Below are 57,671 nucleotides of genomic sequence, written 5' to 3' on the forward strand. Positions count from 1 at the left end.
AAGCGCGCGGACGTGGAGCACTACGTCGCGGTGATGGAACGGCTGTGCGCGCAGGTGGAGCAGCCGGAGCGCACGGAGGAGATCCTCACCCGCATCCGCTCGGAGTTCTGAGCCACGCGACGCAAGTTCCGCGCCGCCATCGGAAGATCGGCGGTCACGGACGTGCGGCCAGAATCGTTCGGCCAGGTACAGCAGCGAATCGCGACCGATCGCGTACGCGGGCGGACGTGAATGTGACCCGCGGCACACCCGATAGTGTCGCGCCTGCGTGATGCGTGGGGTTCGCGCGATCAAGGCCGAGCCAGTCAATCCGGTGCGGACATGTGGGGGGATGCTGGGTATGGGTGTTGACCCTCAGGCGGCGCCGGAGCGCCCGGAAGACCGTCCACCAGACATCCGACCGGGTGGCGCCGGGCGCAGAGGGGTCGAGCGCAGGGGTGTCGACCGCATCCCCGATGTTGAGCGCACCTCGACGCCCGCAACCTTTTTCGTGATCTTCGTTGGGACATCCGTCGGTCTTGGCGCGGTGGCCTTCGGATGGGTGGGGATCACGTTCGGGCTGGGTGTCTGGGCGACGATCTCCGCGATCGCTGCGGGTACCGCGGTAGGCCAGATCCTGTTGGTCCCGCTGATCCTCGCCGGTTCCCGAGCGGCGACGAACGACGCCACCGCGTCGGGGGCGACGTTCGGCGTTCGGGGGCGGGTCATCGGTAGCGGGATCGGGTTGGCGACCTGCCTCGTCTCGGTTGCCCTGACCGTGTGGACCAGCGGCTCGGCGGGGCTTTCGGTCGCCAGCCGGCTGTTCGGGCTCGCGGACTCCCCAGCAGCTCAGGCAGGGGCTTTTGCGCTGGTCGCGGCGGTCTCGGTCGCGGTGGCGATCTGGGGGTACCGGTGGCTGGTGCGCTCCACCGCGACCCTTGCGCTCATCGGTGGCGCTCTGCTGGTTCTGATGCCGTTCGCCTTCGCCGGTTCAATCAAGTGGGACTACGTCGGCGGGCAATACCTGCTTGGCACATTCTGGGCGACCTGGCTTTCGGTGGCCGCGACGGTGGGGGTCGCGGGGGCCCTGGTCGTGTGCACCATCGTGGGCGACTGGACGCGCTACATCCGGCCGGATCGCCATCCCGCACGAACGCTGGTGCCGATCGCGTCCGCGGGGATCTTTGTCGGGTTCGTGGTTCCCGCGACGGTCGGCGCTGTCGTGGCCACCGCGTTCACCGACCCGTTCGCCCCGTTCCCGGTCAGCCTGGCCGGTGAATCGCCGACGTGGTACGCGGTAGTTCTGCTCCCGCTCGCCCTGCTCGGCGGAGTGGGGCTCACCGCCTCCTCGCTGTACAGCGCAGGCCTGGACCTGGACGCACTCGTGGTCCGGCTCACCCGAGCGCAAGCCACCGTCATCATCGGCGTGGTCGCGGTCACCCTGGTGTACCTCGGATTGCTCGCACCGCGAGTTCAGGAGTCGATCTCCGCGGCGCTGCTGGTTCTCGCCGAGCTCAGCGCGCCGTGGGCGGTGATCTTCGGGCTCGGGTTCCTGCAGGCCCGCGGCCATTACCACGCCGACGACCTGCAGGTGTTCAACCGTCGCGAAACCGGCGGCCGCTACTGGTACACCGCCGGCTGGCATCTTCCGGCCGCACTGGCTTGGGCAGCCGGATCCATCGCCGGCCTGCTCACGGTCCAAACCCCGCTCTACACGGGCCCGCTCGCGGGCGTCGCGAACGGCATCGACATCAGCCTCCTTGCCGCAGCGGCAGTCGCCGCCCTGATCTACCTCCCACTCACCACTCGTCGAGGTGCCCGGCCAGCACGATGAACCAGCGGGATTCATCGGCATGCCGGGGACTGTGGTCGCCTCGTACTACCGTGGGACGCGGCGGCAGTCACACATCGAGGACGAGCAGGACATCCATGGCAAATGGCACCGACGATGACGGCCAAGCGCTGCGCGGCATCGACGTCACGACGCCGCACTCGGCACGCATCTGGAACTACTGGCTGGGCGGCAAGGACAACTTCCAAGCCGACCGCGACGCCGGGGACGAGTTCCTCACGATCTACCCTGGGCAGCGCGACAAGGCGCGCGCCTGCCGGTACTTCCTGCTCCGCACGATCCGGTATCTCGCAAACGAGCCCGGGGTGCGGCAGTTCCTCGATATCGGCACCGGCCTGCCCACAGCCAACAACACCCACGAGGTCGCCCAGCGGGAAGCCCCGGACTCACGGATCGTCTACGTCGACAACGATCCACTCGTGCTGGCACATGCCCGCGTACTGCTGATCAGCTCGCCGGAAGGCGCCACCAACTACATCGACGCCGACCTGCACGACCCCGAAACGATCCTGGCCGAAGCCAGCAAGACCCTGGACTTCAGCCAGCCGATCGCGCTGATGTTGATCGGAGTCCTCGGCCACATCCAGCATTACGACGAAGCCCGCTCGATCGTCTCGCGCCTGCTGGAGGCGCTGCCGTCGGGCAGCCATCTCGTGCAATGCGATGGAGACGACACGAGCCCTGCCTACATTGCGGCGCTCGAATACTACCGCGACCGCAGCAGCGTCCCCTACAACGTCCGCAGCCAGGATCAGATCGCTGCATTCTACGAGGGACTAGATCTGGTCGAGCCCGGATTGGTGCCGATCCAGCAGTGGCGGCCGGAACCGAATCCCTTCGGAGAGCCACCCGACGTCGCTGAATTCGGCGGTGTCGGCCGCAAGAGATGACACCCTGAGGACCGGCGCTACTCGACCCAGCAAGCGGATCCGTCAGTCACCGGTCAAGCGGCGGTAGCCGGGCCCGAGGACGTTGTCCTGGATCAGGATCCCCGACGTGCCGTCCGCCTGCTGGATCGCCTTGTTGCCCCCGCCCGCGAAGGCGTTGTCCCTGATGACGAAGTCGTGGGCGTCGCGCAACGCGACCGTCTGGTTCGCGTAGCACTGGAAGTGGTTGGACTCGATCACCCAGTCCTCGGTGGACCCCGGCCCACCGCCACCGCCGTCCGTCGAGCCAGGGCCCTCGACCATCACGCACTGCCGGAAGTCGTCGTCGCGGCAGTCGTTGCCCGCGATCACCGCCCGGGCGCTTCCCCCGCCGGTCTCGGTGGACGCCCACGTCTGCATGCAGTCCAGGTGGGCGTCGTGCTTCGGCCCCACGAGGATGTTGAAGAACTGGTTGCGCAGGATCTTGGTGTCGTTGCCGAAGAAGCGGAGCCCGTCGATGTCGTCCCCGGCGTAGTACACCTGCGAGATCTTGTTGTCCTGGGCAACGTTGCCGGAGCCCTTCATCCAGATGCAGTTGCCGGCGCAGTTCGTGAAGTTGAAGTTCTGGATCACGACGTTGTCGGCGTTCACGGTGATCCCGACCGAGGAGAAGCCGCGCCCGTCGAAGATCATGTTCGACGTCGTGACCTCGATCCTCGACGTCGCGTCGCCCGTCATGCACATCACGTTGCCCGCCGTGCAGTCCACGGCCATGACGGCCTGCGCAGGCAGAACCCGGTCCGACGCCACCCGGTTGCCGATCGCGATCGGCGGCAGCATCAACGTCACCGCAGCCAGTGCGAACAGCGGCCACCACCGCAGCCGCCGAACCCTCGGCACCACCACCAGCGACCCCCCTACCAGCCAAGGCCCTCCTCGATCCGGCTCGCCAGCAAGTCTGACATCGAGGTGCTGTAAGTCGCTGTGAGGTGGTTGTCGTCCATGTAGACGAGCACGTTGCCGATGACCGGTGGGCAGCGTTCCGCGTCGCACACGGCGTCGGCGATGTCGACGAACGTGACGTTCGAGGGGACGTCGGGCAGGTCGGCCCACGGCGGCGTCGGCCGGTAGACGTCCGCGCGGTTCACTCCGCAGCCGCCGATGTCCTCCGGGCGGGTCTGCACGCAGTCCGGCACGGAGTGGTCGAACCGCGGGTTGTCGCGCAGCGCGAGCACCGGGATGCCCTCCGCGTCGAGCCTGCGCCACTGCTCGACGAACCCGGCGGGGGTCTGCTCCGTCTGCCCGACCCGCGCGTCGCGCGAAGCCAGCGTGACGACGGCGTCGGGCCGCATCGCCATGATCTCGTCGGCGGCGGCCGCGTTCCAGGCGAGGCAGTCGGCCTCGTCCGGCACCACCTCCGATGCCGTCGAGAACGGGCATGCGCCGCGCACGATGGTGAGGATCTGCCAGTTGTGCAGCTGTGCGATCGGTAGCAGCGCGCCGGTGAGCTGCTGCGCGTGCGAGTCGCCCACCACCACGATGCGGCGGTCGGGCTGCAGGGGCTCCTGGGTGTCCTCGGCCACCGGCAACGGTTGGGCGCAGACATCCATCGGGAAGCCGGCCATCGGCGTGCAGTTCCACCGCTCGATGCGCACCCAGTCCTCGGTGACGGCCACCGCCGACGGCAGGAGCGGCGCGGGCGGGACCTCCTCGTCCGAGAGCAGCGCGCGGGCGCCGGGATGCTCGTCGTCGCCGAGCGCCGCCTCCGGGTCGACGCGCAGCGCGGTGGCGACCTGCCATGCGAGCGCGACGGCCAGCACGGTCGCGGTGCACGCCGCCGTAATCCTGACCTGGTGCCGGGTGCCGCCACGCCGCCGGGCGAGCGGCTTCTCGACGCACTCGTAGGTGATCGCGGCGAGGACCGTGGCCGCGCCGATGATCAGCGCGCCGGCGCCGAGCCCCGCCGACTGCTCCCCCGACGCCTGCAGGTACAGCATGAGGAGCGGCCAGTGCCACAGGTACAGGCCGTAGCTGATGTCACCCAGGTAGCGGGCCGGCGCCGCGGTGAGGATGCGATCGGCGCCGAACCACGTTCCGGTCCGGCCGGCCAGCAGCACGAGGGCCGCGCACCCGGTGGGCCACAGCGCCGCGATGCCGGGGAATGCGTGCGCGACCGGGATCACCGCGCCGCACGCCACGAGCCCGGCCACGCCGGTCCAGCCGGCGGCCACGCGGGCCCGCCGGGTGAGGACGATCCGGTCCCCGTGCAGCGCCAGCAACCCGCCCAGCGCGAACTCCCACAGCCGGGTCAGCGTGTGGAAGTAGGCGAGCGGCTGGTTCGCGATCGTCAGCTCCACCGAGTGGACCAGCGACGTCGCGAACACCCCCAGCAGGGCCAGCGTCGCGGTGCGGTGCAGCTTGCCGGGCACGGTGCGGCAGGCGAGCGCGACCACGGCGAACAGCAGCGGCCAGAGCAGGAACACCTGGACCTGCACCGACAGCGACCAGAAGTGCTGGGCGACGCTCGCCACGTTGTTGCGGGCCGCGTAGTCGACCGAGTCTGCCGCGAGCTGCCAGTTCTCCAGGAACAGTGCCGCGGCGACGATCTCGCGCACGGTCTGGCTCCAGCGGCCCTCCGGGAGGACCAGCGCGGCCGCAACCGCGGTGACGACGAGCACCACCGCCGCGGCCGGCACGAGGCGCGCGAGGCTGCGCGACCAGCGGCGCCGCACGTCGAACTCGCCGCGCCCGGCCGCGCGCACCAGCTGCGCCGTGAGCAGGAACCCGGACACGACGAAGAACACGTCGACGCCGCCGGAGACCCGGCCCACCCACACGTGGTAGACGACGACGAGGACGACCGCGAGCGCCCGCAGCCCCTGCAGCTCGGGCCGGTAGCCCGTCGCGACACCCGGCCCCGTGACCGGGTGCCCGGCCGGCTGCTCACGCGGCGTCATGCAGTCCTCCCTCTCCGCGATCGATCACCCAATCCTAGGAAGCCGCCCTTGGCGTCGATCGATCGCCCGCGATCGGATCCTGATCGGATCTTGACCTCCGCCGCCGCGATTGGTTCTAGGCTGGCCACGGGGCGTGAGCGTTGGGGGGACGAGTGGGCCTTGACCTCGAGACCGCCACCCGTCGACCGGCGAGCGGCACCACCACGAGCGGTCTGCGGCAGCGGTTCCGGGTGCTCACCACCGGCCCCAGCACCCCCGACCGGCTCCGGCGTCTCGGCGCCGTCCTCGTGCTGGGGTGCCTGCTCGCCGGCGTGTTCAGCCTGATCGAGGGCATCGCACGCACGGAGGCGGTCCGCGACGGCGGCACCCGCATCGCCGCCGTGCACGCCGACGCCGCGGAGCTGTACCGGTCGCTCGCCGACGCCGACGCGATGGCGACGAGCGGCTTCGTCTCGGGCGGGCAGGAGCCTGCCGAGATCCGGGCCCGCTACGACCGCGACATCGCCGACACGACGGCCCGGTTGGTGCACGCCGCGGGCATGCTCCCCGCCGACGACCCGGCGGCCCCCGCGCTGGCCACCATCGCGGCGCAGCTGCCCGTCTACAGCGGGCTCGTGGAGTCCGCGCGCACCTACAACCGGCTCGGCTACCCGCTCGGGCAGTCCTACCTCGACAGCGCATCGCGGCTGATGGCCACCGAGATCCTCCCGGCCGCCGACGAGCTGCGCAGGCTCCAGGCCGACGCGCTCGCCGACGCGTACGGTCGCGCCGGGGGCGCGCCGATCGCGGTCCTGCTGATCGGCCTCGCCGCCGTCGCCGCCGTGATCGACGCCGCCGCGCGGGAGCGCAGGCGCACCCAGCGCGTCCTGTCGGTCGGCCTCACCGTCGCAGGCGCGGCCGTCGTGGTCGCGTTGCTGTGGTGGGTGATCGCCACGTCGGTGGCCGGCGGACGGCTCACCGACGCGGGCCGGCACAGCGGCATCGCCGACACCCTCGGCGAGGCACGAGCCGCCGTCCTGCAGGCGCGCAGCAACGAGAGCCTCGTGCTGGTGGCCCGCGGCGGGGGCGCCGCCGACAGCGGCTTCACCGCCGCCATCGAGGGCGTGCTCGGCACGATGACCGACCGCGGGCTGCTCGCCGCCGCCACGGACGCAGCCGACCCCGGCACGGACGAGCGGATCGCCGCGGTCCGCACCGCCGCCGAGGAGTGGATGACCGCCCACCGCAGGCTGCGCGAGCTCGACGACGGCGGCCTCTACCGCGACGCCGTGGCGTCGGCCACCGGGGCGAACCCCGACGGCTCCGGCCCCGCGTTCGACCGGCTCGGCGCGGTGCTCGGCGACACGATCGACGCCGAGCGGGCCGCGTTCCGGGCCGATGCCGACGCCGCGGCGGCCGCCCTCGCCGGCATCGCCGCCGGCCCTGCCGTGCTGGCGCTGGTGGCCGCAGCCGCGGCGGCCGTGGGTATCTGGCGACGGGTGGAGGAGTACCGGTGACCGTGTCGTCAGCTGCTGTCAACCCGCGCCGGCCCGCCATCTACCTCGCCGTGGGCGCCGTGCTCGCGCTCGGCGCCGCGCTGCTGGGCGGCCCGGCCGCCGCCGGCGGGCCCGCGACTCCCGCGCCCGCCCCACCGCAGGCCGGCGCCGCGCCCGCACCCGCATGCACCGAGGTCCGCGAGAGCCTGCGCCCGCGCGATCCGCTGCCCGCGCCCGGCGCCATGCCCGCCGGTTCCACGATGGGCGTCATCGCCGACAGGGGCCGGCTCATCGCGGGAGTCGACCAGGGCAAGTTCCTCGCGGGGTACCGGGACCCGCTCACCGGCAACCTCACGGGCTCCGACATCGACATCGTCCGGCGGATCGCGGCCGCGATATTCGGCGACCCGGAACGGGTGCAGTACGTCGTGCTGAACATCGCCGACCGGGCCGCGGCCCTGGAGCGCGACCAGGTGGACGTCGTCGTCAACAGCTTCACCGTCACCTGCGCCCGGCAGCGGGTGGTGGAGTTCTCCGCCCCCTACATGCCGGCCACGCAGCGCCTGCTGGTGCCGCTCGGCAGCGGCATCCAGGAGGTCGAGGACCTCGGCGGGCGCACCGTCTGCACCTCGCTCGGCTCCACCACCGAGATCGTGCTGCGCAACCTCGGCCTGCAGGTCGAGTCGCTCCCCGGCATCCCGGACTGCGTCCTGGAGATGCAGCGCGGCCGCGTCGCCGCGGTGTCCAGCGACGACGTCATCCTCGCCGGGCTCGCGGCGCAGGACCCCAACACCAGGGTGGTGGGACGGGCCCTCGACAACAGCTCCCGCTACGCGGTGGGCATGCGCCCCGACGAGCCCGACCTCGTCCGCTTCGTCAACGGGGTGCTCGAGGCCGCCCGCGCCGACGGCGGCCTCGTGGCCAGCAACCAGCACTGGTACACCGGCCGCCTCAACCCGGTGCCCCTGCCCCCGCCGCCGGTATACCGCGACTAGGAGACCCCTGAAAATCGCGGTGTCGGTCCCGCTGGGTTCGTGATCGGGTTGGGACGATCGGTTGGTGCAGGGACGGGCTGATCCGCAGCGTGAGATCTTGGATGTGGAGTCGGTCGCGGGGCATCTGCTGCCGCAGGGTGGGGTGTTCGCGTTCCTGGCCGCGCACCGCCGCGAGTTGTTCCCGGACGAGATGTTCGTCGACCTGTTCGCCTCCGGTCGGGGGCGGCCGTCGATCCCGGCGGATGTGATCGCGGCGGCGATCGTGTTGCAGACCCTGCACGGGCTCTCGGACGGGGAGGCCGCGGAGGCGCTGACGTTTGATCTGCGGTGGAAGGCCGCGTGTGGGCTGGCGGTGACGGGGAAGGCGTTCCACCCGACGTCGTTGACCTACTGGCGGCGCCGGCTCGCGCGCTCGGATCGGCCGAATCGGATCTTCGACGCGGTCCGGCAGGTGGTGGCCGAGACCGGGACGTTGACCGGGAAGACTCGGCGGGCGTTGGACTCCACCGTGCTGGATGACGCGGTGGCCACCCAGGACACCATCACCCAGTTGATCGCCGCGGTCCGTCGGGTCGCCCGGGAGGTGCCCGGCGCCGCCGCCGTGATCGCGCAGCAGTGCCGGGCCCACGACTACACGCGGCCGGGGAAGCCGTCGATCGCCTGGGACGACCCGGCTGCCCGTGAGCAGCTGGTCGACGCCCTGGTCGGCGATGCGCACCGACTGTTGGGGCATCTGCCCGAGCAGGAACTCGGTGCGAAGGCGGCGGAGGCGGTGGCGTTGTTGGCGCTGGTCGCCGGGCAAGACGTGGAGCCGGTCGAGGACTCGGACGGCACCGACGGGCGGTGGCGGATCGCCCGTCGGGTGGCCCCGGATCGGGTGATCTCCACCGTCGATCCCGAGGCGCGGCATGCGCATAAGACCCGCTCGCGGCGCCAGGACGGCTACAAGGCGCATCTGGTGGTCGAACCCGAGACGGGGATCGTCACCGACGCCGCGCTGACCCCAGCCTCGGGGCCCGAGAACAGCGACGCCGCGGTCGGGATCGATCTGCTCGCCGGCACCGACGACCCGGCCGAGGTGCTGGCCGATTCCGCCTACGGCAGCGGGGAGATGCTCGACGCCGCGCAGCAGGGCGGGCACACCCCGATCATCAAGCCGTGGCCGCTGCGCCCCGCGGTCGAGGGCGGGTTCACCCTCGACGACTTCACCGTCGACGAGCACGCCGGCACCGTGACCTGCCCCAACGGCATCACCCGCTCGATGACCCGCACCCGGAACGTGATCTTCGGGGCGGCCTGCCGGGACTGCCCGCTACGCGCCCGCTGCACCACCTCGGCATCGGGAAGAACACTTCGGCTCCATCCTCACGACGCGCTCCAACGCACGCATCGACAACGCGCCCAAGACCCCGAGTTCCAGGCGAGCTACCGCCAGCACCGGCCGATGGTCGAACGCTCGATCGCCTGGCTGGTCGCCGGCGGGAACCGGCGACTGCGGTTCCGCGGAACCGCGCTCAACGACCTGTGGCTGCACCACCGCCTCGCCGCGCTCAACCTGCGCCGCCTGCTCACCCTCGGCCTCACCCGCACCGACGGGGCCTGGGCGATCGCCTAACCCGAACCGGGCTTGACCAGCCCCGCCCAGCCCTCCACGCTGACCCGCGACGGGCAGGGTGAGCTCGTAGTCACGCCCACGGGCGCTCGACTCCAACGCCGCAACGACGGCCCATTGAGAGACCCTGCCCGTCCCGCACCCATCGAGATCGGCTTTCTTCAGCGCCCTCCTAGGCCGTGCCTAGTCCGGGGCCACCAGCGTGATCGTGGTCCAGGCGCCCACCTTCACCACGTCGCCGTCGGCGAGCGGGACGGGCGTGTTCGGTGGGATCGGATCGGGCCGGTCCCCCACGACGGTGCCGTTCGTCGATTCGAGGTCCACCACGTCCCAGCCCCCGTCGGCCCGGCTGACGAGCAGAGCGTGCAGGGCCGACACACCGGGATCCATCGGCCGGGCGGACAGGTCGATCTCCGGCTCTATACCCCGCGAGCGGCTGCGCCGCCCGATCGCCAGCCGCGGGCCGTCGAGCACGAACCGCCGCTCCGTGCTGAACGCGGGGAACTGCAGCGAGCCGGCGTCGGGCCCGTTCCGGCGCAGGACCTCCTCGAACCACGCGCGGTCGGCACGGACCACCGCGATCCACGGCCCGCCCCGCGCCGGCTGTGGCGCCGGGACCTCGGGAACGCCGGCGGCGGCAGGTTCGGGTGGTGGCCCCATCGCGCTGTCGTAGCCACAGACCTCACAGAACCGGCCCTCGCGCGCGGCACCGCAGCTCGGGCAGCGCTCGGCGGGCGCCTGCGGCGGCGCGGCGGCCTGTGCACCACGCAACCGCAACCCGCAGACGTCGCAGTACTCACCGGTCGCCGCGGAGTGGTCCTCGGTGCAGGGTTGAGTCATCCGTCCCCCCGCACCCGCACGGTGCGGGTGGAGCGGGTGTCGAGCGTCATCTCGTCCACGTCCGCGACCACCTTGCGCAGCCGGACCGTGCCCGACGGCGCGTCGACCACGTCGACCACCTTTTCCAGGAGCCGCGCGGTGCCGTCGTTCCCCGACGCCGTGGCGAGCGCGACCGCGCGCCCGAGCCGGGCGGTGGCCGTGGGCTCGTCGCCCGCCTTCCGCGCGGCGAGCCCCTCCTGGATGGCCTCCGCGAGCTCGGCCTGACCGGTGTAGTGGGCGACGCCGCGGCTGATCCGCGTCGACAGCCCGCTGTCCTCGGTCCAGATCGCCGTGACGAGGCCCTGCCCGAGCACCTGCTCAGGGAGGTCACCGGAGCCGGGACGCACGACGCTGATCCGCCCGGCGAGCATCTCGTCACCGACCCCACCCGCGGGGACCTCGATCGCGAGGTGGTAGTCGCGGGACTCGGCGCCCCACGAGCCGAGCGGGTAGTCACCGCTCTGCCGGGCGGCCTCGGTGCGCCTGCCGGTCAGATCCTCGACGGTGGGCGCCACCTGCTTGACGAACCGGACGGTGGCGCCCCGCGGCGTCCACAGGCGCAGGGCGAGATCGGCGACGCTCTTGCCCATCGCCTCCCCCATGATCGACCGGAAGTCGGCCGCGAGGTCGGCGGGATCGGCGACGATGTCGACGGTGCCCAGCATCGCGGTGGCGATCGTGCGCAGCTCGTCGACCCGCCAGTCGGTGCCCACCCCGCGGCAGTCGCAGGTGAACGCGCCGAGCACGCTGTCCAGCGCGTTCGTGAAGTACTGCGCCGACTCGCCGTTCTGCCCGTCGGTGAGCAGGATCGCGTGCTTGATCGAGCCCGGATGCGCGCGGGCGAGCCCGCCCACGTGCATCAGCCAGTTCCCGATCCCGGTGCCCCCGTCGGCCTGCAGCCGCTCCACCAGCCGGATGGCCGAGGAGCGCGAGCCGTCGCCCGCCACGGCCGTGCCGTGCTGCGGGAAGACCTGCCGGGCGACGTGGTTGCCCGCAACCACCGCGAACGACACACCGTCGCGCAGCTCGGAGATCGCCGCCACCGTGGCCTGCCGGGCGGCCCGGATCTTGCTGCCCGTCATCGACGTCGAGCAGTCGATCACGATGACCTCGAGCACCTCGGACGCGGGGGCGGGCCCGGCCGCACCGTCGGTGGCCGTCACCGTGACGATCGCGTCCACCCGGGTGGCGTCCACCGGCAGGTAGCTGTTCTGGTCGACCTCCACGGTGAACCCACCGGTCGCAGCCACGTCGGTCACTCGCTACCTCCTCTCGTTCGAGGCACGACCGGCACGGCGACCACCGTGATGTTGTCGCGCCCGCCCGCGTCCAGCGCGAGGGCCGTGAGCGCACGGGCGACAGCGGCCGGCCCGCCCCGCGCGAGGACGGGCAGCGCGACCTCGGCCAGGTCCTCGGCACGCGGGAGGTAGTTCCAGAGCCCGTCCGTGCAGAGCAGGAGCAGCCCAGGGCCCGCGGGGCGCAGCGTCATGACCTCCGGCTCCGGCTCGCCGCCCGCCCCGAGCCACCGCGTGATGGCATGGGCCCTCCGGTCGGCCATCGCGGTCTCGGCGTCGAGCACCCCCGCGGCGATCATCTCCACCGCCCACGAGTGGTCCACGGTCAGCAGCCGCGCGGGTTCGGCCGCGTCCGGCGCCGCCAGCCAGTAGACCCTGCTGTCGCCGACCCACCCCACGGTGATCGCCGGACCGTTCTCCGCGTTCTCCGCACCGTCGTCCGTTCCCGGGTCCACCAGCGCCGCCACGAGCGTGCACGACGGCGGGTTGCGGAATGTCCCGTGGCTCCCGTCGGCGAGCGCGGCCACCATGTCAGCGGCCTCCTCCACCGCCTTCCTCATCGTGGCGCCGCCCGGGTGCAACAGCCGCTCCAGCGCGGCGTCGGCACCGGCGCGCGAGGCCAGCTCGGGTGCGTCCACCGAGGACACGCCGTCGCACACCACGGCGGCCACGAGCGGCTGCGCGCCGGGGCCTGCGAGCACGCCGACGGCCATCGCGTCCTCGTTGCGGACGTGGTAGAGCCCGCGGTCACTCACCCCGGCGACGGGTCCGAGGTCGGCCTCGACGTGCTCGGTGCCGTCGGAGCGACGCAACCCGCAGGTGCCGCAGTAGTCCTCCCCCGCCTCGTCGACCCCGAAGCCGTTGACGGTGCGGGTCCCGTTCGCGCCGCAGCCTGGGCACGGCCCCGACGGCGGGCGGGCGGCCCCGCCGCGGCGCAGCCACAGGTCGAGGCCGCAGTTCTCGCAGAAGCGGTGGTCGTCCACCGCTTCCCGGCACCGGGGGCACGCGGCGGCAGGTGGGGAGACGTGTTCGGTCATCGGCTAGTGCCCCCCGCCGGAAGTCCGTTGGGTAAGTCGGTGGATCCAGGTTCTCGCTGGGTGCGCCGGACGGCGGCCCTCGTACCGGGCGTACTCGGGCCGCCGGCCGGTGCGGCCAGCGTGGGCATGGGCCGCCGAATTACTCGGCGGACTTCCGGCGGGGGGCACTAGACCCAGGTCCATGGGCGCACGGCGTTCGCCCGATCCACCAGAAGCACCCGCTGTGCCCGGTCGGACGCGAGTCGCGCCGAGGCGCGCAGGCTCGCCTCGAGGGCCAGCCGCAGCGCCCGCTCGTTCCACGGGCATTCGAGCAGCGGCGCCCCGGCGGCACCGTTCGGGGCGAGCTCGACCGCCCCCTCGAACAGGCGGGTGCGCACGCGCTGCGCGGTGGCCGCGTCGAGGTGCAGCCCCTCGACCCGCGCAGCCGCCGACCGCAGGTCGTCCTCTCCGGGATCGGCGCCGAACCGGCCGGAGAGCGTCACCTCCACCGCGGCGAGCTGGGCGACCACGTACGCGCTCGACGAGTCGGGCACGGCGTCGAGCGCCGCGAGCGCCCCCGCGCGGTCACCGGCCCGCACCCGCACCCGCGCCAGCCCGAACGCCGCGTCGCCCACGCCGGGATCGGGCCGGGCCACGAGTGCGTAGTAGCGGCCCGCCGGCTCGTCGCGGCCCGCGCACTCCGAGGCCGCTGCGAGCGCCAGCTTGGGCGCCGCCTCGCCGGGCAGGGTGGAGTACACGGTGTCGAACGCGGCGCACGCCGCGTCGATGCGGCCCTCGACGAGCGCCGCGACGCCTCGGAACCAGTCCAGTCGCCAGTCGTCGGCTTCCTCCTCGGAGTCCTCGGCGGCGAGTGCGTCGAGCACCATCGTGGCCGCCGCCGCGTCGGAGGCGTCGAGGTGGGCGCGCACGAGGGCGAGCTGCAGCGCGCGGCTGGACTTCGGCGCCGCGGCGAGCACCCGCTCCACGTCGGCAGGGGTGCTGGGCGCGGCCGCCGCGAGCAGGCCGGCGGCCGGATCGTCGCGGTCGACCAGCGGTACCGGCAGCAGCGCGGCCACGCGCTCGGGGTCCGGCCGGCCCGGGTCGGCTTCGCCGCCGGTGTCGCCGCCGGGCCCCGCGCCGACGAGCAGCCCGGGCGCGAAGGTGCCGCGCGGTGGCCCGAACACCGTGGAGACCGCGGGCGGCACCGGGTCGTGCTCGCCGGACTCGTCGCCGGTGCCTTCCGCGCGGTCGGTAGCGATCACCTCGCGCAGCACGCCGCCGAGTTGCTCGGCCATCTCGTCGGCCGTCTCGAACCGGCGCAGCGGGTCGGGGTCGGTGGCCCGCAGGAGCAGCCGGTGGAACGACTCGTGCCGCGCGAGCACCGGATGCTCTCCCGGGTCGGGGATCGGGGTCGGCACGCCCCGCCGCGTCGGCGGGAGCGCGAGGGCGAGCACGGCGAGCGTGCGGCCGACCGTGTGTACGTCCGAGCTCGGGGTCGGCCCGTTGTCCTTGCGCGTCCTGTCGCCGATCTCGGGTGCCTGGTAGCCCACGGTGCCCCAGACGTCGCTGGCCTGGTCGTCGAACCCGATCACGGCACCGAGGTCGATCAGCTTGAGCTGCCGGTCGTACTGGATCACGTTCTCGGGTTTGAAGTCGCAGTACGCAAGGCCGTTCGCGTGCAGGTAGCCGAGCGCGGGCAGCGCCTCCAGCATGTACGCGATCGCGCGCGGCACCGGCATCGGGTCGAGCGTGCGATCCGGGCGGCGGCGGACCTCCATCAGCTGCTTGAGCGAGGAACCGCCCACGTACTCCATCACGATGTAGCCGACGGGGGTGCCGTCCTCGTCGGGGTGCTGCACGAAGTTGTGGATCGTGACGATGTTCGGGTGGTTCACCTGGGCGAGGAACCGCCGCTCCGCCACGGCGGCGGCCATCGCGTGGGCGTCACCTGAGTTGAGGAGACCCTTGAGCACCACCCAGCGGTTCTCCACGTTCAGGTCGGTGGCGAGGTAGATCCATCCGAGACCGCCGTAGGCGAGGCAGCCCTGTACCTCGTACTGGCCCGCGACGACCGTGCCCGGCCCGAGCTTCGGGGTGAACGAGAACCGCGTGCCGTCGTGCGGGCAGAATCCCTCGGCGCGCCCTGGCCGGTCGTCCTTCGACCGGCCGACGGGCTTGTGGCAGGTGCTGCAGAAGCGCTTCTCCTCCGGCACCTCGGGGTCGGTGAGCAGGGCGCTCGCCGGGTCGACCTTGGGCACCGCCGGCACCTCGACGAGGCCAGCGCCGAGGCGGCTGCGCGTGCTGCCGGTGGTGGTGCGGCCCGATCCGCGGCGGGACGGTCGGCTGCCGCCGCTGCTGGTGGACCAGCCGCTCGGTCGGCTGGACGGCCCGGTGGACGGAGCGGTGGACGGGGCGGTGGACGGGGCCGTTGACGGTCCGGACGCCGGGTCGCCGGTGGGCGCCAGCCCGCACGTGTCGCACCATCCGTCGTCGATGGTGCCGTCGCAACCCTTGCGGTCGCAGGGTTGCCCGGCACCCGGTGCGGAGGACGCCGCGGGGGCGGCCGTTGCCGTGCTGGTGGTGGGCGCCAGCCCGCAGGTGTCGCACCACCCGTCCTCGATCGTGCCGTCGCAGCCGGGGCGGTCGCAGGACTGTGGCGCGGTCATGCGGTCCTCCCTGTCGAGCCGTCGCCGGTGGCCATGAGCCGCTGGTAGGCCACGAGGGCCCGGGTGGCGGCCGCGAGGTCGGCGGGGCGGGTCCACAGCAGGCGGCGGACGTCGGCGTCGACGGCGAGCAGGTCGGGGCGTTCGGAGACGCCGAGCCGGCCGGCCTTGGCCCGGTAGGCCTCGAATCGGCCGCGCAGCTCGGTGCGCCGTTCGAGGAGCCCGTCGGCGAGCGCCTGCGCCCTGCGCACCTCCGCGGCCGCCGCATCCACGTCGGCTTCCAGCCCGGCCAGGGCCTGGGCGCGCGCCGGCCAGCCGCTGCGGCTCGGCAACCGTCCGTCGATCAGCGCGGTGAGCACGCCCCGCAGCGCGTCGGCGCGGTCGGGTGGCGCGTCGAGCGGGGCCGTGACCACGAGCTCCTGGGCGCGTAGCCGCACCTGCTCCGCGGCGGCGCGGGCCGCCTCGAGCTCCGCGAGCGCGGCGCCGACGCGGGCGAGCCGGTCGTTCCACGCATCGCGCGCGGCGGCGGTGCGGGCGAGGTCGGCGGTGAGGGCGTCGACGCGCGCCCCGAGCTCGGCGAGCGCGGCGTCAGGTGGCGCGTCGGCGAGGGAGAGCGGATCGGTCGTGCACCGGGAGGTGAGCTCCTCGACCTTGCTGGTCAGCTCGGCCACACGGGTGTCCTCGAGGTCGGCGGCCAGTTGCCGGGCCGCCCGCAGGCGCTCAGCGAGCGGGCCGATCGCGGCGAGGAACTTCTCGTGCAGGTCGTGGGCGGCGACGAACAGTGCGTGCACCCGGTCGAACGCCGCGTCCATCCGGTCGGCGAGATCGGCGAGGGTGATCGAGTCGACGCGTTCGACGGTGCCGGTCAGTTTGCGCTCGACGACGGAGCGCCCCACCTCGATGGACGGTTCGCGCAGCAACCGGTGCAGCTCGGGATCGTCCGCGCCGCGGGCGAGTGCGTCGCGGGCGGCGGCCACCACCCGCCGGTAGGTGTCGAAGTCCTGCCAGAGTCCGGCGAGATCGGCGCTCGCCTGCGTCCACTCCCGTGACGTGCGGCCGGTGAGGCGGCTCGTGGACAGCAGCGCGTGACCGGGATGCTGCTCCAGCTCGACCAGCGACGTCGCGATCCGTCCCTCGGCGACGGCGCGCCGCGCCAGCTCCGCCTCCAGCCCTCCGACGGGCCTTCCGATCGGCGCGGCGCCACTTCCGCCTGTCATCCCCCGGTCACGCCCCCAGCCCGCAGCACCCCATCGTGTCGGCAGAGTAGCGCGATCAGCGTCACCGAGGGATGGCTCTGAGCGACGGTTTCACAACGGGCAGACTGATCACTGCTTTCAGATCGTCGCAGCGGAGGGGCCTTCATGTTCTCGATCGGGTTCGTCGGGGCCGGCCAGTTCGCCGGCCAGTTCACCGAGCTGTTCCACAAGCACCCCGGCGTCAGCGCCGTGCACGTCACGGACGTGATCCCCGAGCGGGCCGCAGAGCTCGTGGCGCTACAGGACCTCGCCGGCACGTACCAGAGCTTCGAGGACATGCTGGCGTCCGACGTCGACGCCGTCGCGATCTTCACGCAGCGGTGGACGCACGCCCCGCTGGTACTGAAGGCACTGGAGGCGGGCAAACACGTCTACTCCGCGGTGCCGATGGCGATCACGGCCGACGAGATCGGCGCGATCATCGAGGCGGTTCGCGCCACCGGGCTCACCTACATGATGGGCGAGACGAGTTACTACCACCCGGCCACGGTGTTCGCCCGCAGGAAGCTCGCCGAGGGCGCGTTCGGGCGGATCTTCTACGCCGAGGGCGACTACGTGCACGACATGGACCTCGGCTTCTACGCCGCCTACCAGTTCAGCGGTGGGGAGAACTGGAAGGCCACGGCCAGCTACCCGCCGATGCTCTACCCGACACACGCGATCGGCGGAGTGCTCGGCGCCGTGCCGACACATGCGGTGAGCGTGAGCTGCATCGGGGTGCGCGACCAGCGGGGCGACGGGGTGTTCGACCGGGAGATCAGCCAGTTCGGCAACGACTTCTCGAACGCCACCGCCCTCTTCGAGCTCGCCGACGGCGGGGTGATGCGCACCAACGAGATGCGGCGGGTGGGCTACCCGTCGCACATCCGCGAGTCCCGGTTCCGGTTCTTCGGCACGGAGGGCAGCTTCGAGCAGCTCGCGACCGTCGGCCTCTGGCAGGACAAGGAGAAGGTCACCGACGTCACCGCCGAGCTGGAGGCAGGCTCCGGCGGCCTGTCGGTGGACGACCCGTCCCTCGCGCACGTCGCCCCCGAGCTGCGGCCCGCGTTCGTCTCGGGCCACGCGCCGGTGCACGACGTCGCGCGGCTGCCGGCGAGCTACCACGGCGCCCACAACGGCCACGAGGGCAGTCACCAGTTCCTCGCCGACGACTTCGTCCGCGCGGTGGAGACCGGCACCCTGGCCACGGTGAACGCGTGGATGGCCGCCCGGTTCACCCTGCCCGGCATCGTCGCGCACGAGTCGGCGCTGCGCGGTGGCGAGCGGCTGCCGATCCCCGACTTCGGCGACCCGCCCGCCTGATGCCCACTCGTGAGTGGATACGCGAGCTATGGCGCGCGTATCCACTCACGACCTGGGGGTGGCTAGACCTCGTCGAAGATCCGGCCCATGTCGGCCCACACGTCCCGCCGGTACCGCCAGGTCCAGGCGGCCACCGCCAGGCCGGCGGCGGTGATGGCGAGGCAGACCCACGGCACCATCGCCACCTGCGGCGGGATCGGCACGTCGGGCGCGGCGGGCACGAACGAGTAGTACACGCCGCCCACGACGGCCAGTGCCCCGACCACCGCGGCGAGCACGCCAGTCACGGTGAACCCCGGCCGCCCGGTGCGCCTGCCCTGCGCCGCACCGGCGATCCCGAGCAGCAGGTACACGCCCATCACGAGGGGCGTGCCGATGCCGGCGAGGAAGGTGAACAGGAAGACGCCGCCGGTTTGCCCGGAGTCGATGCCGCCCGCGATCGCGACCTGGCTCTCCCGACTGGTGAGGAGCACCGACACGGCGGCGAGCAGTACCCACACCGCGAGGTCGAGCCCGATCGCCCGCCACGGCGTGCCCCACCGCGGGTGCAGCGTGCCCAGCCAGGCGGGCAGCACCCGCTCGCGGCCCATTGCGAACAGCACCCGCGAGACCGCGATGTGCACCCCGAGCGCGCAGAACAGGCTCGCCAGAGCCGCGCAGGCCAGCACGACCGCGCCGACCGCCTCGTTCGGGGCCACGGCGGCCAGCCCGGCGACGGACGTCGGCCAGTCGGTGGACGCCTGCTGCACGCCGAACCCGATCGCCGTCGCGTAGGTGATCACCAGGTAGAACAGGCCCGCCACGACGATCGACCCGATGATCGCGCGCGGGATGGCCCGCCGCGGGTCGCGGGTCTCCTCCGACAGCACGGCGCTGGCCTCGGCCCCCGTGAACGACAGCATCGCGAACGACAGGCCGAAGAGCACGCCCGTCCACGAGACGCCCGCCGCGGACGGCCAGAACGCGGCCAGGTCGAGGCTGCGGCCCGGGTCGGCCACCGGCGTGGTCCCGTCGATCACGCTGACGGCCGGCGACCCGATCGCGATGACGACCACGGCGACGACGAGCAGCGCGACCATCGTGACCAGCAGGATCACCAGCTGGGTCCGGGTGGAGGCCCGGATGTCGAACAGGCTCATCAGCGCGATGACGACGAGCCCGGCGAGGGAGAACCAGTACCAGGCCGGGTCGGCGCCGGTGAGCAGCGCGACGAGGCTCGCCGTGAAGAACCCGAAGCCCCACAGCACCGCGCCGCCGAGCACGAGGAACGCCGCGGCGTAGCACCATCCGCCGAGGAAGCCGAGCACCTTCCCGCCGCCGCGGGTGATGTAGGTGTACATCGAACCCGCCGACGACAGCGAACGCGCGAACATCGCCACCGTGCCACCGACGGCGAGCATGGCGAGGGTCCCGAGCAGGTAGGCCAGCGGCGTCGCGCCACCGGCCTTCGTCGAGGCCAGGTAGGTGAGGAACGCCCCGGACATCGCAGGCGCGATCACCGAGAGGCTCTGCGCGATGACGTCGCGCAGGCCAAGCGTGCGGTGGAAGCCGCCGGTCGTGGCGGTGGGGGCCGCGGTCGCGTCAGTCGCCATCGCCGGCACGCTCCTTTGCCGGCCCGTGCACCTCGGCGGCGCCGTTGTGGCAGTGGGCTCCGGGAGCCGGCGGGACGTCGAGCGCCGGGTTGCGGTCGAAGAACCCGACCGGCTTGAGCGTGAACCCGGTGTGGTCGACCGGCATCACCGGCCAGTCTTCCGGCCGGGGGAAGTGGGTGGTGCCGAACGTGTGCCAAACGACGATGTCCTCGCCGTCGATGTCGCGGTCGGCCCGCACCCATGCGGGCAGGCCTGCACCGCCCGGGATCTGGTTGACGAAGTCGCCCGCCGGGTAGCGCTGCGCCGGGTCGTACCGGGTGACCCACAGGTGGTTGGTCGCGAACGTCGCCCGCGCGTGGATCGAGGACGCCTCGTCCGCGAGCAGGGTGGCCTTGCCCTCCGGCAACAGCGCGTAGCCGACGTTCTGTCCGAGTGCGTTGCGCTGCTCCGGGTTGACGATGTGCCAGCTGCGGACCACCGACCCGTCCGCGCGCCGCTGCGCCTGCGACTCGCGGGTCAGGCGCGTGCGCCGCTGCCGGAACGCGTTGCCGTACGGGTTGCCCTTCCCCATCGGCACCCGCTCGGCCTCGGCCTCCTCGACGACGTTGCGCACGCCGTCGACGGTCATGTCGAGGCGCGCCGAGAACAGGTGCTGGTGGTAGGGCGCGCCGAGGCCGGGCGCCACCTCGGTGGCGTAGTCGTTGCCGCCATCGGGGTAGGCGGCGGTGAACACGATCCCGGTGGCCTTGACCTCGAGCTGGATCGTGCCGTCGAGGTAGAGGTACCAGTAGAAGCCGTAGTCGTAGTTCCCGATCGGCGTGAAGAACGAGATGACGAGCCGGCGCTGGCGGCGCACCTCGCGGGAGCCGGTGAACATGTCGGAGTGCTTCCAGAGCACGCCGGTGTCCTCCTCGTGCATGCAGATGGCGTTGGTGATCGTCTTCGGCATGCCGAGGTCGTCGGCGATCACGGCGTCCACGTAGTGGATGTCGCCGAGGCAGTCGCACCCCAGCTGGAGCGAGTCTGCGTAGCGGGCGAACATGTACTCGCCGCAGTCGAAGTAGTTCTGCCAGAACCGCGTGGGCGCCGGGTCGGCGTAGGGCACCACCATCTCGGCGATCGACGCGCGGTAGCAGATCGGGCGGCCGTCGAACGCGATCTGGTGCAGGGTCAGACCCTCACGCTCGTTGAACCCGATGCGCAGGTCCCACTTGCCCCAGCGCACCCGGCCGTCCTCCACGGTGAAGCTGCGGCCATCCGGCTGGGTGATCTCGATCTGCTTCAGCGACTCGAGCGGCGGGCCCTGCACTTCGGGGTCGTCGAAGTTGCCCGAGGTGGCCGGGACCGGAGGCGTGCCGATGTCGATGATCCGCGTGACGCGCCGGTCGGTGAGGTCGACGTAGGCGACGAGCCCGTCGATCGGGTGTGCCCACGGGTGGTCCTTCTCGTGGTCCTGCCGGAACCCGAAGGCCCGCACGATGCGGCGGCCGACCTCCTCTGGGTGGTCGTACACGCCCGCCGAGAGCGGCACCGCGCGTACCGACGCCGGGTCGATGCCCCGCTTGTCCAGTGCCGCGGTCCAGCCCTCGTCGGCGTTGAGGATGTCCTCGATCAGCTCGAACTCGGCGTCGATGATCGGCGGCTGGCCGTCGACCGGCGGGTCCAGCTCGCGCGACGACACCACATCGCCGCTGGTCGCCGACACGACCGTGTCCCAGGACCGGCCGGTCGCGAGGTCGAGCAGCACGGCCCGGAACCGCCGGTCGACGGGTGCGCCGTCGGCATGCGCGAGCACCTCGGCCTTCGGCGGTTCCTCCGGCGCGAAGAACGCGAAGCGGACGGTCTCGGTGAGCAGGCCGGCGGCGGCCAGAGCCTCCCGGACCCGGTCGACCTCGGCGCTGCTGGTCATGGTGAGGGGATGCGTGGTGGCCGCGTCGCGCCGGTCATCGAGGGTCGTCATGCGGGTTCCTCCCTGCGTCGTTGGCGAGAGCGTGGTGAGGGACCGTCACCGCTGGGTGCCGCCGCCGTCAAAGGTGGGTCTCCCCAGCCGCGAAAGCTCGGTGCGACGGCTCTCACGCCGTGAGAATCACGGGGTGCACGATTCTCATTCGACGTATTTGCGCCTGTCGCAGCCGCGGTCGACGGGTTAGCGTCCCCCGATCATCGGAGGTGAGGATGCGGAACGGGGCACTGGCGGGGCTGCGGCTCCGCTCGCCCGTGCACGGGCTCGACCGGCGCAACCTCCGCCCGGTCGAGGTACTCGCGCAGTCGGTGTCCACGGCGGCGCCCGCGGCGGGGATGGCCACCGTGCCCGCGATCGTGGCCACGACGGCCGGCACGGCGACGGTCTGGTCGTTCGTGCTCGCCACCGCCGTGGCCGTCGCCGTCGGCGCGTGCATCGCGACCTTCACCCGCCGGATGGCGGCGGCCGGATCGCTCTACAGCCTCACCGCGAAGGGCCTCGGGCCGGCGGCGGCGTTCGCGTGCGGCGCCGCGCTGCTGGCCGGCTACGCGGTGTTGCTCATGGCGGTGCTCGCAGGCTCCGTGCTCTACATCGACGCGCTGCTCAGCCGGCTGGGCTGGAGCACTCCGCCGCCGGTGGGGGCGGCGGGGGTCGTTGTCCTCGCCACCCTGGCGGCCGGGCTGGTGCTGCGCGGGGTCCGGGTGTCGGCGCGGATCGTGCTCGCGGTCGAGGCCGTCTCGATCGCGCTGATGCTCGTGATCTTCGCCGTGCTGCTCACCGGTCCGCAGGCGCCGCCGCCCGCAGTCGGTGAGCCGGGCTGGAGCCTCACCGGCGTCGCGGCCGGGGTACTCCCCGCGCTGGGCGCCTTCATCGGGTTCGAGGCCGCCACGACGCTCGGGGTCGAGGCGCGGCGGCCCTTCGTCACCGTCCCGCGGGCCGTGCTCGGCACGGCCGCGCTGGTTGGGCTGTTGGTGCTGCTCGCCGCCCACACCCAGGTCGTCGGCTTCGCGGGGGCGCTGGGCGACCAGCCGGAGCCGGTCGTCACCCTCGCCGCGGCGCACGGCACCCCGTGGCTCGCCGTCCTCCTCGACCTCGGCATCGCCACCTCCTTCGTGGCGTCCACACTCGCGACCGCCAACGCGCTGGTCCGCGTGCTCTTCTCGATGGCGCGCGATCGGATCGTGCCGCGGCGCATCGGGGCGACGCACCGTCGCTACCGGACCCCGCACGTCGCGATCGCGGTCGCGATCCCCGTCGGCGCAGCGGTGCCGGCAGCGCTGTTCCTGGCCGAGGTGCCGGGCCTGACGATGCTGCGCGGGCTGATCACCGTCGCGACCGCGGGCTACCTCGTCGCGTACCTGCTCGTGGCGCTCGCCGCGCCACTCTTCCTGCGCCGCATCGGCGAGCTGACTTTTCTGCCGGTGCTGGTCACCGCGGTCGCCGTTCCGGTGCTCGCCGGGGTCTGCGGCGCGTTCGTCGTCTCCGCGCTCGGCGGCGCGATCCCGATCGTGCTGGGCGCGCTGGTGCTGGCCGCGCTCGCCTGGTACGCGGTGCTCCGGGTCCGGCGGCCGCATGAGCTCGCCGCGATCGGCGTCTACGACGAGACGTCGACGACGGACGTGCACACCGGGCGGGGCGCGTGACCGGGCTCGACCCGCTCCCGCTGTCGGGGCGCCAGCCCCGCGCGGTGCGCAGCGCGCTCGCCGTGCTGGAGGAGGTGGTCGCGGCGGGCCCCGGCGTCACCGCCAAGGAGATCTCGGCCGCGCTCAAGCTGCCGCAGGCCACCACGTACCGCCTGCTCAACCTGCTCGTCGGCGAGGAGTACCTCGTGCGGCTTCCCGACCTGCGCGGCTTCGCGCTCGGCCGCCGCGCGGCGCGCCTCGCGCTGCCCGTCGTCACGACCCCGCCGACGGCCGCCCGCGCGGTGGTGGAGCACCTGCGCGGGCTCGTCCGCTGGGGCGTGCACCTCGCGTCGTTCACCGCCGGGCAGGTCACGCTCGTCGACCCGGATCCCGATCACCCGCCTGCCGAGGCCACCCTCATCGCCCGGTACCCGCACGCCTCGGCGCTGGGCAAGCTGCTGCTCGCCGACCAGCCCGACTGGCGGGCGGTGGCCCGCGACCTGCGCCGGTTCACCGAGCAGACCGTCGTCGACGCCGCCGCGCTCGACCGCCAGCTCACCACGGTCGCGGCCACCGGCCTCGCCCGCCAATGCGGCGAGCTGCGCCCCGACCGCGGCTGCCTCGCCGTGCCCGTCCGCGCCCCGGGCACCGGCGCCCTCGTCGCCGGGCTCGCGCTGGCCGGGCCGCCACACCGCGTGGCCGAGCCGAACGACGAGCTCGTGGCCCTCCTGCGGGAGCACGCCGAGCGGCTCGCCCCGCTGCTCGCCTGAGAATGTGTTTGAGAAGCGCGGAGCGGGCCGCCCAGCTCAGCCTGGACCTGCGGGATCGCCGACGTCTGCTGCCCACATGCGGGCTTCTCAAACACATTCTGAACCGGCTCAGCAGGGCGCCGTACCCGGCCGGCACGGCGTACCCGACGGCGAGCTGAGCTGACGGAACCGGGTGGATCCGTCCGGCAGGGGGTCCATGATCGCCACGGCTTTCTCGACGGGGGATCCGGTCGCGGCGAGCGATATCCAGCCACTCGCCCCGGCGATCGCCTGCGGTCCGTGGAGCCGCTTGAACTCCTGGATCACCGCGTCCGGCGAGCTGACCGACTCACCGGGCTGCCGGATGGCCGTGACCGCGGTCAGCACCGCGTCATAGGCCATGATCGCGTAGCTGTCGTCGAGGCTCTGGTCGGGGAACAGCGTCGGGAAGCACTCCGCGCAGCCACCGGTCAGGTAGTCCGCGGTCCCCGGGGCGAAGGCGTCGGCGGCAGCCCGCCACGCCTCGGGGTGGGCGAGCGCGGTGTAGGACACCGAGGCGTTGGCCCGCAGCCCCTCGCGCAGCCCCGGCTCATCGCGGGCCACCGCCTCCGCGAAGCTGGCGCCGTCGTCGCCGGTGACCACGCGGACCGGGTGGTCGAGGCAGGTCCGTTTCGGCAGTGCCGCGACGAACGGCCCCAGCTCCGCTGCCCGTCCCGCGAACATGACCACGTCAGGGCGCTGCTGGCAGACGTGGACCAGGATGTCGTCCATGGCGTTCGCCGCACTTTCGCCGCCGATGTAGGTCTCGTCGGGGGCCAGGATCGTGTGCGCGCCGTCGGCGTACTGCTCCCGGAAGCCTTCGCCGAGGCTCGCCGCATAGCGGTCCCGCCGATCGCTGTTCTGCACGATCAGCGCCGTGCGGGTGGTCGGTTTCAGGTACGAGGCCAGCGCGGCCGCCTGGTCCGCCGTGGTGGGCGCGATCCTGGCCAACGAGGTGTCCGCGGCGACCGGGCTGGAGGTGACCTCCTCTGCCGTCAGATGGGAGATGAGCACCGGCACCTGGGCGGCGACCAGCTCGTCGATCATGCCGATCATGGGGTTCAGGGACTTTCCGCTGACCGCGACGGCCATGAGCTTGTGCTCGGCGAAGCCGGAGCCCGCCATGCCGATCAACTTCTCGATCGGCTCCGTGGCCGGCTCCGCGGAGTCGCCGACGTTCGCGACCAGCAACCTGATCAACGGGCGGTCGCCGAGCGTGTTCGTGCGGTTGGCCTGGCGCTGGGCGACGGCGGCGCCCATGACGTCGCCGCTCAGCCGGACGGCGTACTCGTCCTCCACACCGGGCGGCGGGATGGGCACGAGGTAGGCGATCGTGACGATGTCCTTGCCGCCCGGATCGGCGGCGATACGGGCGTTCTCCGCGCCGATGAGCTCCAGCGCCTCCGCCGTCCCGGCGCCGAACACCGGGCCGTGCGAGCCGTCGGTGATCCCGACACAGCTGCCGTTCGCGCGGAGGATGTCCGCGGCGCAGTACCACCACGTGTTCCATCCCCACACACCGAGCGGGACCAGCGCCGCCACCAGGACGATGATCAGGCTGACCTGCCACAGGGTGATCAGGGCTCGCCACCATTCGCGCAGCCGCCGTACCCGGCCCGGCCGGGGCGGCCGTTGCGGTGCCCGAACCTCGGTCATGCACTCCCCCTCAACGTCGATGCCAGAGACCCCAGCAGCTGTCGAAATCCCTGCTCTTCGCCAGCAGGTAGGCCCTCCCGGTACGGGCATTCCGCGAGAGGTCGCCGAGCTCGGCGGTCACGACCCCGCACACGTCGTGGCTCGGGTCGCCGAGAGGGTCGGCGTGCAGCTGCAACGCCGCGACAAGCTCCGCGGTCACCGGGCCGTCCGGTTCCAGGTCCGCGCAGAGTTCCCCGTGGTGCGACGTCGCGTCCGGGGCCCGGTCCGGCCGGGCGAGCGGTGCTCTCGTGACCCGGAGGAGCAGGTCGTACCAGCCCCGCGGATCCTCCGGGTCGAAGAGCCCGGACAACGCGTCCGCAACGGGCCCGACCCGGCCGAGGGCCAGCTGGTGGTAGAGCCGCGCCACCTCGTCCCCCCGCTCGGCCGCGGCATCGCGCAGGAGTGCGTGCGCGGTCTCCCAGTCCAGGCCGGCTACGCGCTCCCGGCCGAGCCGGTGGGCGATCGCGCGCCGGGCGAACGGGTGCAGTCGCGGCGCGTCGGCCCGACCGTCGACGACCCGATGGCTGACCCAGAGATCGCGCTCCCTGAACTCGGTGATCAGCCGGCCGACCTGCTGGTTCTCGGTGGCGAGGATCGGTGCGATCCCGGCGTCGGACAGGTCGACGGCGATCCCCATCAGGGCAAGCGGGCGCCGCAGATCCTCGGTCCACGGTCCGAGCACGAGATCGAACACCACGTCGTCCAGCGGCCTGCCGGCGGGGTCGGTCAGGTTGAACAGGCCGCGCAGGTCCAACGGGGTTTCCCCGTCCCGGTCGGCGCCGTCGAGCGCCCGGAGGACCATGTCCATGCCGGCCGGGTGGGCGGCGGTCAGGCGACGGGCGAACGCGATCACCGGGTACTCCCCGGGCGGGAGCCGGCGCCGGTCGGCGAACGTCAAGACCTCCGGTTCCCTGGGTCCGGCCGTGGCCGGCACGTCGTCGATGGGATCGACCCATACCGGGTAGTACCGACTCCCCTCACGCGTCCGGCGCTGCTGCGCCCACCTCTCCCACGACGCATCGGCGAGGTCGTCGGGCTGCCACTGCGCGGGGCGCTTCGCGGCCGCGTCCGGGAAACGCCGGTGGGATGCGGCGACGACGAGCAGCGGCCCGGACCCGTCCCGCTGGGCTGCGAGCATGTGGACGAATCGGCTGGCGGGTTCGGTGCCGACGTTGTCCATCAGCACCAGCGCGCTCCGGCGGCGTTCGTAGACCGGGCCCGCGCCGCTGGCGAACTCGCCGCGGAGGTCGGCGACGAAGGCTCGGCAGAGCACCTCGTCGACGAGCTCGTGGGCGCCCTGTGCCTCCTTGATCGACAGCTCGACCAGGGCGTCGGCCCCGTCGGAGACGTGGTGGCCGAGACCGTCCTGGTACCACCTCAGGCCGGCCCCCCGCAGGAGCGCGAGGGTGCGGCCGGCCTCCAGGACGCCGTCCACGGCCATGCCGAACGCCTCGGCGCGGTCGGGGGGCAGCCCGGCGAGAACGGCGATGGCACCCGCGGACGTGCGCAGCCACTCCCGCCCCTCCCGCCGGTTCCGCAGGTATCGCCCGATCAGTGCCCGCCGGGCCGCCGCGGCACCGGGGGCGGACCTGGGGTCGAGCGGCTCGCTGACCGCCTGCATGCCGAGGAAGAAGCGGGGGAAGCGGGCGCGGCCAAACCGTTCGACGCGCTGACCCAGCTGAAAGGCCAGGCGGTTCGCCACGGCGTGCGGTCGCAGGTCGGGCAGCAGCTCGCCGTCGAGATGGGCCCGCGGCGCCCGCCAGTCCTCCACCCGGCGCAGGTGCAGCAGCAGCTCGGACGACTCCGAGCCGCGCGCTCCCCACAGCACCACGATCGGCAGATCGTCGGGGTCCCTCCCGGAGCGGTCCCGATCTGCGAGATCACTGGCGAGCTCGGTCAGTGCAGCCGCGGGACCGTCAGGCAACTGCCACCCCCTGGAGTCGTGACGATCGGTGATCGCAACCACAAGATCGAGTGACGTAGAGGATACGCACGACCACCAACGGTGCCGATCACTCGGCGACGTTCTGCTATCCGATCGAGACCTCGGCGGTCGTCCCTCCGCGCAACACCGTCGCGGCCACCCGGCCTCGCCCGCCACCCGGCCGTCTCGGGAGGTACGTAGTCTCTCGGATCCGCCGACGGCCGCGGCCCGGAAGCCTCACCGCCATGACGAACGCACCGACGGCCCCGCCGACCGCGGCGGGACTCGCCACCGCCACCCCCGTCGACCGGGACCGCTACGCCGACCTGCTGCGACTGTTCTCCATCGGCATGGTCGTGCTCGGGCACTGGGTGGTCGCCTTGCTCACCGTGCACGGCGCGGGCGGGGTCACCACCTCGCTGCCGCTCATGCTGTCGACCTGGGTGTGGCAGGTGATGGCGCTGTTCTTCTTCGTCGGCGGGTTCGCGCACGCACGGGCACTGCGCCACCGGCCGGCGAGCGGCCGGTTCATCCGGGCCCGGTTGGCCCGGCTGCTGCCGCCGGTGCTGGTCATGCTGGCGGTCTGGACGGCGCTCGCCGCGCTGATGCACACCACGGGCTACTCCACCGGCCAGTTCGCCGTCGGCCTCCACATGATCACGGTGCCCCTGTGGTTCGTCGGCGTGTACCTGGTCATCGTGCCGGCCGCGCCGGCGATGATGCGGCTCCACGAGCGCTTCGGCCTGTGGCCGGTGCTGGCTGCCCTCACAGGCGCTGTCGTGGTCGTCGATGCGCTCAGGATGAGCACCGGCGAGACGCTGGTCGGCTACGCGAACTACCTGTTCGTCTGGCTGGCCGTGCACCAGCTGGGCTACGGCTACGCGGACGGGACCCTGCAGCGCGGCGGCCACCGGTTGGCAGGGCTTCTCGCAGGCGGCGGGCTGGCCGGCGCGGCGCTGCTGGTCTTCGGCACCTCGGCGTACCCGGTGCTGATGGTCGGGCTGCCCGGCAACGACGTGTCGAACTCTGCGCCGCCCAACCTCGCGCTGCTGGCGCAGAGCCTCTTCCTCGTCGGCACGGCACTGCTGCTGCGCCGGGCCGGCACCGCGCTCATGGATCGGCCGAGGGCGTGGTTCGCGGTGGCGACGGGCAGCTCGGTGATCATGACGGTGTTCTGCTGGCACCTCACCGCCTGCTATCTGGTGCAGGGCCTGCTGCTGATCGCCGGCGTGCGGCTGCCGGCCGCCGACACCGTGCTGTGGTTCCCGGCGCTGGCCGGATGGCTGATCGCGTGCTCGCTGGCCTGCCTCGGCATCGTGGCGCTGTTCCGCCGGTTCGAGCGGCCGGCGGATGCGCTGGTGCGCGGCTCGGTCCGGACGCCGATCGTGGTCGCCGGGACGCTCGCCGTGGCGGTGGGGCTGTTCGTGGTGTCCAAGATCGGGCTGCACGGGCTTGTGACCGAGCAGGGCCTGCCCGGCGCCGTGTTGCTGCCGCTCGCGCTGGTCGCGGCCGGGGTGATGGCCCTCCGCGGCCGGTGATCTCGCGCGCCGTTATTCGAAGCGGAAGTCGGGCGGCATGTTGTGGAAGTAGCCGGTTTCCGCTCGTTTGGAGATCTTCCAGCCGTCGGGAGTTCTGACGAGTTCGTCGTCGTACCACAGGCCCTGGAAGAACATCTGAGTTTGCCCGTCACCGCGATCGAGAACCACCGGGCAGTGGCAGATCGTCTTGGCGGTGGCGGTGTCGCCGTCGATGCTGACCAAGGACGTGGAGATGGCGTGCTGGATCAGCACCACTTTCTCGAGAGCGCGGGGAAGGAACGCCACCATGTCATCCACGCTGTTGCCCGGGCCAGCGCTGATGTCGTCGATGACGGCGTCGTCGGTGTAGATCGCCCGGTAGGCGTCCCAGTCGCGCTGGTCGATGGCGTGGCAGTACCGGATGAGCAACTGCTCGATCTCCAGGCGGTCAGAGATCTCCTGTGATGACATCGTCATGCTCGGCCTCCGTCCCTGTTGCCAGCACGTATCCGTTTCTCGATATGCCGACGATATGTGTCGGCTCGTAGCCTCGAAAGCTTGTGCGTGTGTTGAACGTGGAGGACGAGCCCCAGGTTAGGAGACCCGTTATGGCCACCACCCAGTCCCTCGACGTCCCCGGCGCGCGCCTGCGCTACGAGGTCCGCGGCACCGGACCATTGCTGCTGGTCATGGGATCGCCGATGGCCGCTGCCCACTTCGCGCCGCTGGCCGACGCGCTGGCAGGCGACCACACCGTCGTCACCCATGACCCGCGGGGTATTTCGGGCAGCCGTGTGGACGACCCCGACCAGGACTCCACCCCTGAACTGCGAGCCGACGACGTCGCCGCCCTGTTGGACGCTCTAGGGGCCGAGTCGGCCGACGTGTTCGGTAGCAGCGGCGGTGCGGTGACCGGCCTTGCGCTGGTCCCGCGGCATTCCGGGCGCGTACGGACCCTCGTCGCGCACGAGCCGCCCCTGCTGGAGCTGCTGCCTGACGCCCTCGAGCGGCGCGTCGCGACCGACGACATCGTCGAGACCTTCCACCGGGAGGGAGTCGCGGCGGCGTGGGGGAAGTTCATGGCGGTCAACGGAGTCGTGGACCCTCCCCCGCAGGGAGAGTCCGCGGAGCAGGACCTCGCCGACAGCGCCCGATTCTTCGGCCATGAACTCCGTGGCACCACCCGATACGTGCCCGACATCGCGGCATTGAGGGCCGCCCCAGCCCGTGTCGTCGTCGGCATCGGGGCCGACTCGGGCGGCCTGGACACTTACCAGACCTCCACGGCGCTGGCCGAGCTGCTCGGCACATCACCGGTCGAGTTCCCCGGCGGCCACGGCGGCTTCCTCGACCACCCCAAAGAGTTCGCCGATGTGCTGCGAACTGTGCTGTGACACCTCCGGCTCCGGGGCCGGGAACACCGGCAGCAGATCTCTTGAATGTCGGGCGCGCCGGCCGTCCTGGCGCGGCGTTGAGCAGATCGTCGACCGTGACACCCATCTGGGCCAGCTGCGCCGCGAACGGCCCGGACTTCCAGCCGCAGGTACGTCAGACGTTGCAGGCCTTGCTCCCTCCGCCACCGGCCTACGGGCGCCAGCGGGCGATCAGCTCGTCGTGCACGAGGCCGTTCGACACGACGCAGCCGTCGACGGGCGCGTCGTAGCGCTGGTCCCGGCCGTGCCGGTCGGTCACCCGGCCGCCGGCTTCTCGCACGAGCACGCAGACGGCCGCGACGTCGTGGGCGGAGGCGTGGCCGTAGAGGTCGCCGTCCCACGAGCCCTCCGCCACCTTGCAGCCGGAGAAGACCGTCGGCCACGGGAAGCGGACGGGCGCGGTGTCCACTGGCGGACCGGTGGTCACGTGCAGCAGCGAGTCGGCGTCGAGCCCGCCCTGCGACGGAACTGCGCCGCCGCCCGCGACGATCGCCGGGTCCGTCGCGCCGTCCCGCACGGACACGGCGAGACGCTCGTCGTTGCGGTAGGCGCCGCGGCCAGCGGCGGCCCGGTAGATCTCGCCGGTGGAGGGGTTGGCGGCCACACCCACGACCGGCACGCCGTGCTCCACCAGCGCGATCGAGACCATGAACACCGGGATGCCGAGCACGAACTGCTGGGTGCCGTCCACCGGGTCGATCACCCACGTCCGCGGCCCGGCGGCGGGGTGGCTCGCCTCCTCGCCGAGCACACCGTCGGACGGGCTGCGCTCGCGCACCCGGTCGATGAACCAGTGGTTGACATCCAGGTCGGCGGTCGTCACGAGGGTGTGGTCGCGCTTGGCGCCCACCTGGAAACCGTCGGCTCGGATCCGCCGGATCCGCTCGGCGGCCTCCTCTGCGCAGCGGAGCGCGAACACCAGGTCCTCGGCGTGGTCGCTCACCGGGCCACCTCGGCGTGCGCGGCGAGAGCGGCCGGATCGTCGAGCAGCGGCCCGAGTACCGCTTCGGCGGCGCCCACGAGGCCTCCGTCGGCGGGGTAGCCCGTCGGCCGGATCGGGGGGAGGCCTTCGTGGGAGGCGCGCAGCGCTGCATTGCCTGCCGCGTCGACCACGCAGGGGCCCGCAGCGGCGAGCAGGTCGGCGGCGTGGCCTGCGAGCACGACGAGGTCCGGGTCGTGGGCGGTGACGAGCGCCCCGATCCCGCGCCCGAGCGCCGTCGCCACCTGGTGCACCGCGCGGCATGCCTGCGCGTCGCCCGCGGCGGCGGCGCCCAGCACGCGCGCTGCAGTCGCCGCCGCGGCGTCCGGCCGGTCGTCGCCGCCGGCGGCTCTGGCCAGTGCTGCCTGATCCACCTCCGGCTCCCAGCAGCCGCGCGCGCCGCAGCGGCAGGGCAGCTCGGCCCGGCCGACCGGCAGGTGCCCGAACTCGCCCGCGAGCCCGCTGCGCCCGCGCAGCGGCCGCCCGTCGACCACCAGCGCGCCACCGAGCCCGACACCGGAGTGCAGGAACAGCACGGTGCCGGACGCCGCGGCGCTGCCGGGCCGGGCGTCGGCGAGCGCCCAGAGGTGGGCGACGTTGTCGACGTGCGCAGGCAGCCCGTCCGGCAGGCCGAGGCGCGGCAGCACGGGCTCGTCCGTCCAGCCGAGGTTGGGTGCCGAGACCACGACGCCGGACGGCGCCGCGACCAGCCCGTAGGCCGCGATCCCTACGCCGGCGCAGCGCGGCCCGACGGCGGCGAGCCGCCGCTCCAGCAGCTCGCGGGCCGCCGCCAGCACGTGCCCGGGGTCGCGGCGGGCGAGCGGCACGGCCTCGACCTCGCGCAGGCGCCCGCCGAGACCGGCCGTCGCGACCCGCACCGCGTCGACGCCGATCTCGAGCGCAACGACGACCGGGCCGCCGAGTGCGGGCACCAGACGCGGGCTGGGCCGACCCCGCCGGCCCGTCGCACCCGGCGCTACTTCGGCCGCGAGGCCGAGGCGCCGCAGGTCGGACGCGAGCGCCGCGGCGGTCGCGCGCGTGCACCGCAAGGCGCGCGCGAGGTCGGCTCGGGTCAGTTCGCCCTCGCCTGCATGCAGGACGGTCAGGGCCCGGGCGAGGCCCGCCTGCCGCAGATCAGTGGCTGTCGCGGGGAGCACGACGCCGATTATGGTCGTGTCATGAACAAAATAAAAGTGGCGTTGCTGACCCGCGAGTTCCCGCCGCACGTGTACGGCGGCGGCGGCGTGCACGTCGAGTTCCTGGTGCCGGCGCTGCGCCGCGCGGGTGTCGGCGTGCAGGTGCACTGCCTCGGCGCGCCCCGCGACGGCGCGATGGCCCACCCGGAGGACGATCCCCGGCTGCCGGGGGCGAATCGGGCGCTGCACGTACTGAGCGCAGACCTCCCGATGGCCGCCGCGACCGCCGCAGCCGACGTGGACCTCGTGCACTCGCACACCTGGTACACCGCCATGGCCGGGCACTGGGCGGCCCTCGTGGCGGACCTGCCACACCTCCTCACCGCCCACTCGCTGGAACCGGCGCGACCGTGGAAGGCCGAGCAGCTCGGTGGCGGGTACCGGATCTCGAGCTGGGCCGAGCGCACCGCGCTCGCGGGGGCGGCGGGTGTGATCGCGGTCAGCGCGGCCATGCGCGAGGACGTGCTCGCGACCTACCCGGCGATCGACCCCGCCCGGGTGCACGTCGTGCACAACGGGATCGACGCGCAGCAGTTCCGGCCCGATCCCGACACCGACCTCGTGGAGCGGCTCGGCATCGACCTGCATCGCCCGTACATCGCCTTCGTCGGGCGCGTCACCCGCCAGAAGGGGCTGCACCACATGCTGGCGGCCGCCCGGCACCTCGACGCCGCCGTGCAGCTCGTCGTGCTCGCCGGACCGGCCGACACCGCGGCCGAGGCCGCGCGCACCGAGGCCGCCGTCGCCGAGCTCGCCTCGGCCCGCGGCGGGGTGGTCCTCGTACCCGGGATGCGGCCAAGGTCCGAGGTCCGTCAGGTCCTGAGCCACGCGCTCGCGTTCTGCTGCCCGTCGGTCTACGAGCCCATGGGCATCGTCAACCTGGAGGCGATGGCCTGCGAAACGGCGGTGGTCGCGAGCGCGGTCGGCGGCATCCCGGAGGTGGTGGTCGACGGCGAGACCGGCCTGCTCGTGCCGCATGACCCGGACGATCCGGAGGGCTTCGAGCGCGGCCTCGCGGCCGCCCTCGGCGCGCTGGCCGCCGACCCCGGACGGGCCGCGGCGATGGGGCGCGCCGGGCGCGAGCGCGTGCTCGCCGAGTTCGACTGGCCCAGCGTCGGGAGGCGCACCTCCGAGATCTACCTCGCGGCCGGGCGGTGACGCGGCCGTCGAACCCCTCGGCGACCGGGGTGGTGTTCGGCTGTCGGTCCCCTCACCTCCGCGTGACTCGGCATGCCCGTGGCAGGAGCATGGAGTCACGTGACCGCCGCCCGCTCCCACCCAGCACCCGCGACCGACTCGTCCGCGGTGCCGGCGGCGCTGCTCGTCACCGCGATCCTCCTGCTCGCGCTCAACCTGCGCGGTCCGCTCGTGGCCGTGTCCGCTGTGGTCGACCCGATCCGCGCCGATCTGGGGATCGACGCCGCCACGGCCGGGCTCTTCACGAGCCTCCCGGTGCTCTGCTTCGGGCTGGCCACTCCCCTTGCCTCGGCGCTACTAGCGCGGGTGGGCCTCGCCAGGGGCGTGCTCGCTGCGCTCGCCGTCCTGCTCGCCGGGATCGTGGTCCGGTCACTCGACGGCCTTGCCGCTGCGGTCGCCGGCACGCTGCTGCTCGGCTTCGCGATCACGGCGGGCAACGTGGCCGTCCCGGTGGTGATCGGGCGGGACCTCTCCCGGCACGCGGGCTCCGTCCTCGGCGCCTACACGGCGGCGCTCAACGTCGGCTCGATGCTCACGCTGTCGCTGACGGTGCCGATCGCGGCCGCCACCGGCTGGCGCACGGCGCTCGCGAGCTGGGGCGCTCTGGTCGTCGTGGCCGCCGTCGTGTGGTGGTGGGCGACCCGGAACCCCGGCCCGGCTCCCGCGGTGGACACACCTCCCGAGCGCACGGCGTGGTGGCGCAGGCCGGTCGCGTGGGTGCTCACCGCCGCCTTCGCCGGGCAGGCGTTCGCCTACTACGGCGTGACGGCATGGCTCCCGCAGCTGCTGCGCGACGAGCTCGGCATGCCCGCTGCCACGGCGGGTGCGGCGGCGTCGGTGTTCCAGATCGCCGCCCTCGGCGGCGCGTTCGGCGTGCCGGTGCTGCTGCGCTACGCCGGCCCGCGAGCCACCGTGCTCGCCGTGTGCGCCATGTGGACGACGATCCCGCTCGGGCTGCTCGTCGCACCGTCTGCCTGGGCGGTCTGGTGCACCGTGGGCGGGATCGCCCAGGGCGGGGGCCTCGTGGTGATCTTCTCGCTGGTCGTGCGGGTGGCACGGGACGCGGCGGAGAGCCGGCAGTTCTCCGCCCTCGTGCAGGGCGGTGGCTACACGGTGGCGGCGGCCGCGCCGCCGGTGCTCGGCGCCGTCCACGCCGCCACCGGCGACTGGACGGCGCCGCTCCTCGTCGTGCTCGCCGCGATCGCGCTGCTCGCGGTGGCCGGAATCGTCGCGGCCGGGATCGACGCAGCCCGGATCGACGCAGCCCGGATCGACGCGGCTACGCGGTCCGCCCCCGGCTGACCGTCTCCACGGCGCCGCGGACGTCCTCGCGGATCTCCGCGGGCATGCGGCCGAGCGCGTGGCCGAGCGCCATGTGCGGCAGCCACCGGGTCTCGTCGAGGAACTGCTGCACCTTCGCCTCGTCCCGCGCGCGGATCGCGCCGAGGAGCGCGTCGTACGCCTCCTGGTCGTCGATCACCTCGGAGAGGGGCGTGTCGAGGGTGACCGGCCCATGGCCGTTGCTCGTCGCGGGCGCCGCGACCTCCCACCGGTGTGTGCCCGAGCCCACGGAGATCGGCTCGCCGCCGCCGGGCAGGCGGACCGTCGCGGTGGTGTTGGCGGGCACCACGACGTCGACGACGATCCTGTCCCCGCGCCGCTCCCAGCCCACCGACGCGCGCCCATACGGCGTCTCGTGCGCGGTGCGCGCCCAATCGAGGCCGGGCAGCGGGTGCGGGGCGATCTCGAGCTCGCGGTAGCCCGGCGCGGCCGGGGCGAGGCCCGCGACCACGCGGTGCAGCCAGTCGGCGATGGCGCCGAAGGCGTAGTGGTTGAACGAGGTCATCTGGCCCGGGTTGACCGTGCCGTCCGGGAGCATGCTGTCCCAGCGTTCCCAGACCGTGGTGGCGCCCATCGTCACCGGGTAGAGCCAGGACGGGCACTGCGTCTGCAGCAGCATCCGCGCGGCCGCATCCAGGTGGCCGGTGTCCGTGAGCGCGTCCTGCACGATCGGGGTGCCGACGAACCCGGTGGCCACGCGGTAGCCGGCGACCCGCACGAGCTCGGCGAGGCGCTCGCCCATCACCCGGCGCTCCCCCGGCTCGGTGACGATGCCGAACACCAACGCCATCGCGTAGGCGGTCTGGGTGTCGGACATCATCCGCCCGGCCGGCGTGACGTACTCGCGCACGAACGCGGCCCGCACGTCCTCGGCCAGCTTCCGGTAGTGCGCGGCGTCGTCGTCGCGGCCGAGCAGCACCGCGGCGCGGGCGAGCAGGTCGGTGGAGCGGAACAGGTGCGCGCTCGCCACGAGGTCGCGGTCGGTGGTGGCATCACCGGGGCGCTCCGGCGGGGCCGCGGGGTCGAGCCAGTCGCCGAACTGGAACCGCCCCTCCCACAGCAGCCGCGGACCGGCCAGCCCGAGCAGCACCTCCACCCAGTCACGCATGCTGTCGTACTGCGCGGCCAGCACGCCGCGGTCGCCGAAGCGCTCGTGGAGCACGTGCGGTATCACGGTGGCGGCGTCGCCCCACGCCGCGGCCGGCGTGGCGGCACTGTCGAGGACGTTCGGGATGATGAACGGCACGACCCCGTCCCGCACCCGCTGCTCGAGGGCCAGGTCGCTGAGCCACGAGGCGAGGAAGCCGTCGGAGTCGAACAGATACGTGGCGGTGGGCGAGAAGACCTGGATGTCGCCGGTCCAGCCGAGCCGCTCGTCGCGCTGGGGGCAGTCGGTGGGCACGTGCAGGAAGTTGCCCCGCATCCCCCACACCACGTTTTCGTGCAACCGGTTGACCAACTCGGAGGAGCTCTCGAACCACCCCGTCCGCCGCATGTCGGTGTGCACCACGACCGCGACGACGTCGGCCGGATCCAGCTCGCCGGGCCAGCCCTCCACCTGCACGTAGCGGAACCCGTGGAACGTCGAACGCGGCTCCCAGGTCTCCTGGCCGCCGCCGGCGAGCGTGATGCGGTCGGTGGCCTCGGCGTTGCGCAGCGGGCGGGTGCACAGCTCGCCGTGCTCCAGCACCTCGGCGTGGCGCAGCACGACCTGCTGGCCGCGCTCGCCGCTCACCGTGATGCGCAGCCAGCCGACGAGGTTCTGCCCGAAGTCGAGGATGGTGGCCCCGCTCGGCGTGGTCAGCACCTCCCGGACCGGCACCTCCTCCGTGCGCCGGGCCCCCGGGGCGGTGCGGGCCTCCGGCACGACGGTCGTCTCGTGCACCCGCACCGGCGCCCACCCGGAGTCGTCGAACCCGGGCGCGGACCAGCCGGGCAGCACGCGCCGCGCGTCGAACGACTCCCCGGCGTAGATGCCGCCGGCGGTGAGCGGCCCGTCCGCCGTCGCGCGCCAGTCCGGGCCACTCGCCACAGTGGCCGTGCGCCCGTCGACGTACTCGATCACCAGCTGGACGGCGATCGCGGGCTGCGGCCCGTAGTGCAGCTCCCGGTCCCGGAAGCCGAACCGCTCGGTGTACCAGCCGCCCGACAGCCACACGCCCACGGCGTTCTCGCCATCGACGAGCAGCGCCGTGACGTCGGTGGTCTCGTGGAGCAGCCGCTGCTCGTACGGTGTCCAGCCGGGCTTGAGCACCTCGTCGTCCACCTCGCGGCCGTTGACCTCGGCCTGGTAGACGCCGTGGGCCGTGGCGTAGAGGGTGGCGCGGCGCACCGGGCCGTCGACGGTGAAGCCCGCTCGCACGAGTGCGGGCTGCGCGTGCCCGGCCGGGTCGGCGAGGCCGACCAGCTGCGCGGTCCAGCCGCCGTCCGGCAGGAACCCGGCTTCGATCTGGTGCGGCTCACTCCACGCCGAGGTCACGCCGTCCTCGCCCGTGACGCGGGCCCGCACGGTGTGCACGCTGCCGGCATCGAGGGCGTCGAAGGGCCAGTCGACCAGCACCGAGTCCCGCCCGTCCAAGCGCACGGCGTGACCGCCGTCCAGCTCGACCTCGGCGCCCGCCTGTAGCCAGCCTGGCGTGTCGGACTCGGTCACCCACGACAGGCGAGGGCGCGGGGTGGCAACGGTGGTCCGATCGGTGGCGTATTCGGCGGTGATCCGGACGACGGACGGCACAGAATCTCCCTTTTAACCCTTGATGGCACCGGCGGTCATTCCGGCGACGATCTGGCGGTTGAAGAACAGGTACATCACCAGCGGTGGGATGGTGATGAGCAGGATGTTGGTGAACAGCAGGTTGTACTGGGTCTCGTACTGGCTCTGGAAGTTGTAGAGCGTGAGCTGCACGGTGGCGTTCTGCTCGCCGGGCAGGAAGTACAGCGGGTGCGTGAAGTCGTTGAACACCACGACCGACTGCACGACGATCACGGTGACGGCCACCGGGCGCAGCAGCGGGAAGATCACCCGGAAGAACAGTCGCAGCGGACCGGCGCCGTCGATGATCGCGGCCTCGTCCAGCTCCCGCGGCACGGTGGCGATGAAGGCCCGGAAGAGCAGGATCGAGAAGGACAGCCCGTAGGCCGCCTCGGCCAGGATCAACCCGGGCATGGTCCGGAAGAGCCCCAGCCCCTGCAGCACCCAGATCGTGGGCACGACCGCGGGCGGGATGATCAGCCCGGACAGCACGAGGAAGTTGACGAATCCGGTCCAGCGGGTGCGGCGGCGCTGCAGCACGAACCCGACCATCGCCGCGAGGATCACCATGATCGCCACGCTGGCGACCGTGAGGATCGTGCTGTTGATGAACGCGATGATGAGGATGTAGTTCCTGGCTTCGAGGGCGTCCCGCAGATTGTCGAGCAGCACGATCTCGGTCGGCCAGGAGAATTCCAGGAACCCCGCCTCCTGCTGCGTCTTCATCGCGGTGACGAGCACGAACACGAACGGGATGATGAACAGGACGGCGAACACGAGAATCGCCGCGGTGCCGAGCCAGTACCGGGTCGCGGTCCTCACATTTCCACCTCCTTGCGGTTCAGGAACCGCGAGAGCGGCAGGACGATCGCGGTGACCAGGACGAACAGCAGCACGTTCCCGGCGGTGGACAGGCCGTAGAAGCCTGCCTGGTACTGCTTGTAGATCACCGAGGCGATCACGTCGGAGGTGAAGCCGGGTCCGCCGCGGGTCATCGCCCAGATCAGGTCGAACGAGCGCAAGCCACCGATCAGCGACAGGATGATCACGGTGACGGTCGCCGGGCGCGCCAGCGGCAGCAACACGTGCCGGAACTGCTGCATGGGACTGGCGCCGTCCACCCGGGCCGCCTCGAAGTACTCCTGCGGGATCGAGACGATGCCGGCGATGTAGATGACCGTGGCGAGCCCGACGCCCTTCCACACGTCGACCAGGGCCACCGACAGCAATGCGATGGAGGGGTCGGTGAGCCAGCCCGGCCCCGGGATCCCGATGGCGGCGAGCGTCTCGTTGATCGGGCCGCCGAACGGGTCCATCAACACCTGGAAGGTGATCCCGACGCCGATCGTGCTGACCAGCACCGGGAAGAACACCACCGAGCGCAGGAAACCGCGCGCGATGATCTGCGAGGTCAGCAGGACGCCGAGCAGCAGCCCGAGCACGACCTTGAGCGCCGACGTGACCACCCCGTAGACGACCGTGTTGATCAGGCCGGTCACCAGCGCCGGTTCCCGGAAGAACTGGACGAAGTTGTCCAGCCCGATGAACGAGAACTCGAACAGGCTCCAGCGGGTGAGGCTGAAGTAGAACGAGGCGACCGTCGGCACCAGGAACAGGATCGTGTAGAGGATCGCGGCCGGCAGGTAGAACCAGGTCGGGTACGGGCTGGCCGGGCGCCGCCCGGCCGGCGGACGAGCCGCCCCGCGGGGGGCGGCCGTGCCCGGCTTCGTCGTGATCGTGCTGGCCATGTCGGCGCCCTTCGCGGCTACTAGTCCCACCCCGGGAGCCCGAGCTGCAGGGCCTGCTTGCGGACGTCCTGGTCGTACAGGGCGGCCCCGTCGGCGGCCGGGCGGATGCCGGAACCGACCTCCACGGTGATCTGCTCCAGTGCCGGGCCCTTGATCGGCGACAGGAACTCCAGCGCGGGGCTGTAGGTCCCGGCGTCGACGTAGGACTGGAAGTCCTGGGTGGCCGGAAGCACATCGGCGGGGAGCGTGCAGCCCTCGACCGCGTAGGGGCCGGTGGGCGTGGAGCCCGCGGACTGCGCGTCGCACCCGGCGGGGCTCGCGAGGAACGCCTCGAACTTCTTGGCCGCGTCCAGCTCCGCACCCTCGGTGGTCTTCGGGATGTACACGCCCGACGGCGACCAGACGGTCAGCCCGTTCTTCGCGGGGTCATCGCCCGGGATCGGGAAGATCCCGATGTCCTTGGCGCCCTCCGGGGAGGCGATGGCGAGGGTGGAGATGCCGTTGCTGAGCATCGGGTAGTGGGCGCCCTCGCCCGCGCCCAGCTTGCGCATCCCCTCCTCCATCTTGGCGGTGGGGAAGTCCTCGTTGTAGTAGCCGAGGTCGTGCAGCTCCTGCAGGTGCTGCCAGCCCTTCAGCGCGGCGGGCGAGGTGGCGAACTTCGCCTGGCCCGCCGTGTAGCGCTCGGCGAAGTCCGGCTCGGCGGCGGCGACGTTGTGGAAGTCGCCGAGCACGAACAGCTGCGAGGTGTAGGTGTCGCCGTAGGTCTGGATGACCGGGTCGATGCCCGCGGCCTTCACCGCGGCGTTGTTCGCCATGAACTCGTCCCACGTGCGCGGGATCTGCAGGCCGTGGTCGGCGTAGACCTTCTTGTTGTAGAGGACCGCGCCGGTCAGCTGGGACCCGATGGGGGCCCCGTAGACCTGGTTCCCGGCGGTGACGACCCGCTTGTAGTTGTCCTCCAGCGCGCCGACCCACGGCTGGTCGGTGAGCGGCACGAGGTTCTGCTCCGGCCCGATGGCCTGGAACAGCGACCCCGAGTTGTAGAGGAACAACTCGGGCATGTCGCCGGTCGCCAGCCGGGTCTTGATGATGTTGTCGCCCTCGGAGCCTTGCGGCCGGGTCTCGACGTTGATGGTGATGCCCGGGTTCTGTGCCGTGAACGTCTCGGCCAGGCTCTCGGCGGCGTTGACCGTGCTCTGGTTGCTGCCGACGAGGAAGGTCAGCGAGACCCCGTCCCCGCCCCCACCGCCGCTGGAACCGAGGCTGCCGGCGCTGCACCCGGCGAGGGCCAGCGCGACGCCGGCCGCGAGCGCGATCGTCCGCAGGTGACGACGCGGAGATGTCTGCTTCCTCATCTGGACCTCTTTGTCAGGACGGGAATTTAAACGTTTCAGATGCTGCGGCGACCCTAAGCGTGCACCTGACGTGCGTCAAGTCACAGCCCGGAGCGCACATGCGAAGAGGATCAGCGGTGAAAGGTTTCACCGCTGGTCGCGGGCGTGGCCGCCCAGCCTGCCCAGCGCGTCGGGGTGACGATCAGGACCGCGCCCGACGGCGGGGCCGACGCGTAGGCCGGGTACTTGGCCGCCAGCGCGCCGAGCGCCCGCTCGCGCAGTTCCCCGCCCTCGTGCACGGCGGCCGTGCCGTCCACGCGCACCCACCACAGTGCCGACCAGTCGTCGGCGTAGTGGTCCACGACGATCCCCACCCGCGGGTCGCGCTCGATGTCGGCGAGGCGGGCGAGCCGGGTGGTGGTCTTCGGCTTCACCTCGTCGACGGCGGAGCAGATCAGGCCGTCGAGGAGCACGAAGGTGATCGGCACCAGCCGCGGGGTGCCGTCGGGGCGCAGGGTCGCGAGCCGCGCCACCGGGGCGGTGGCGAGGCGGGACCGCATCGCGGCGGGTTCGAGGGCGGGCACCCACAGAGTGTGGCGTTAAGATCCGCTCGCTGCGAGGGGGGCGCGTGGTACGCGAGCAGGCGAGATCCGTGGTGCGGGTGCTGGCCGGTGACGGCAACACCGTCGTCGGCGCCGGCTTCCTCATCGGCCCTGACCTCGTCGCCACCTGCGCCCACGTCGTCGCCGACGCGCTCGCCGCCGACCCCTATTCCCCAGCGCCCCCTCACGGCCCGGTCCTGCTGGACTTCCCGCTTGTACAGGATCCGGGCGACGGCCCGGCCGCCGCGCACGTGCACCGCTGGTCGCCGATCGCGGCCGACGGCTCGGGCGACGTCGCCGTACTGCGCCTGCAGCGGCCCGTCCCGCACGGCGCCCGGATGCCGCCGCTGCGGCGGGTCGACGCGCTCTGGGATCACGGGTTCCGGGTGCTCGGCTTCCCCGAGGGCCTCACCGACGGCGTCTGGACCACCGGGCGGATCCGTGGTGAGCAGGGCACACGCTGGTTCCAGCTGCAGGGCGCCCCGGGCGACCAGGCCGTCGTCGGGGGTTTCAGCGGCTCCCCGGTGTGGGACGAGGAGAGCGGCGCGGTCGTCGGCATGACCGTGGCCGCCGACCGCAGCGCCGACACCACGACCGCCTACCTCATCCCGATCGACCAGGTGCTGGGGCTCGACCCGGAGCTCCTGCCGTGCCCCTACCGCGGCCTCGAGCCGTTCGGGGAGGAGCACGCGGCGTTCTTCTTCGGCCGTGACCCCGATCTGGACCGGCTCGTCGACGCCGTCGCGGACCGGCCGCTGGTGGCGGTGGCCGGCCCGTCGGGGGTGGGCAAGTCCTCGCTCGTCCGTGCCGGCCTGCTGCCGCGCGAGCGCGACGCGGGCACGCGGATCGTGGAGCTGCGGGCGGCCACCGACACCGCGCCCACCCGGGCGCTGGCCGCAGGTCTCGGCCCCGCCGGGTCGGTGGAGGACCTGGCCGCGGGGCTGGACTCCCCGGACCCGGCCGTCCGCGCCGAGGCCGTGCAATCGCTCGTGCCAGGCCCCGAGGAGCCGCGCCTGCTGCTGTTCGTCGACCAGTTCGAGGAGCTCGCGGCCACCGACCCCGCTGCGGCCCGGGAGCTCCTGCTGCTCGTCGCCGAACTGGCGGGTGATCGCGTCCGGGTGGTGCTCACCGTCCGGTGGGAGTCGCTGTCCGAGCTGCTCGAGCCCGGCGGCCCGGACGGCGTCGACCCCGTTCTGGACGCCGGATCGGCGCTCGTCGCGGGCGCCGTGCTCGTCGGGGCGATGGACCGCACCCGCCTGCGCGACGCGGTGGTCGGTCCCGCGGAACGCGCGCCCGGCCTGTCGTTCGAGCCGGGGCTCGTCGACCGCATCCTCGACGACGCAGGCGCCGAGCCCGGGCAGCTGCCCCTGGTGGAGTCGCTGCTCACCGAGCTGTGGGAGCACCGCACGGGCGGCGCGCTCACCGTCGCCGCGTACGAGGCCGCCGGTGGCGTCGCGGGCGCCGTGGCGAAGCGGGCGGAGCAGCTGCTCGCCGAGTTCCCGGACCCGGCCGAACAGGGCCGGCTGCACCGCCTCTTCACCCTCCTGGCCCAGCCCGACCGGGACGGCCGCTTCGTGCGCCGCCCGGTGCCGCTCGCGGAGCTGTCGGCCGACCTGCGCGCGCTCGTGCCGCGCCTGGTGGCCGGCCGGCTGCTGGTCGTGCAGCTGGCGCCCGAGCGCGGCGAGACCGTCGAGCTCGCGCACCAGGCGCTGATCCAGCACTGGCCGCGCCTGTCGGCGTGGCTCGCCGACGACCGTGACTTCCTCGCCTGGCGCACCCAGCTCGACCAGCAGCGGGAGCGCTGGGACGCCGCCGACCACGACCCCGGCGCCCTGCTGCGCGGCACCGCCCTCGCCGCGGCGAACCAGTGGATGCCCGCCCGAGCGGCCGAGATCTCCCCTGCGGCTCACGACTACCTGCGCCGCAGCCGCGCCCGGCAGCGGCGCGAGGTGCGGCGCTGGCGCGTGGTCACGGCGGTGCTCGCCGTGCTCGTGCTCGCCGCCGGCACCTCGGCCGTGGTGGCCCTCGACCGGGGCAATCGGCTCGACGAGCGGCTCCGGGTCGCCAACGCCGAGAGCCTCGCCCGGGAGGCGCAGGCAGCGGCGCCGGTGGACCCGGAGCTGTCCGCCCGGCTCGCGCTGGCCGCGTGGCGATCCGACCCCGGCAACGACGAGGCCCGATCCGCTCTCGCGCGGGCCTACCTCGCCCAGCAGTCCGCTGAGACGGTCCACGCGGACCTCACCACGCGCACCATCGATGCGTTCGGCGCGAGCGCGGACGGCAGCGTCCTCGTCGTGCCCGGAGCGAACCAGGACGTCGTCGTCGTCCGGCCCGGCACGGACGATCTGGCGCGGCGCTGGGCGGTGCCCGACATCGCCGCCGACGGCGAGGACGCGACCCGCGTCTCCCCGGACGGGCGGACGCTGTTCGCCGCGAGCCCAGGCGGGATGATCCGATCCTGGGACCTGGTGAGCCACACGCCGACGGACCTGCTGCCGACTCCCCCGGACATCGACGTCACCACGCTGGAACTGTCCCCCGACGGGAGCCGCCTCTCGTGGCTCACGACGCCGACCCCGGCCGGGCGCCGCGTCGTCGTGTGGGACGTCGCGGCGAGGTCGGAGGTCCCCCACGGTCTACCCCTGGTCACCGACGCCGCGGCGGTGACCGCCCACCTCGCCGCCGACCCCGGTGTCGTGCTGCTCGAGTTCACCCGGTCCGGCGTGCTGCGTGGTGATCAGCAGGAGGAGTCGCAGTCCGCACCTCGGCGCGCCGAGCTGCGGACGCTCGCCGACGGGGCCCTGCTCTGGACCGGCCCGGAGGACCCCGAGATCACGGACGCGGGGCTCGTCTCGTGCGTTCCGGCGGCGGACCCGCAGGACCGCGCCACCCTCGTGGTGCACGACGTCTCGAGCCGAGCGGGCCCGGTCGAGCTGCGCCGCATCCCCCTCGCCGATGACCGGTGCACCGGCCGGCTGTGGACGACGATCGACGGTGGGCACGTCGTCGAGGAGCGCCCGCACGTCGAGGCGGTCGCGGTGCCGACCCGGGTCATCCGGCTCTCCGACGGCGCCGTGTTCGACACGGTGCTGCCCCCGAACGCGGAGGTCCCGTCGTACGACAGCGCCTTTCCGATCCAGACGATCATGGCCGTCGCCACCGCGCCCGACGGCGGTGTCTCGGTGCTGCGGGCCGGCGGGTCCACGTTCACCCGCTACGCCACGGCACCCGAGCCGGCATGGGTGACGGGCCGGCCGGGCCTGCAGTCCGCGTCCGGCGACGGCCGCCACGTCGTGGCGGTGGAACCCTTCGGCTACGCCGCGTACGACCGGGCCACCGGTCGGCTCGCCGGCGCCGTCGCGGGTGCCGACCTCGCCCACGTCGGCCGGACGAGCTCGACCGTCGAGGGCGACGAGCTCCGCCTCGTGGTCGCCACCCCGGCCGGCTGGGTCCTGGACCGCTACGCGGTTCCCCGCTTCACCCTGCGCGGCAGCCACCCGCTGCCCACGCCCACCACCGACCCCGCGGGACGCGGCGGTGCCACCGCCGTGCGGGACGGCGACCGCCTCTACGCGGTGAGCGACGCCCAGCTGTCGGTGTGGGACACCACCACCGGAGCGCAGCTGGCGGGGCCGATCTCCCTGCCGGTCGGCCGGGCGGTTCAGAGCGTCATCCTGCAGGTGCGACCGGGTCATCCCGACCAGGTCGCCATCCGCGCCGAGGACGGCGTCATCGAGGTCTGGGACGCCCTCGCCGGCCGGCGCACGGCACGCCTGGAACCACCGCCCGACCAGCGCAGGCTGGCCTACGGGTTCACCTTCGACCGCAGCGGCGACCGGATCGTCACGATCACCCACGTCGACACCATCGATGTGTGGGACGTCGACACCCGACAACTCACCCGGCCGCCGATCCCGCTGCCCTTCATCGCCAACGCCGCCGGCGTCGACTCCGACGGGTACCTGGTCACCTCGCACACGACGTCCGTCGGGTCGACCGCCCTCACGTTCTGGGATCTCGGCGCGGGCCGACAGGCTGGTGTCGTCGACATCGGGGCGCACGACGTCAAGCCGGTCGGTGCGGACGGCCGATCGATCCTGCTTCCCGGGTTGGGCAGTGTCCGCCCGGTGGACCTCCCGCTCACCGCCGGCCAGTGGAGTCAGCGCCTCTGCGCGCTGTTCGATCGACCGTTCACCGAGCCCGAGCTGGCCGTGCTGCCGCCCGGGTTCGATCCGGCGTCGCCCTGTTCCCGAAGCGGTTCCTGAGGCTCCTGCCAGGCGATACGTACTAGCGTCGCGGCATGGCCCCTCCCTCCGCCGTCGCGGTCGCACCGGGCGTCTTCCGCATCCCCACGGTCGGGTCGTGGGCCGTCAACTCCTTCGCCCTCGTCGACGGCGACGGGTCGGTCACCCTCGTGGACACGGGCCTCGAGCGGGCGCCCGCCCGGATCGTCGCCGGGCTGGCCGCGCTCGGGAAGCACCCGGCCGACGTGCAGCGGATCGTGCTCACCCACGCCCACCCGGACCACGCGGGCGGCGCGAGGGAGATGGCGGACCGCACCGGCGCGCCGGTGGCTGTGCACGCCGACGACGCCGGGTTCGTCGAGTCGGGCGAGTCGCCACCCAACGACAAGTCGTACTCGGTGGGCCGGGTCTTCGCGCGGTTGCAGAACGGGCGGTTCCCGGCCGTCGGCGTGGGCGAGAAGCTCACCGACGGGCAGGTGCTCGACGTCGCGGGCGGGCTGCGCGTGGTGGCGACGCCCGGCCACTCGCCCGGGCACATCTCGCTCCTGCACGAGCCGACCCGCACCCTGATCACCGGCGACGCGATCTTCAACGTCCTCGGGATGCGCTACCCGCCGCGGATCTTCTGCACCGACTTCCGGCTGACCAAGCGCACCGCGCACGTCCTCGGCGAGCTGGAGTACGACCGGGCGGGCTTCACCCACGGGCCCGAGATCGTCGACGGGGCGCGGGAGGCAGTCCGGCGCTTCCTCGCGAAGTCGGCCCTGGCCTGAGCACGGGCGGCGCCATCGCTCGCACCTAGTGCCGTTCGCGCCTGACGAGCCGGATCGCCGCGTGGTCACCGCACTATGCCGTGCCCTCGAGCAGCCCACGGATGTAGCCGACGGCGTACAGCCGCCCGAGCACCCCGTACCCGGCCTGCGCGCCCACCTCGCCGTGCAGCGTCGGGACGTGATCCGAGCGCATCAGGCCGTCGAACCCGATGCCGCGGTAGGCGTCGATGCAGGCCCGCATGTCGGTGGGCCCGGCGTCGTGCCATGTCTCGACGAAGCTGTCGAGGTTGCCCTCCACATCGCGGAAATGCACGAAGAAGATCTTCCCGCTGTCCCCGAGGTCGCGGATGGTGCCCGGCAGGTCGTCGGTCATGAGGCGGAAGTTGCCTTGGCAGAAGGTGATCCCGTTCATCGGGCTGTCGGAGATCTCGATGAGCCGCCGGAACCCGTCGACGCTCGACATGATCCGCCCGATGCCGCCCAGCGGCGAGATCGGCGGATCGTCCGGGTGCATCGCCAGCCGCACCCCTGCTTCCTCCGCGACGGGGAGCACCCGCGCGAGGAAATACTCGAGGTTCTCCCAGAGCCGCTCCTCGGAGATCGTGCCGAGCGGGGGCGGCGGACCGGCCTCGAAGACGGCCCGGTCGAAGCCCGTGACGGTCGATCCGCCGCGCGCCGGGATCGCGGTGCTCGTGCGCACCCAGTTGCGGTCGGTCATCCACTCGTAGCACCAGACCGGGATCCCGAGCCTGCCCATGTTGCGCAGCAGCGTGCAGACGTTCTCGATCTCCTCGTCCCGGCCGGGAAGGCCGCGCTTGGCGAGGTTGAACGGGGGGCGCCACTCGATCACGCCGAGGTCGAAGCCGTTTCGCTCGTAGAGGTCCTTGGTGCGGACCATGGGGAGGTAGTCCCACGGTGCCTCGTGCCCCGGCTGCGGCCGGGGGTCGCCGGGCAGCGTGCCCACCGCGTCGGTCACGCCCGCCTGCCGCATGAGCGGCCACAGGCTGCCGTCGGCCCGGTCGGCCGGCAGCATCTCCGCGATCCTCATCGATCACCCTTCCCTGTTCCGCTACGCGGAACGTGATCCCGCTGGAGTGAACCCGCGGCCGACCGTACCTCCGGCCCCCGTCGCACCTCCACACCCTCGCTGCGCAACCAATCGCCGCGTGCTTCACGTGGGCGCGAGCTCTCGAGCCCGCCACCACCGGTTGTCGGTACCGCTCCGTAGCCTGATCCCGTGCTCGCCGTCCACGCCCTCTGGTCCCCCGGCCGCGGGGTGCTGCTCTGGGCCGAGGACGGCGACCGGCCGCCCGGCTCGTCCAGCCGGTCGCTGCGCCCCGCCCGGCCGCACCCGTTCGCGGCGCCGGTGTCCGCACTCGCGGCACTGCACCCGGGCAAGCCGGCCACGGCCACGCTCCTGCTGCCCTCACGCCCTGGCGGGCCGCTCGCATCGCCCGAGCTGGTGCGCAGTGCGGGCAGGAATGGGTCGGGCCGGGGCGGGGCGCCGCGCGGCGGGCCCGTGCTGCGGGCCTGGACGGTGCCCGCGCTCGCCGTCGACGCAGCCGAGCTGGACGACCCGGCCGACGAGGCGCGCTACGGCTCCTCCGTCGCCCACCTGCGCGCCGTGGCGGCACTGGCCGCCGACCTCGCCGCCCGCGGGAGGGTGCTGCCCACCCTGCGCCGCCACGGTGGCAGGGCGTTCGCCCGATGGCGCCCGGTCGTGCAGGGGCTCGACGCTGTCGCGTTCGACGCGCTGGTGGGCGCGTTGCCGCCGGTCGGGCGGGCCGAAGCGCTCGCGCCGGACACCGGGCCCGACCCGCACGATCTGCTCGCCGACGCGCTCGAAGCCCTCACCGACGCCGCCGTGCGCGACCGGATGGCCCGCGCACCCGAGCCGGTCACACTGGTGCCACCGCGGCCCGGCGCCCTGCCGGCCACGGAGGCATGGCTCGCCGCCCTGCTCACCGCCGACGGCCGGATCGACGACACCGTCCCGATCACGGAGCTCTCCGCCCTCGAGGACGCCGTCGCCGAATGGGACGCGGTCGGCGCCGACACCACCGGGGAGGGCCGGGCCTCCTTCCGGCTCTCGGAGATCAGCACGCTGCACGACCCGTCCGATCCCGATCCCGACACGCTCGACCAGACCGGCGAGGGCACCCGCTGGGTGCTGGAGTTCCTGCTGCAGTCCACGGCCGACCCGAGCCTGCTCGTGCCGGCCGAGCAGGTGTGGGCCGGCGCCGCGGAGCGGCTGCTCGCCGAGCCCCAGGAGCTGCTGCTCGCCGAGCTGGGCAGGGCGGCGCTGGTGTACCCGGCGCTCGCGCGGGCGTTGCGGCAGGCGCGGCCCGGCCATCTCGACCTCACCGTCGACGACACCCACGAGTTCCTCACCACGCGCGCCGCGCTGCTCGTCGAGGCCGGGTTCGGGGTGCACCTGCCCCGCGGCTGGGACGGCGCGCGCCGGGTGGGGCTCACGCTGTCCGCCCGCAGCACCCCGGCCGATCGCGTGCTCACCCGCAGCGGGCTGGGTCGCGAGCAGCTGGCGGAGTTCCGCTGGTCGATCGCGGTGGGCGACGAGGAGCTGTCAGAGGAGGAGATCAGCGAGCTCGTCGCCACCAAGGCGCCGCTCGTGCGGCTGCGCGGCCGATGGGTGAGCGTCGACGTCGACCGGCTGCGCAAAGGCCTGGAGTTCCTGCGCCGCGCCCGCACCCGCCGCGACGCGGGCGCCCCCACCGCCGCCCAGGTGCTCGCGCTCGCCCAGCGCCACCCCGACGACTGGGACGACGGGGAGGTCCCGCTCCCCGTCACCGACATCCGCGCCGACGGCTGGATAGGCGAGCTGCTCGCCGGCACCGCGGAGCAGACGATCACCCCGATCGAGCCGCCGCAGAGCTTCCAGGCCCAACTGCGCCCCTACCAGCAGCGGGGGGTGTCCTGGCTCGCGTTCCTGTCCGCGCTCGGGCTGGGCGCATGCCTCGCCGACGACATGGGGCTGGGCAAGACCGTCCAGCTGCTCGCCCTCGAGGCCTACGAGCGGGCGCACGAGAAGCGAGCACCCACGCTGCTGATCTGCCCCATGTCACTGGTCGGCACATGGCAGCGGGAGGCCGCGAAGTTCGCGCCCGGCCTGCGCGTGCTCGCCCACCACGGCGCGGGCCGCGCCCACGGCGAGGAGCTCCACACCGCCGTCGCCGAGGCCGACCTCGTGGTCACCACCTACGCCACCGCGGCCCGCGACGGCGACGACCTCGCCCCGGTGTCGTGGCGACGGCTCGCGCTCGACGAGGCGCAGGCCGTGAAGAACAGCCGGGCCACGCACGCGCGCGCCGTGCGCCGGTTCACCGCGGAGCACCGCGTTGCGCTCACCGGCACTCCGGTGGAGAACCGGCTCTCCGAGCTCTGGTCGATCATGGACGTGCTCAACCCCGGCCTGCTCGGCTCCGCCGATGCCTTCCGCATCCGCTACGCGATCCCGGTGGAGCGCCACGGCAGCAAGGACGCGGCCGCGCTGCTGCGCCGCGTCACCCGCCCGTACCTGCTGCGCCGGGTCAAGACCGACCCCACCATCATCGACGACCTGCCCGACAAGATCGAGGTCACCCAGCACTACCGGCTCACCCGCGAACAGGCCTCGCTCTACCGCACCGTCGTCGACGACATGCTGGAGAAGATCGAGGACTCCGAGGGCATCGAACGGCGCGGCAACGTGCTCGCCGCCATGGCCAAGCTCAAGCAGGTCTGCAACCACCCCGCACAGCTGCTGCACGACGGATCCCCGATCGGCAGGCGCTCCGGCAAGATCATCCGGCTGGAGGAGATCCTCGCCGAGATCCTCGACGAGGGCGACCGCGTGCTGTGCTTCACCCAGTTCACCGAGTTCGGCCACATGCTCGTCCCGCACCTCTCGGCCCGCTTCGACACGGATGTCGCGTTCCTGCACGGCGGCACCACGAAGAAGCGCCGTGACGAGATGGTCACGCGGTTCCAGGCCGGTGACGGCCCGCCGATCATGCTGCTCTCGCTCAAGGCCGGTGGCACCGGGCTCACGCTCACGGCCGCCAACCACGTCGTCCACCTCGACCGCTGGTGGAACCCCGCGGTCGAGAACCAGGCCACCGACCGCGCGTTCCGCATCGGCCAGCGCCGCAACGTGCAGGTGCGCAAGTTCGTGTGCCCCGGCACGGTCGAGGAGCGCATCGACGAGCTGATCATCAAGAAGAAGGCGCTGTCCTCCATGGTCGTCGGCGACGGTGAGGGCTGGCTCACGGAGCTGTCCACCGAGTCGCTGCGGGAGCTGTTCACGCTCGGCGCAGAGGCACTGCAGGAGGAGGCAGAGGATGCCTGATCCCGACCCCTTCTGGTGGCGCGACGCCGAGCCATCCCGCCCGCGCAAGGTCGAGGGCGGCATCCAGATCCACAGCACCCGCGGCCAGGTCGCCCGCACGTGGTGGTCGCAGCGCTTCCTCTCGGTGCTGGAGTCGCTGGGGGTGGGAGGGCGCCTCTCTCGCGGCCGCAGCTACGCCCGCGCCGGGCAGATCGTCTCCCTCACCATCGACGTCGGCGGCGTCGTCGCGCAGGTCCAGGGTTCGCGGCCGCAGCCATACCAGGTTCGGCTCGGCGTCCCCGCGTTCGGCAAGGCGGAGTGGGCCGCGGTGGCGCAGGCGCTCGCCGACGAGGCCGCGTACGCGGCGGCGCTGCTCAACGGGGAGATGCCCCGCGACATCGAGCGGGTGTTCGAGGCGGTGGGGCTCTCGCTCTTCCCCGCGAACGAGCGCGACCTCGCGATGGACTGCAGCTGCCCCGACTACGCCGTGCCGTGCAAGCACCTCGCCGCGGTCTGCTACGTGCTCGCCGAGCGGTTCGACGCCGACCCGTTCCAGATCCTCGCGATGCGCGGGCGCCACCGCGATGCCCTGCTGGAGGAGCTGCGTACCCGCCGCTCCGCGGCCCCGCCGCCCGCGCACGGGGAGGACCTCTCCGAGGTCATGGACCGGTTCTGGGTCGGCGGGGACGTGCCGGAGCAGTTTGCCGGGCCGCGCACGCCGCCGGACGCGCTGCTCGACCAGGTGCCGCCGTTCCCGATCGAGGTCCGGGGCGAGCAGGTGGCGCAGCTGCTGCGCCCGGCCTACCGCGCGCTCGGCGCGGAGATCTAGAAAGGACGCGTGTCCTCACCGCACCGTGACGTCCCCCGCTTGGCCACCCTCGCCGTGCACGCCGGCAACGCCGTCGACGCCGGGAGCGGGGCGATCCGCCGCCCGCTGGTCATGGCCAACTCCTACGCCCTGCCCGACGACCCGTCGGAGCTGTCCTGGTCGGACACGGGCACGCCGCTCTACACGCGCAACGGCGGCGCCAACCAGCGGTGGCTCGAGGAGAAGCTCGCCGCGCTCGACGGCGGGGACGCCGCGGTGGCGCTCGCCAGCGGGATGGCCGCCGTCCACGGGCTGTTCTTCGCCGCGCTGCGCTCCGGCGACCACGTCGTGTGCTCCGACAACACCTACGTCGGCACGTACCGGCTACTCACCGAGCTGCTTCCGGCCAAGTACGGGATCACGGCCACGCTCGTCGACTCATCGGACCCGGACGCCGTTGCGGAGGCGATCCGGCCGGAGACCCGCCTCGTCCACGTCGAGACGCCCGCCAACCCGACCACGCGCATCACCGACGTGGCCGCGGTCGCCGAGCTCGCCCACGCCGCGGGCGCGCTCCTCTCGGTGGACGCCACGTTCGCCACGCCCGTGCTGCAGCGCCCGCTCGCACTGGGCGCGGACGTCGTCGTGCACTCGCTCACGAAGTACATCAACGGCCACGGCGACGCGATGGGCGGCGCCCTCATCGGCGGCGGGGAGACCGGAACGGCCCTGGTCGATGCCGTGCGCCGGGAGGCGATGGTGAACGTCGGCGGGGCGATCAGCCCGTTCAACGCCTGGCTGATCATGCGCGGATCGGTGACGCTGCCCATGCGGATGCGGGCCCACTGTGCGGGCGCGCAGACGGTGGCCGAGTTCCTCGACCAGGACCCGCGCGTGGCGTACGTGGCTTACCCCGGGCTCGCGTCGCACCCGCAGCACGCACTCGCCACCCGCACCCTCGACGGCGGGTTCGGCGGCATGCTCGCGTTCGCCGTCGACGGCGACGCCGACACCCAGAACCGGTTCGTCGCGGCACTGCGCGTGATCACGTCGGCGGTGTCGCTCGGCCACGACGAGTCGCTGATCGTGCACGTCTCCGGCGACGACGAGCGCGGCCGGTTCTATCCGGAGGAGTTCCGCCGGTACGGGCACCTGCGCTTCTCGGTGGGCCTCGAGGACCCGCGGGACCTGGTCGCCGACCTCGACCAGGCCCTCACCGCGGCGGTGGGTGTCCGCTAGGTGGCTGGTGTCTTTCGGTGGTTGGTGTTCTGGACCTGAACCGGCATTCTGACCGCGCGCATTGTGCGGGGCCAAGCGGTGTGGGCATGCCGAGGGCCTGCCCAGTGGGCGCGCGGCGCCGCCAGGAGGCGGTGTCGCGGATCCGCCGTGTCTTCCCACACCCGGTCTCGGCTCGTGCACCCCTTGTCGGTCCGCGCGGCTCGTCGACGGGCAGCGTGAACCGAGAACGGGTGCGTGACCTTGGGAGATCAGCCCGAGGCCGCCACGGCACCGGTCTGGTGATCTTCGTGGTGGTTGCGGGCCGGCCGGCCCACGGAAGACAGCCTCCGGAGGCCGGACCGCCACGCGAAAGACACCAGCCACCTAGTCCGGCACGAGCCCGAGCTGACGCAGCAGCCCCAGCTGGTCGAGGCGGCCCCAGCGCTCGACGATCCGGCCGTCCGCGATGCGGAAGATGTTGATGCCATCGAGAACCAGGGTGCGGCCGGTGGGGGCCACGCCCATCAGCGGCCCGCCGGTGTGGGTGCCGCTCGCACGGAAACGCTCCACCACGATGTCGCCCTCGGCGACGAGCTGGAGGAGGTCGCTGTGCCAGTCCGGCAGCGCCTGCCGGAACATGACCGCGGCCTGCCGCAGGCTCTCCGCGCCGGACGGCGCTTCGGGGACCGGCGGGTCATGGACGATGCAGTCGGGGTGCACGTAGCGGTCGACGGCGTCGAGGTCGCCCTTCGTGAAGAGCTCCTGGATGAACGCCTCGACGATTTCCTTGTTCCGGGATTCCATGCCGGAAGGGTGGGGCGCCCCGAAGCCCGGGACCATCCCAGCAATGTGGGGTTCCGCCGACGCCTCGAGCGGGCGCACACTTCCGCCATGAGCCCGGCGCCGGGCACCGCACGGGCGGAGGGCGACCTCGTCCGGCTGTGCCACAGTGGCCAGGACCTCCCCGCGCTGCGGACGGGGGTGCTGCGGGCGTTGCGGCGCCTGATGCCGGTGGACGCAGCCTTCCTCGCGACGGCCGACCCGGAGACGCTGCTCTTCACCAGCGCCTACGCCGAGGATCCCCTCGACGCCGCCACGGCGCTGTACCTCGACAACGAGTTCGGCGCCGAGGACGTCAACAAATTCACGACGCTCGCCACCGCCGCCACCCACGTGTCGTCGCTCGATGCGGCGACGCGCGGGGACCGCTGGTCGAGCGAGCGCTACCGCGACATCATGCGCCCGGCCGGGCTCGGCGACGAGCTGCGCGCCGCCCTCACGACCGGCGGCGACTGCTGGGGCTACCTCTGCTTGCACCGCACCGACCACCCGCAGGGCTTCACCGCCGCGGAGGCGGCGGTCCTCGCCCGGGTCGCGCCGCACATGGCGCACGTCTTCCGCCAGTCGGTGCTGCTGCACGCGGCGCCCGCCGCCGCTGATCCGCGTCCCGGTGTGCTGGTCCTCGCCGGGGACCTCAGCGTCGTCGCAACCACCCCGGAGGCCGCCGCGCTGCTGGAGCAGCTCGAACCCGCCCCGCACCTGCCGCTGCCCGCGATCGTGTACGCGGTCGTCGCCGCGCTGCGCAGCGAGCGGCCTGACCCGAGCGTGCGGGTGCGCGGTGCCTCGGGGGTGTGGCTGGCCCTGCACGCGTCCCACCTCGACGGCGCGGAGGCGGGGCGCGTCGCCGTCGTCATCGAGCCGTGCACCGCACGTGCCACCGTGACGATCCGGCTGGCGGCCTTCGGCCTCTCCCATCGGGAGGCCGAGGTGGCCCGGCTGGTGTTGCGCGGGTCGTCGACGCGGGCGATCTCCGCCGCGCTGCACATCTCGCCCCACACCGTCCAGGACCACCTCAAGCACGTGTTCGACAAGCTCGGGGTGCGCAGCAGGCGCGACCTGGTGGGGCTCATGCTCGGGGGGCATTAGCCCCGCATCAGCCTCGGAGGCCGTCGAGGACGATCGCCAGGTTGCGGCGCCACTGGTCGGGCCGCGCGGCCATGCCGAGGGTGTGGTCGGCCGGGATGGCCGTGCCCAGCGCGAACGGGACGTCCACCCAGTCGACGTCGGCCCGGATCGCCCCGGCGTCCTGGGCGTGGCGGACCAGTTCCCGGACCGCGTCCCGCAGCCGTTCCACCCGGGTCTCCACGTCGGGCCCTCCCCCTCCGCCCAGCGCGGCGTGCAGCCCGCAGCTCGACGCGCGCAGCTGCACGAAGTCCGCGGCGAACGCGGTGAAGCCCGCCCAGGCGTCGTCGGCCTCCCGTGCGCGGACCGCCTGCTCCGTCATCTCGTCGATGGTGTCGGCCAGGATCGCGGCCATCAGGGCGTCGAGGGACGGCACCCGCCGGTACAGCGTGCCGAGCCCGACGCCGGCTCTCCGGGCGACGTCCCGCGTGGTGGCGTCGAGCCCGATCTCGTCGAGGGCCGCCCGGGCCGCGGCGACGAGCCGCTCGGCGTTGCGGCGTGCGTCGGCCCGCAACCGACCCCCCTCGGGGGCGAGCAGGGCGTCGAGTCCCGTGGTCATGCCCACACCATAACCGGGTCATAGCGCTCCGGTTTCACGTACGGTGAAACCGGAACACGTTGACCCGCTTTGGGGGAGCTCATGAAGCCGCAACTCGGCGTCGGAATCATCGGCGCCAACCCGGAACGGGGCTGGGCAGCCCGCGCCCACGTCCCCGCGATCCAGGCGTCCCCGGATTTCGCACTGGCCGCGGTGGCCACCACCCGCACCGAGAGCGCGGAGGCGGCTCGGGAGCGGTTCGGCGCGAGGCACGCCTTCACCGATCCGGCGCGCCTCGCCGCACACCCCGACGTGGACCTCGTCGTCGTCACGGTGAAGGTGCCGGCGCACGTCGAGCTCGTCCGGGTCGCCCTCGACGCGGGCAAGCACGTCTACTGCGAGTGGCCGCTGACCCCCACCGCCGCCGAGGCCGCCGACCTCGCCGAGGCCGCGCGGCGGGCGGGCGTGCACGCCATGGTGGGCCTACAGGCCCGTTTCGCACCGGCCGTCGAGCGGGCCCGGCGCCTGATCGCCGAGGGCGCGATCGGCACGGTCCTCTCCGCGACCCTCTACAGCTCGCGCACCAAGGGCAGCACCCGCGACGTCCCGGCGTGGACGGCCTACACCTACGACCGCGCCGCCGGCGCAGGCCTGGTCGAGGTACTCGGTGGGCACGCCCTCGACCTGGCACAGTTCCTGCTCGGGCCCGTTCGCGCCATCACCGCGCGCACGGCCGTCCGCAGTCCCGAGCACCGGGTGGCCGAGACCGGCGAGCCCATCGCGGTCACGAGCCCGGATCACATCCTGGCCACCGCCGAGCTCGCCTGCGGGGCGCTCGCGTCGGTTCACCTGCACGACGCAGAGGCCGCGTACCCGCGCACGCGTCTGGAGATCGCCGGAACGACTGGCGACCTCGCGATGGTCTCCGTCCCGGAGAGCGATCCGTGGGCGGCGCAGCTGCAGATCGGAGGCCTCGCGCTACACGTGTCGCGGCCCGGCGACACGGGATGGCAGGAGGAGTCCGTGCCCGACGCCACGCCCGGCCTCCCGACGTCCGCGACGAACGTCGCCCGCCTCTACGCGCAGCTCGCGCGCGACCTCCGGGACGACACCCGGAACACGCCGGACTTCGCGACGGCGCACGCCCTGCACACGCTCATCGAACGCGTCGCCTGACCCGCCCCGGGCCGGGAGGGGCCATGGGGCCCGGCGGCCGGCCCCGGCCCGGCCCCGATGGGGGCGGCCGGCCACGAGTGGGCACGGCCCGCCCTTGTGCCCTCTCCACTAGGCGACTGCCGCGGGCTCGGCCAGCATGCCCCGACGGCTCGCGCGCCGCTCGAACCACAGCGTGGCGAGCGGCGGGATGCTCGCGACCAGCGCGATCAGCGTGGTCGGCAACCGCCACGCGAACGTGCGGGCGACGACCAGCGTGACGACCACGTAGGCCACGAAGAGCGCGCCGTGGATGGGGCCGAACACCTTCACGCCGATGTCGTCGAACACCACGACGTACTTGAAGAACATTCCGATGAGCAGGCCGGCCCACGAGCACGCCTCGGCGATCGCGACGACGCGGAACACCACCGCACCGGTGGACGGGGAGACGACAGCCACCCCTTCACTCTGCCGGACGCTACTCGCCACCCATTTGCGGGGTGTCCAATCGCACAGCGTATCCGTTGCTTGGCAACTACGTAGGCACTGAGCTACATTAAGTGCCATGCAAGCCGTGCTCGAGGCCCTCGTCGAACCGCGCAGGCGGGAGATCCTCCGCCTGGTGCGCGACAGTGAGCTCACGGCCGGCGCCATCGCCGGCCGGTTCCCGGACGTCGCCCGGCCCACCGTGTCGCAGCACCTGCGCGTGCTGCGTGGCGCCGGGCTCGTCGTCGAGCGTCGCGAGGGCACCCGGCGCTTCTACCGCGCCCGGCCCGACGCGCTCGAAGAGCTGCACGCGTTCGTCGCAGAGTTCTGGGA

General features: G+C 73.0%; 44 protein-coding genes (2 of these 44 running past the window's edge). 21 read left to right on the plus strand and 23 right to left on the minus strand.

Going from position 1 to position 57,671, the window contains the following annotated elements:
• From K1T35_RS25640 to K1T35_RS25650, 3 genes are all read left to right on the plus strand, one after another.
• Nucleotides 1-111: the final stretch of a helix-turn-helix transcriptional regulator gene (locus K1T35_RS25640; protein WP_220254230.1), read on the plus strand. Its footprint begins 807 nt before the window's first position; the window shows 111 of its 918 coding nt (coding positions 808-918); its start codon lies beyond the left edge, outside the window; the stop codon is at nucleotides 109-111.
• A 229-nt stretch (nucleotides 112-340) separates the two neighbouring features.
• Nucleotides 341-1,813, plus strand: a complete 1,473-nt coding sequence (locus tag K1T35_RS25645) for a cytosine permease (protein WP_220254231.1) — start codon at nucleotides 341-343, stop codon at nucleotides 1,811-1,813.
• A gap of 95 nt (nucleotides 1,814-1,908) precedes the next feature.
• A complete protein-coding gene (locus K1T35_RS25650; RefSeq protein WP_220254232.1) occupies nucleotides 1,909-2,721 on the plus strand; it encodes an SAM-dependent methyltransferase in 813 nt (270 codons plus the stop codon).
• Between the two features lie 42 nt (nucleotides 2,722-2,763).
• On the opposite strand, the gene K1T35_RS25655 is transcribed toward K1T35_RS25650, so the two are convergent.
• Both K1T35_RS25655 and K1T35_RS25660 read right to left on the minus strand, forming a co-directional pair.
• Complete coding sequence (locus K1T35_RS25655) at nucleotides 2,764-3,597, minus strand: right-handed parallel beta-helix repeat-containing protein (RefSeq protein ID WP_220254233.1); 834 nt, start codon at nucleotides 3,595-3,597, stop codon at nucleotides 2,764-2,766.
• Nucleotides 3,598-3,614: 17 nt separating this feature from the next.
• The gene (locus tag K1T35_RS25660; protein ID WP_220254234.1) at nucleotides 3,615-5,654 is read right to left on the minus strand and encodes an acyltransferase family protein; all 2,040 of its coding nucleotides are present in this window, start codon (nucleotides 5,652-5,654) and stop codon (nucleotides 3,615-3,617) included.
• A gap of 152 nt (nucleotides 5,655-5,806) precedes the next feature.
• Here K1T35_RS25660 and K1T35_RS25665 point away from each other — a divergent pair, with 152 nt between their 5' ends.
• The 3 genes from K1T35_RS25665 to K1T35_RS25675 all read left to right on the plus strand — a co-directional run bounded on the left by K1T35_RS25665 (nucleotide 5,807) and on the right by K1T35_RS25675 (nucleotide 9,739).
• Nucleotides 5,807-7,150: a hypothetical protein gene (locus K1T35_RS25665; RefSeq protein WP_220254235.1), complete on the plus strand. Its 1,344-nt coding sequence runs from the start codon at nucleotides 5,807-5,809 to the stop codon at nucleotides 7,148-7,150.
• The gene (locus K1T35_RS25670) at nucleotides 7,147-8,124 is read left to right on the plus strand and encodes a transporter substrate-binding domain-containing protein (protein WP_220254236.1); all 978 of its coding nucleotides are present in this window, start codon (nucleotides 7,147-7,149) and stop codon (nucleotides 8,122-8,124) included. Before K1T35_RS25665 ends, K1T35_RS25670 begins: the two co-directional genes overlap by 4 nt.
• Nucleotides 8,125-8,188: 64 nt before the next feature.
• A complete protein-coding gene (locus K1T35_RS25675) occupies nucleotides 8,189-9,739 on the plus strand; it encodes an IS1182 family transposase (RefSeq protein WP_220254237.1) in 1,551 nt (516 codons plus the stop codon).
• Between the two features lie 180 nt (nucleotides 9,740-9,919).
• Here K1T35_RS25675 and K1T35_RS25680 read toward each other — a convergent pair whose 3' ends face one another.
• The 5 genes from K1T35_RS25680 to K1T35_RS25700 form a co-directional block, all read right to left on the minus strand.
• On the minus strand, nucleotides 9,920-10,576 hold the full coding sequence (locus K1T35_RS25680) for an FHA domain-containing protein (RefSeq protein ID WP_220254238.1): 657 nt from the start codon (nucleotides 10,574-10,576) through the stop codon (nucleotides 9,920-9,922).
• A complete protein-coding gene (locus tag K1T35_RS25685; RefSeq protein WP_255620703.1) occupies nucleotides 10,573-11,874 on the minus strand; it encodes a VWA domain-containing protein in 1,302 nt (433 codons plus the stop codon). The genes K1T35_RS25680 and K1T35_RS25685 overlap by 4 nt, the downstream gene beginning before the upstream one ends.
• Nucleotides 11,871-12,947 carry a PP2C family serine/threonine-protein phosphatase gene (locus tag K1T35_RS25690; protein ID WP_220254239.1) on the minus strand — a complete coding sequence of 359 codons (1,077 nt, stop codon included), beginning with the start codon at nucleotides 12,945-12,947 and terminating at the stop codon, nucleotides 11,871-11,873. The genes K1T35_RS25685 and K1T35_RS25690 overlap by 4 nt, the downstream gene beginning before the upstream one ends.
• A 167-nt stretch (nucleotides 12,948-13,114) precedes the next feature.
• A complete protein-coding gene (locus tag K1T35_RS25695) occupies nucleotides 13,115-15,592 on the minus strand; it encodes a serine/threonine-protein kinase (RefSeq protein ID WP_220254240.1) in 2,478 nt (825 codons plus the stop codon).
• Complete coding sequence (locus K1T35_RS25700; protein ID WP_220254241.1) at nucleotides 15,589-16,806, minus strand: hypothetical protein; 1,218 nt, start codon at nucleotides 16,804-16,806, stop codon at nucleotides 15,589-15,591. The genes K1T35_RS25695 and K1T35_RS25700 overlap by 4 nt, the downstream gene beginning before the upstream one ends.
• Before the next feature lie 144 nt (nucleotides 16,807-16,950).
• Here K1T35_RS25700 and K1T35_RS25705 point away from each other — a divergent pair, with 144 nt between their 5' ends.
• Entirely contained in the window at nucleotides 16,951-18,147 is a 1,197-nt protein-coding gene (locus tag K1T35_RS25705; RefSeq protein ID WP_220254242.1) for a Gfo/Idh/MocA family protein, read from the plus strand.
• Between the two features lie 62 nt (nucleotides 18,148-18,209).
• Here K1T35_RS25705 and K1T35_RS25710 read toward each other — a convergent pair whose 3' ends face one another.
• Together K1T35_RS25710 and K1T35_RS25715 are read right to left on the minus strand one after the other, a co-directional pair.
• On the minus strand, nucleotides 18,210-19,739 hold the full coding sequence (locus tag K1T35_RS25710; RefSeq protein WP_220254243.1) for an APC family permease: 1,530 nt from the start codon (nucleotides 19,737-19,739) through the stop codon (nucleotides 18,210-18,212).
• On the minus strand, nucleotides 19,729-21,699 hold the full coding sequence (locus K1T35_RS25715; RefSeq protein WP_220254244.1) for a primary-amine oxidase: 1,971 nt from the start codon (nucleotides 21,697-21,699) through the stop codon (nucleotides 19,729-19,731). The genes K1T35_RS25710 and K1T35_RS25715 overlap by 11 nt, the downstream gene beginning before the upstream one ends.
• A gap of 215 nt (nucleotides 21,700-21,914) precedes the next feature.
• Here K1T35_RS25715 and K1T35_RS25720 point away from each other — a divergent pair, with 215 nt between their 5' ends.
• Both K1T35_RS25720 and K1T35_RS25725 read left to right on the plus strand, forming a co-directional pair.
• Nucleotides 21,915-23,345: an APC family permease gene (locus K1T35_RS25720; RefSeq protein WP_220254245.1), complete on the plus strand. Its 1,431-nt coding sequence runs from the start codon at nucleotides 21,915-21,917 to the stop codon at nucleotides 23,343-23,345.
• A complete protein-coding gene (locus K1T35_RS25725; RefSeq protein ID WP_220254246.1) occupies nucleotides 23,342-24,094 on the plus strand; it encodes an IclR family transcriptional regulator in 753 nt (250 codons plus the stop codon). The genes K1T35_RS25720 and K1T35_RS25725 overlap by 4 nt, the downstream gene beginning before the upstream one ends.
• Before the next feature lie 108 nt (nucleotides 24,095-24,202).
• On the opposite strand, the gene K1T35_RS25730 is transcribed toward K1T35_RS25725, so the two are convergent.
• Both K1T35_RS25730 and K1T35_RS25735 read right to left on the minus strand, forming a co-directional pair.
• On the minus strand, nucleotides 24,203-25,768 hold the full coding sequence (locus K1T35_RS25730) for a hypothetical protein (protein ID WP_220254247.1): 1,566 nt from the start codon (nucleotides 25,766-25,768) through the stop codon (nucleotides 24,203-24,205).
• Nucleotides 25,769-25,778: 10 nt separating this feature from the next.
• The gene (locus tag K1T35_RS25735) at nucleotides 25,779-27,731 is read right to left on the minus strand and encodes a hypothetical protein (protein ID WP_220254248.1); all 1,953 of its coding nucleotides are present in this window, start codon (nucleotides 27,729-27,731) and stop codon (nucleotides 25,779-25,781) included.
• Nucleotides 27,732-27,976: 245 nt separating this feature from the next.
• Between K1T35_RS25735 and K1T35_RS25740 the strand changes: the two genes are divergently transcribed.
• Nucleotides 27,977-29,269 (plus strand): acyltransferase, encoded by a 1,293-nt coding sequence (locus K1T35_RS25740; RefSeq protein WP_220254249.1) that lies wholly within the window; start codon nucleotides 27,977-27,979, stop codon nucleotides 29,267-29,269.
• Between the two features lie 12 nt (nucleotides 29,270-29,281).
• Here K1T35_RS25740 and K1T35_RS25745 read toward each other — a convergent pair whose 3' ends face one another.
• Nucleotides 29,282-29,719, minus strand: coding sequence for a nuclear transport factor 2 family protein (locus K1T35_RS25745; protein ID WP_220254250.1), 438 nt, complete (start codon nucleotides 29,717-29,719; stop codon nucleotides 29,282-29,284).
• Between the two features lie 137 nt (nucleotides 29,720-29,856).
• Between K1T35_RS25745 and K1T35_RS25750 the strand changes: the two genes are divergently transcribed.
• A complete protein-coding gene (locus tag K1T35_RS25750) occupies nucleotides 29,857-30,642 on the plus strand; it encodes an alpha/beta fold hydrolase (protein WP_220254251.1) in 786 nt (261 codons plus the stop codon).
• A 190-nt stretch (nucleotides 30,643-30,832) separates the two neighbouring features.
• Here K1T35_RS25750 and K1T35_RS25755 read toward each other — a convergent pair whose 3' ends face one another.
• Both K1T35_RS25755 and K1T35_RS25760 read right to left on the minus strand, forming a co-directional pair.
• Nucleotides 30,833-31,624: an inositol monophosphatase gene (locus tag K1T35_RS25755; RefSeq protein ID WP_220254252.1), complete on the minus strand. Its 792-nt coding sequence runs from the start codon at nucleotides 31,622-31,624 to the stop codon at nucleotides 30,833-30,835.
• Nucleotides 31,621-32,817 carry an ROK family protein gene (locus tag K1T35_RS25760; RefSeq protein ID WP_220254253.1) on the minus strand — a complete coding sequence of 399 codons (1,197 nt, stop codon included), beginning with the start codon at nucleotides 32,815-32,817 and terminating at the stop codon, nucleotides 31,621-31,623. Before K1T35_RS25760 ends, K1T35_RS25755 begins: the two co-directional genes overlap by 4 nt.
• Before the next feature lie 30 nt (nucleotides 32,818-32,847).
• Between K1T35_RS25760 and glgA the strand changes: the two genes are divergently transcribed.
• Together glgA and K1T35_RS25770 are read left to right on the plus strand one after the other, a co-directional pair.
• Nucleotides 32,848-34,014: a glycogen synthase gene (glgA, locus tag K1T35_RS25765; protein ID WP_220262857.1), complete on the plus strand. Its 1,167-nt coding sequence runs from the start codon at nucleotides 32,848-32,850 to the stop codon at nucleotides 34,012-34,014.
• A gap of 99 nt (nucleotides 34,015-34,113) precedes the next feature.
• Nucleotides 34,114-35,355: a CynX/NimT family MFS transporter gene (locus K1T35_RS25770; protein ID WP_220254254.1), complete on the plus strand. Its 1,242-nt coding sequence runs from the start codon at nucleotides 34,114-34,116 to the stop codon at nucleotides 35,353-35,355.
• On the opposite strand, the gene K1T35_RS25775 is transcribed toward K1T35_RS25770, so the two are convergent.
• The 5 genes from K1T35_RS25775 to K1T35_RS25795 form a co-directional block, all read right to left on the minus strand.
• Complete coding sequence (locus K1T35_RS25775) at nucleotides 35,333-38,128, minus strand: glycoside hydrolase family 78 protein (RefSeq protein WP_255620709.1); 2,796 nt, start codon at nucleotides 38,126-38,128, stop codon at nucleotides 35,333-35,335. The two genes, K1T35_RS25770 and K1T35_RS25775, sit on opposite strands and share 23 nt — an antisense overlap.
• Nucleotides 38,129-38,140: 12 nt before the next feature.
• Entirely contained in the window at nucleotides 38,141-38,968 is an 828-nt protein-coding gene (locus tag K1T35_RS25780; protein WP_220254255.1) for a carbohydrate ABC transporter permease, read from the minus strand.
• Complete coding sequence (locus tag K1T35_RS25785) at nucleotides 38,965-39,894, minus strand: carbohydrate ABC transporter permease (RefSeq protein WP_220254256.1); 930 nt, start codon at nucleotides 39,892-39,894, stop codon at nucleotides 38,965-38,967. The genes K1T35_RS25780 and K1T35_RS25785 overlap by 4 nt, the downstream gene beginning before the upstream one ends.
• A 20-nt stretch (nucleotides 39,895-39,914) precedes the next feature.
• Complete coding sequence (locus K1T35_RS25790) at nucleotides 39,915-41,249, minus strand: ABC transporter substrate-binding protein (RefSeq protein ID WP_220254263.1); 1,335 nt, start codon at nucleotides 41,247-41,249, stop codon at nucleotides 39,915-39,917.
• A 110-nt stretch (nucleotides 41,250-41,359) separates the two neighbouring features.
• Nucleotides 41,360-41,812, minus strand: a complete 453-nt coding sequence (locus K1T35_RS25795) for a TIGR03668 family PPOX class F420-dependent oxidoreductase (RefSeq protein ID WP_255620711.1) — start codon at nucleotides 41,810-41,812, stop codon at nucleotides 41,360-41,362.
• A 44-nt stretch (nucleotides 41,813-41,856) separates the two neighbouring features.
• Here K1T35_RS25795 and K1T35_RS25800 point away from each other — a divergent pair, with 44 nt between their 5' ends.
• A complete protein-coding gene (locus K1T35_RS25800) occupies nucleotides 41,857-46,095 on the plus strand; it encodes a trypsin-like peptidase domain-containing protein (RefSeq protein WP_220254264.1) in 4,239 nt (1,412 codons plus the stop codon).
• A gap of 35 nt (nucleotides 46,096-46,130) precedes the next feature.
• A complete protein-coding gene (locus tag K1T35_RS25805; protein WP_220254266.1) occupies nucleotides 46,131-46,847 on the plus strand; it encodes an MBL fold metallo-hydrolase in 717 nt (238 codons plus the stop codon).
• A gap of 73 nt (nucleotides 46,848-46,920) precedes the next feature.
• On the opposite strand, the gene K1T35_RS25810 is transcribed toward K1T35_RS25805, so the two are convergent.
• Nucleotides 46,921-47,895, minus strand: coding sequence for a mannonate dehydratase (locus tag K1T35_RS25810; RefSeq protein WP_220254268.1), 975 nt, complete (start codon nucleotides 47,893-47,895; stop codon nucleotides 46,921-46,923).
• 189 nt (nucleotides 47,896-48,084) lie between these two features.
• Between K1T35_RS25810 and K1T35_RS25815 the strand changes: the two genes are divergently transcribed.
• From K1T35_RS25815 to K1T35_RS25825, 3 genes are read left to right on the plus strand one after another with little or no spacing between them, the layout of a single operon-like run.
• Complete coding sequence (locus tag K1T35_RS25815) at nucleotides 48,085-51,192, plus strand: DEAD/DEAH box helicase (RefSeq protein WP_220254269.1); 3,108 nt, start codon at nucleotides 48,085-48,087, stop codon at nucleotides 51,190-51,192.
• Entirely contained in the window at nucleotides 51,185-52,000 is an 816-nt protein-coding gene (locus K1T35_RS25820; protein ID WP_220254280.1) for an SWIM zinc finger family protein, read from the plus strand. Before K1T35_RS25815 ends, K1T35_RS25820 begins: the two co-directional genes overlap by 8 nt.
• Before the next feature lie 9 nt (nucleotides 52,001-52,009).
• Complete coding sequence (locus tag K1T35_RS25825; protein WP_220254281.1) at nucleotides 52,010-53,218, plus strand: PLP-dependent aspartate aminotransferase family protein; 1,209 nt, start codon at nucleotides 52,010-52,012, stop codon at nucleotides 53,216-53,218.
• 363 nt (nucleotides 53,219-53,581) lie between these two features.
• On the opposite strand, the gene K1T35_RS25830 is transcribed toward K1T35_RS25825, so the two are convergent.
• Nucleotides 53,582-54,001, minus strand: a complete 420-nt coding sequence (locus K1T35_RS25830) for an ester cyclase (protein WP_220254283.1) — start codon at nucleotides 53,999-54,001, stop codon at nucleotides 53,582-53,584.
• A gap of 87 nt (nucleotides 54,002-54,088) precedes the next feature.
• Here K1T35_RS25830 and K1T35_RS25835 point away from each other — a divergent pair, with 87 nt between their 5' ends.
• The gene (locus K1T35_RS25835; RefSeq protein WP_220254284.1) at nucleotides 54,089-55,123 is read left to right on the plus strand and encodes a LuxR C-terminal-related transcriptional regulator; all 1,035 of its coding nucleotides are present in this window, start codon (nucleotides 54,089-54,091) and stop codon (nucleotides 55,121-55,123) included.
• Between the two features lie 7 nt (nucleotides 55,124-55,130).
• On the opposite strand, the gene K1T35_RS25840 is transcribed toward K1T35_RS25835, so the two are convergent.
• Entirely contained in the window at nucleotides 55,131-55,718 is a 588-nt protein-coding gene (locus K1T35_RS25840; RefSeq protein ID WP_220254285.1) for a TetR/AcrR family transcriptional regulator, read from the minus strand.
• Nucleotides 55,719-55,799: 81 nt separating this feature from the next.
• On the opposite strand from K1T35_RS25840, the gene K1T35_RS25845 reads away from it, so the two are divergent.
• On the plus strand, nucleotides 55,800-56,873 hold the full coding sequence (locus K1T35_RS25845; protein WP_220254287.1) for a Gfo/Idh/MocA family protein: 1,074 nt from the start codon (nucleotides 55,800-55,802) through the stop codon (nucleotides 56,871-56,873).
• Nucleotides 56,874-56,981: 108 nt separating this feature from the next.
• Here the strand turns inward: K1T35_RS25845 and K1T35_RS25850 are convergent, their stop codons facing one another.
• On the minus strand, nucleotides 56,982-57,311 hold the full coding sequence (locus K1T35_RS25850) for a DUF3817 domain-containing protein (RefSeq protein WP_255620716.1): 330 nt from the start codon (nucleotides 57,309-57,311) through the stop codon (nucleotides 56,982-56,984).
• 106 nt (nucleotides 57,312-57,417) lie between these two features.
• Between K1T35_RS25850 and K1T35_RS25855 the strand changes: the two genes are divergently transcribed.
• A protein-coding gene (locus K1T35_RS25855; RefSeq protein ID WP_220254296.1) for a helix-turn-helix transcriptional regulator crosses the window boundary here: on the plus strand, nucleotides 57,418-57,671 show its 5' portion. The gene runs 49 nt beyond the window's last position; 254 of the gene's 303 nt are visible here — the first part of the coding sequence; the start codon lies at nucleotides 57,418-57,420; its stop codon lies off the right edge, out of view.

This window comes from Pseudonocardia sp. DSM 110487 (assembly GCF_019468565.1).
Classification (GTDB): domain Bacteria; phylum Actinomycetota; class Actinomycetes; order Mycobacteriales; family Pseudonocardiaceae; genus Pseudonocardia.

Excerpts from the sequence above, each read along its gene's own strand:
- K1T35_RS25680 (WP_220254238.1), bottom strand. The coding sequence starts at position 10,576 with ATGACTCAACCCTGCACCGAGGACCACTCCGCGGCGACCGGTGAGTAC.
- K1T35_RS25720 (WP_220254245.1), top strand. The coding sequence starts at position 21,915 with ATGCGGAACGGGGCACTGGCGGGGCTGCGGCTCCGCTCGCCCGTGCAC.
- K1T35_RS25660 (WP_220254234.1), bottom strand. The coding sequence starts at position 5,654 with ATGACGCCGCGTGAGCAGCCGGCCGGGCACCCGGTCACGGGGCCGGGT.
- K1T35_RS25695 (WP_220254240.1), bottom strand. The coding sequence starts at position 15,592 with ATGACCGCGCCACAGTCCTGCGACCGCCCCGGCTGCGACGGCACGATC.
- K1T35_RS25730 (WP_220254247.1), bottom strand. The coding sequence starts at position 25,768 with ATGACCGAGGTTCGGGCACCGCAACGGCCGCCCCGGCCGGGCCGGGTA.
- K1T35_RS25805 (WP_220254266.1), top strand. The coding sequence starts at position 46,131 with ATGGCCCCTCCCTCCGCCGTCGCGGTCGCACCGGGCGTCTTCCGCATC.
- K1T35_RS25845 (WP_220254287.1), top strand. The coding sequence starts at position 55,800 with ATGAAGCCGCAACTCGGCGTCGGAATCATCGGCGCCAACCCGGAACGG.
- K1T35_RS25820 (WP_220254280.1), top strand. The coding sequence starts at position 51,185 with ATGCCTGATCCCGACCCCTTCTGGTGGCGCGACGCCGAGCCATCCCGC.
- K1T35_RS25710 (WP_220254243.1), bottom strand. The coding sequence starts at position 19,739 with ATGGCGACTGACGCGACCGCGGCCCCCACCGCCACGACCGGCGGCTTC.
- K1T35_RS25650 (WP_220254232.1), top strand. The coding sequence starts at position 1,909 with ATGGCAAATGGCACCGACGATGACGGCCAAGCGCTGCGCGGCATCGAC.
- K1T35_RS25745 (WP_220254250.1), bottom strand. The coding sequence starts at position 29,719 with ATGTCATCACAGGAGATCTCTGACCGCCTGGAGATCGAGCAGTTGCTC.
- K1T35_RS25705 (WP_220254242.1), top strand. The coding sequence starts at position 16,951 with ATGTTCTCGATCGGGTTCGTCGGGGCCGGCCAGTTCGCCGGCCAGTTC.
- K1T35_RS25645 (WP_220254231.1), top strand. The coding sequence starts at position 341 with ATGGGTGTTGACCCTCAGGCGGCGCCGGAGCGCCCGGAAGACCGTCCA.
- K1T35_RS25840 (WP_220254285.1), bottom strand. The coding sequence starts at position 55,718 with ATGACCACGGGACTCGACGCCCTGCTCGCCCCCGAGGGGGGTCGGTTG.
- K1T35_RS25700 (WP_220254241.1), bottom strand. The coding sequence starts at position 16,806 with ATGACAGGCGGAAGTGGCGCCGCGCCGATCGGAAGGCCCGTCGGAGGG.
- K1T35_RS25785 (WP_220254256.1), bottom strand. The coding sequence starts at position 39,894 with ATGGCCAGCACGATCACGACGAAGCCGGGCACGGCCGCCCCCCGCGGG.
- K1T35_RS25750 (WP_220254251.1), top strand. The coding sequence starts at position 29,857 with ATGGCCACCACCCAGTCCCTCGACGTCCCCGGCGCGCGCCTGCGCTAC.
- K1T35_RS25810 (WP_220254268.1), bottom strand. The coding sequence starts at position 47,895 with ATGAGGATCGCGGAGATGCTGCCGGCCGACCGGGCCGACGGCAGCCTG.
- K1T35_RS25715 (WP_220254244.1), bottom strand. The coding sequence starts at position 21,699 with ATGACGACCCTCGATGACCGGCGCGACGCGGCCACCACGCATCCCCTC.
- K1T35_RS25830 (WP_220254283.1), bottom strand. The coding sequence starts at position 54,001 with ATGGAATCCCGGAACAAGGAAATCGTCGAGGCGTTCATCCAGGAGCTC.
- K1T35_RS25690 (WP_220254239.1), bottom strand. The coding sequence starts at position 12,947 with ATGACCGAACACGTCTCCCCACCTGCCGCCGCGTGCCCCCGGTGCCGG.
- K1T35_RS25740 (WP_220254249.1), top strand. The coding sequence starts at position 27,977 with ATGACGAACGCACCGACGGCCCCGCCGACCGCGGCGGGACTCGCCACC.
- K1T35_RS25790 (WP_220254263.1), bottom strand. The coding sequence starts at position 41,249 with ATGAGGAAGCAGACATCTCCGCGTCGTCACCTGCGGACGATCGCGCTC.
- K1T35_RS25835 (WP_220254284.1), top strand. The coding sequence starts at position 54,089 with ATGAGCCCGGCGCCGGGCACCGCACGGGCGGAGGGCGACCTCGTCCGG.